Raw genomic sequence first — 56262 nt, forward strand, 5'->3', positions numbered from 1 at the left:
CGAACCCCCGAAGGGCGCGAGGTAGAGGTGGCCTACCCGCCGCGCCAGGGCCGCCGAACCCCCGAAGGGCGCGAGGTAGAAGTGGCCTACCCGCCGCGCCAGGGCCGCCGAACCCCCGAAGGGCGCGAGGTAGAAGTGGCCTACCCGCCGCGCGAGGGCCGGCGAACCCCGAAGAGACCGCCGCGGTGCGAGCGGGGACGCCGACCTACCCGTGCAGGAAGCACAGGGCGTTGGCGGACAGGAGTTTGGCGCGCTGATCGTCGGTGAGGAAGTCGGCCGCGTGGACCACCGCGCCGGCCGGGCGTTCGCCCAACGGGTACGGGTAGTCGCTGCCGACCAGCACCCGGTCCTCACCCATCGTGTCGACAAGCAGCCGCAGGGCGGGCGGCGCGAAGACCACCGAGTCGACGCTGAACCGGTCGACGTAGCTGCTGGGCGGGGCGGCGGACGCGCCACGGACGAGGTCGCCCCGGCGGTGCCAGGCGTTGTCGGCACGGCCGAGCCAGAACGGGAAGCTGCCACCACCGTGCGCGAAGCAGATCCGCAACGTCTCGGGCACCCGGTCGAAGACACCGCCCAGGATCATGGCCAGCACCGACAGGTGCGTCTCGGCGGGCATCCCGGTGAGCCACCGGGCCATCCAGCGGTCCAGGCGCGGACCGCCCGGCATGTCCCACGGGTGGACGAAGACGGGCGCGCCCACCTCGGCGCAGTGTTGCAGGAAGGTGACCACCCCGGCGTCGTCCAGGTCCCGGTCGCCGACGTGGTTGCCGATCTCCACGCCCACGTGCCCGGCGGCCAGGCTGCGATCCAGCTCGACGCACGCGGCGTCCGGGTCCTGGAGGGGCACCTGGCAGAACGGCACCAGTCGGTCGCCACCAGCCGCGGTGATCTCCAGGGTCAGGTCGTTGAAGATCCGGGCGACCTTCACCGCCTGGTCGGCCGGGCGGTCGTAGCTGAAGAAGACAGGCGTCGGCGAGACCACCTGCACGTCCACGCCGTCGTCGTCCATGTCGGCCAGCCGGCGCGCCGCGTCCCAGCACTCGGCGCCGACCGGACGGAACTCCGTCTCCCCCACCATGATCATGGCGGCGCGTTCGGAGTCGACCCGCAACCAGGGCCAACCGGACCCGCCGCACGCCGCGCCGAGGTCCGGCCAACCCTTCGGTACGACATGCGTGTGCACGTCGACCACACCTGCCGGCATCAGCCCTTGCCCGGGTGCAGGGTGCCGCAGTTGCCGCAGGTACGTGCCTGCTCGTCGGCGTAGAACGCCTGGAACACGGGCGGCAGGTCGGCCGCGATGTCGCGGACCTGCAACTCCACCTCGTGCACCTTGCTGCCGCACTCCGGGCAGTACCACTGGAACGTCTCCAGCGTGCCCTCCTCGCGGACCCGCTCGACGACCATGCCGATCGAGCCGGCCTCCGGCCGCTGCGGCGAGTGCGGGATGTTGCGCGGCAGCATCCACATCTGACCCTCGCGCACGTGCACCGTACGCGGCCCCTCCGGGGTGACCAGGTTGATGTGCATGTTGCCCTTGACCTGGTAGAAGAACTCCTCGTACGGGTCCACGTGGAAGTCGGTTCGCTGGTTGGGCCCGCCCACCACCATCACGATGAAGTCGTCCCCGCCGGGGAACATCTCCCTGTTGCCCACCGGGGGCTTCAGCAGGTGCTGGTTGTCCGCGATCCAGCCCGGAAAGCTGAACGGCTCGGCGATCTCACTCACGACTGACCTCCCGAGGGATGAAGGGCCACGGCCTGAATCTCGATGAGCAGGTGCGGGTGGGGCAACTGGTGCACGGCCACCGTGGTGCGGGTCGGCCCGGACGCGTCGAAGAACTCCGCCCACACCTCGTTGTAGCCAGCGAAGTCGTTCATGTTGACCAGGTACGACGTCACCTGGACGAGGTCGGTGAGGTCCGCGCCGACCGAGCGCAGCAGGTCCCGCACGTTCTCGATGACGGCCTGGGTCTGCACCCGGATGTCGAGGTTGGTGGTGCCGAACTCGTCCACCGACACACCGGCGAAGCTGTTGTCCGGCCGTCGCGACGACGTACCGGAGACGAAGACGAAACCGCCCGCGACCTTGACGTGCGGGAAGGCCCCTCGCGGGACGGCCTTGCCGGCGACCACCCGGGCGGTCACGACGAGGCCCGCAGCGACGCGGTGCCGAGCTTCTCCACGACGGCGCGGACGTGGGCGCCGGGACGCAGCGGCACGGCAGCGGTCGCGGCACCGGCCAGGAACACCCACCCGGACTCCAGCCGCACACCGTGCCGGCCGGCCAGCCGGATGCCCTCGTCGAGCGCCCGGCGCGGATCACCGAGGATCGCCGCCGTCGAGCCGACCTGCGCCACCCGCCCGTCGACCTCCAGCAGTACGCCCAGGTTGTCCAGCCCCGCCGGCACCGGCGACCACGGCCCGATCACGAACGCGGCGGCCGAGGTGTTGTCGGCGATCACGTCCGGGAGGGAGAAGCGGAAGTCCGCGTACCGGGAGTCGATCAGCTCGATGGCCGGGGCGACCGCGCGGACGGCAGTGGCGAAGTCGCCGACCGGCTCGCCCGGCTCGGGCAGCCGGTCCAGCAGGAACGCCACCTCCGGCTCGACCCGGGGATGGATGTAAGCGGCCGGGTCCACGGTGCCGCCGTCGGGCACCCGCATCACGTTGGTGAGCCGCCCCCAGATCACCTCGTCCACACCGACCTGGGCCATCTTCGCCCTGCTGGTCAGCCCCATCTTCAGCCCGACCAACCGCTCACCGGCGTCCAGCCGACGTTGGAGCAGCGCGGCCTGCACGCCGTACGCGGCATCCACGTCGAGGCCGGTCTCGGCGGCGAGTTGCGGGATCGCGGTGGCCGTGGCCGCTGCCACGCCCAGCTTCTCGGCGATCCCGGCGGTGTCCGGTCCGATCATGCTGCGCCACCTTCCTTGCCGGCCAGGTCGAGTGCGACGTCCACGATCATGTCCTCCTGGCCGCCGACCATCCGACGCCGACCCAGCTCGACCAGGATCGAGCGGACGTCCACGCCGTACCTGGTGGAGGCCCGCTCGGCGTGCCGCAGGAAGCTGGAGTAGACCCCCGCGTACCCCAGGGAGAGCGTCTCCCGGTCCACCTGGACCGGCCGGTCCTGGAGCGGGCGCACGATGTCGTCGGCGGCGTCCATCAGCGCGAACACGTCGCAGCCGTGCTTCCAGCCGTGCAGTTCGGCGACCGCCACGAACACCTCCAGCGGCGCGTTGCCGGCGCCCGCGCCCATGCCCGCCAGGGAGGCGTCGACGCGGACGGTCCGGCCGTGGGGTGCGTCCGGGCCGACCGGCGCAGACCCCGTGACCCGACCGTGTTCGACGGCGAGCACGCTGTTGGCCACCCCGAGCGACAGGTTGTGGTGCGCGTGGATGCCGATCTGCGTCTCCGGTGCCAGGACCTGCCGGTACGCGTCGACCCGTTGCGCCACGTCGGACATCAGCAGCCGACCGCCGGAGTCGGTGACGTAGACGCAGTGCGCCCCGTACGACTCCATGAGCTTGGCCTGCCCGGCCAGCCCGGCCGCATCGTTCATGTGCGACATCATCAGGAACCCGGCGACGTCCATGCCGTTCTCCCGCGCCCAGGCGATGTGCTGGGCGGAGATGTCCGCCTCGGTGCAGTGGGTGGCGATCCGGACACTTGTCACCCCGAGCGCCTTCGCGACCTTCAGGTCGGCGATCGTGCCGATGCCCGGCAGCAGCAGTGTGGTCAGCTTCGCCGTGGTCAGCACCTCGGCGGCCGCGGAGATCCACTCGGCGTCGCTGGCCGCGCCGTGGCCGTAGTTGACGCTGGAACCGGCGAGCCCGTCACCGTGTGCCACCTCGATGGCGGCCACCCCGGCGGTGTCCAGCGCGGCGGCGATGGTGCGTACCTGATCGACGGTGTACTGGTGGGCGATGGCGTGCATGCCGTCGCGCAGCGTCACGTCCTGGATGTACAGGTCGGTCATGGCGCGGCCACCTCCGACGAACGCAGGGCGACCAACCGCTCCGCGGTGCGCAGCGCGGCGGAGGTCATGATGTCCAGGTTCCCGGCGTACGCGGGCAGGTAGTGCCCGGCCCCGGAGACCTCCAGGAAGACCGACACCTGCAACGCGGTGAGCTGCCGCCCGAGCGTCGGCACGTACGCCCGCACCCGGTCGAACTGCACGTCCTGCTTGAGCCGGTAGCCGGGGACGTACTCCTGCACGGCCGCCACCATGTCCGCCACCGAGGCGGCGATGGCGTCGGTGTCGGCGTCGGCGTCCGGGCAGAGGCAGTAGACGGTGTCCCGCATGAGCAGCGGCGGGTCCGCCGGGTTCAGCACGATGATCGCCTTGCCCCGCTCGGCCCCGCCGACCACCTCGATGGCCCGGGCCGTGGTCTCGGTGAACTCGTCGATGTTGGCCCGGGTGCCCGGCCCGGCCGACCGCGATGCGATCGAGGCGACGATCTCTCCGTACGCCACCGGAGTGACCCGGCGTACCGCGGCGACGATCGGCACTGTCGCCTGCCCCCCGCAGGTCACCATGTTGACGTTGCGCTCGTGCAGGTGCTCGTCGAGGTTGACCGGCGGCACCACGTACGGGCCGAGCGCGGCCGGGGTCAGGTCCACCACCGTGCGGCCGTGGGCGCGCAGCACCTCGTCGTGGTGCCGGTGCGCGCCCGCCGAGGTGGCGTCGAAGACCAGCTCGACGTCGGCGAACTCGGGCATCGCCACGAGCCCGTCCACACCGTCGGCGGTGGTGGCCACACCGAGCCGGCGGGCGCGCGCCAGCCCGTCGGAGGCCGGGTCGATGCCGGCCATCGCCACCATGCGCAGGCTCTCACTCAGCCGGAGAACTTTGATCATCAGGTCGGTGCCGATGTTTCCGGAACCGAGCACCGCCACGCCGACGCTCACGCTGACTCCCCTCGGGTGAAGGCCGTGCGCACCGAGCCGAGACCGGAGATCCGCGCCTCGTACGCGGCACCCGGCGTGACCGGCACCATCGGGCCGAGCGCCCCGGAGAGCACCACGTCCCCGGCGCGCAGCGGGTCACCGGCGTGGGCGAGCGTGTTGGCCAGCCAGAGCAGGGCGTGCAGCGGGTTGCCCAGGCAGGCCGCGCCCGCGCCGACCGAGACCGGTTCGCCGGCGTGTTCCAGCACTATCCCGCACAGCCGCAGGTCGACGTCGGCGAGGCGGCGGGGCGTGGTGCCGAGCACGAAGAGCCCGCTGGAGGCGTTGTCCGCGACGGTGTCCACGATGGAGATGTCCCAGCCGGCGATCCGCGAGTCGACGATCTCGATGGCCGGCAGCACGTGGTCGACCGCGCGGATCAGGTCGACGGTGGTGAGCCGCGGGTCCGGGAGATCCTTGTCGAGCACGAAGGCGATCTCCGCCTCGACCCGGGGCTGCAGCAGCCGGTCGATCGGCACCTCGACGCCGTCGCCGACCGCCATCGCGTCGGTCAGCAGGCCGAAGTCGGGCTGGAACACCCCGAAGGTCTCCTGCACCGCCCGGGAGGTCAGCCCGATCTTGGCGCCGACCCGGCGTTCGCCACGGCCCTGCCAGGCCCGCGCCTGGAGCTGCTGCACCCGGTACGCGGACTCGACGTCACCCTCGGGCAGCAGCCGCCCGCGCAGCGGTGGGCAGGGCTTGCCCGTGCTGCGCGCGTCGGCCAGCTCCCGGTTGGCGGCCTCGATGTCGGCTTCCATGCCCGCTCCCTCGCCTTGGCTCACGACAGGTCCACGCAGACGTTCGTCAGTTCGGAGTAGAAGTTCAACGAGTGCACGCCACCCTCCCGGCCGATGCCGGACGCCTTCACCCCGCCGAACGGGGTCCGCAGATCCCGCAGAAACCAGGTGTTGACCCAGACGATGCCGGCGTCCAGCCGGGCGCCGGCCCGGTGCGCGACGCCCACGTCCCGGGTCCACACGGTCGCCGCCAGGCCGTACTCGGTGCCGTTGGCGAGGGCGTACGCCTCGTCCTCGGTGTCGAACGGCGCGACGTGCACCACCGGCCCGAAGATCTCCTCCCGGTTGGTACGCGCCTGCGGGCCGAGCCCGGTGAGCACCGTCGGCTGCACGTACGACCCGCCGTCGCGGGCGTCACCGAAGGTGGGCGTGCCGCCACCGGTGAGCACCTCGGCGCCCTCGGAACGGGCCAGCTCGTAGGCGCCGAGCACCTTCGCCCGGTGCTGGTGGGAGATCAGCGGCATGGTGGCGGTGGCCTCGTCGGTCGGCCAGCCGTACGCCAGCTCGCCGGCCCGCTTCGCCAGCCGGGCGGTGAACTCCTCGAAGACCGGGCGCTGCACGTAGATGCGTTCGGTGCAGAGGCACACCTGCCCGCCGTTGGTGAAGCTGGACCGCACCGAGCCGGCCACCGCGGCGTCCAGGTCGGCGTCGGCGAAGACCAGGCCGGCGTTCTTGCCGCCCAACTCGAAGCTGACCGCCTTCACGCCGTCGGCGGCGGCCCGCATGATCGCGCCGCCGGTGGCCGACTCGCCGGTGAAGGTGATCGCGTCGACGCCCGGATGGCGGGTGAGGAACTCGCCGGCCGAGTCCGGCCCGAAGCCGTGCACCAGGTTGAACACCCCGGCCGGTACGCCCGCGGCGGCCATCACCTCGGCGAGCACCGTCGCCGAGGCGGGCGTCTCCTCGCTGGGCTTGACCACCACGGCGTTGCCGCAGGCCAGCGCCGGGGCGACCTTCCAGGTGAGCAGCAGCAGCGGCAGGTTCCACGGCACGATGACCGCGACCACGCCGACCGGCTTGCGCAGCGCGTAGTTGAGCGCCCGGCCACCGGTCGGGGTGACCGTGGTGAACGACTCGGTGGGCGCGGTCGCCACGATCTCCGCGAACGCCCGGAAGTTCGCCGCGCCGCGCGGAATGTCCAGCGTGCGGGCCTGGGCGATGGACTTGCCGGTGTCGGCGACCTCGGCGGTGACCAGATCGTCGAAGCGGCGCTCCAACTCGTCGGCGACCCGGCGCAGCACCTCGGCGCGTTCCCGTTCGCCCATCCGACCCCACGGCCCGCGCAGCGCCGCGCGGGCGGCGGCCACCGCGTCGTCCACCGTGGACCGCGACGCCTCGTCCACCGCGAAGACCGGCTCCCCGGTCACCGGGCTGGCCTTGGCGAACGTCGACCCGCCGTCGACGAACTCGCCGCCGACGAAGTTGCGCAACCGCTGCGGCCCGGCCGGCGGGTGGCCGGCCATCAGCCGTGCATCCCAGTTGGCGGTCATCCGCGCCTCCCTCGACCGAGTGCCGCGCCGAGCAGCAGCAACGCGGCCCCGCCGACGACCGCGCCGAGCACCCGATGCTGCCGGCGCACCCGGCGGCGCACCTCCGCGTACGGGGTGGTGGAGAAGGACACCAGCTCGTACTGGGAAACGTACCGGCCGGGTAGGGCCCGTTCCAGAGCGTGCTCGATCCTGCGGCGGAGCTGGAAGACCGGGGAGGCCACCCTGTCCCGCATCTCCACGAAGTTGGTGAGCGCCATCGTGGCGATGGCCTCGGCGTTCTCCTGGCGGCGTCGCTGGAACAGCGGCAGCGCCGCCAACCAGTCGTCGGCGCACTCGTCCAGGCAGCGGTCCAACTCGACCACGTCCTCGAACGCGCAGTTGGCGCCCTGACCGTAGAACGGCACGATGGCGTGCGCCGCGTCGCCGAGCAGCCCGACCTTGCCGAAGACCTGCCACGGGGCGCAGCGGACCGTGCCGAGCACGCCCACCGGGTTGTGCTGGTAGTCGTCGACCAGGTTGGGCGCCAACGGGATGACGTCCGGGTAGTGCCGGGCGAAGTGCTCCTCGATCGCCGCCGGACTGTCCAGCGCCGCGAAGCTCCCGTCGCCCTCGTTGGGCCAGAACAGCGTGCAGGTGAAGGAGCGGTCCGGGTTGGGCAGCGCGATCATCATCGAGGTGCCGCGCGGCCAGATGTGCAGCGCGTCCGGATCGAGCGCGAAGTCCCCGCCCAGCGGCGGGATCGTCAGCTCCTTGTAGCCGTAGTCGAGGAAGTCCACGCTCTCGTCCAGCAGCCCGTGGCTGAGCAGTTGCCCGCGTACCGCGGAGCCGGCGCCGTCGGCGCCCAGCACGACCGACGCCTTCGCCGCGACCGTGCCCTGCGGGGTGTCGAAGCTCAGGGTTCCGTCGATCGGGTCGAGCCCGACCAGCCGGTGGTCGAAGACGACCCGCACCCCGGGCAGCGCGGCGGCCTCGTCCAGCAGGGCGTTGTTCAGCGCACCCCGGCTGATCGAGTTGATCGCCCGGTCGCCGGCCGCGCTGTACGACTGGAACTGCTGCTCGCCCTCGACCGGGTGGATCATCCGGCCGCGCATCGGCAGCGCGTCGGTCAGGACCTGCTCGGCCAGCCCGATCCGGCGCAGCGCGTCCAGCCCGCGCTCGGAGAGCGCCAGGTTGATCGAGCGACCGCGCTCGGCGGTGCCCGCCCGCGGGTCGGAGCGGCGCTCGTAGAGGGCCACCGGGTAGCCACGCCGGGCCAGGAAGCAGGCGGCCAGGCAGCCGGCCAGCCCGGCACCGATGACCGCGATCTCGTCACGTCGTGCGGTCATGGGTTGACCTCCCCCACGGTCGCCGCCAGCGCGGCGGCGGCCCGCCAACAGTCGTGGTACGTCGAGTAGAGCGGCACCGGGGCGAACCGGACGACGTCCGGCTCCCGGGCGTCGGCGATGACGCCGTGCTCGTACCGCAGGCGTTTGGTCAGCTCGGCGGCGCTGCCGGCGCCGATCCGGACCGAGAGTTGGCTGCCCCGCCGGGCCGGGTCGCGCGGGGTGATCACGCGCAGCGGCCGGTCGGTGACGACCTCGTCCAGCAGTGTCTCCAGCCAGCCGGTGAGGCGAAGGCTTCGGGCGCGCAGCTCGCTCATCCCGACCGTGTCGAACAGCTCCAGCGAGGTACGCACCGGACCCATCGCGAAGATCGGCGGGTTGGAGATCTGCCAGGCCTCCACAGTGGCCGGCGGCCGGGACACCGCTGTCATCTCGAACCGGGTGGCCGCCGCGGTGCTCCACCAACCCTCGAAGCGGGGCAGGCTCTCGTCGCCGAGGTGCCGCTCGTGCACGAAGACTCCGGCCAGGGCACCCGGGCCGGAGTTCAGGTACTTGTAGGAGCACCAGGCCGCGAAGTCGACGTCCCAGTCGTGCAGGGCCAGCGGCACGTTGCCGACCGCGTGGGCCAGGTCCCAGCCGACCACCGCGCCGGCCGCCCGGCCGGCGGCCGTGATCGCCGGGATGTCCAACAACTCGCCGGTCAGGTAGTTGACGCCGCCGAGCAGCACCAGCGCCACCCGGTCGCCCTCGGCGGCCAGGTAGGCGGTGACGTCCTCGGTACGCAGCGCGTCCTCACCGTCGCGCGGGCGCAGCCGGACCACCGTGTCGTCCGGGTCCAGGCCGTGGAAACGCGCCTGGCTGCGCACCGCGTAGCTGTCCGAGGGGAACGCGGCGTCCTCGATGACGATGCGGGTGCGGACGCCGGCCGGGCGGTAGAAACTCACCATCAGCAGGTGCAGGTTGACCGTGAGCGAGTTCATCACCACGGTCTCCGCGGGCCGGCCGCCGACCAGTCGGGCGGCCGGTGCGGTCAACAACTCGTGGTACGGCAGCCAGGCGCGCTCGGCCTCCAGGTGCCCCTCCACGCCGAGCCGACCCCAGGCGTCCAGGTCGGCGAGGAGTTCGTCGCGGGTGGCCCGGGGTTGCAGACCGAGCGAGTTGCCGGCCAGGTACGCCGACTCGGGGTGGTTGCCGCCGTCGGCCGGTGGCACGTGGAACAGGTGCCGGTGGCCCGGGTCGGCCTCGTCGAGGCGGTGTGCCCCTTCTTCTGAGATGTGCATGTCTCGCTCTCCGGTCACATCGCGGTACGGGCCGACCACAGCTCCGGGAAGACCACCCGGGACATGCTGCGCTGCAACCACGCCAGACCGGCGGAGCCGCCGCTGCCGACCTTGGCGCCCATCGTCCGCTGCACCGCCTTGACGTGGTTCCAGCGCCAGTCGCCGAACTCCTCGGCGACGCCGCTGAGCGCCTCGCCGAGCAGGCGCAGATGGTTGTCCGGGCCGGTGTCGGCGTAGATCCGTACCCAGGCCGCCTCGACCGACGACTGCGGATCGTGCTCCACCGCCACATCGCGGTCGAGCAGGTCGGCGGGGAGGTCGAAGCCACGCCGGGCGAGCAGCGCGACCACGTCGTCCCAGAGGCTCGGGGTGGCCAGCGCGGCGCTCAGCGCGGCGTGCACCTCGGTCTGCCGACGGAAGGGCCTGATCAGCGCCGGGTCGCGCAGTCCGAGCAGGAATTCCAGGTGGCGGTACATCGCCGACTGGAAGCCGGAACCCTCGCCGAGCAGGTTGCGGAACCTGTTGAAGTCGGCAGGCGTCATCCAGCGCAGCCCCTGCCAGGCGGCGTTGAGCCCCTCCAGGTGCAGGGTGGCGCGGCGCAGCGGGGCCAGCGCGTCCCAGACCCGGTCGGCGCGCAGCAGACGCTGGGTCTCCCGTAGCTCGTGGCAGGTCAGCCCGAAGTACAGCTCCATGATCTGGCTGACCATCAGGAAGGACATCTCGCCGGGGTCGTCGCTGAGGGGCTGCTGCAACTGGTGCAGGGCGCTGGCCCGCACGTACGCGTCGTAGGGCACCAGGTCGGCGAACTCCAGGGTCGGCTCGCCGCCGTTACGCGCGGCACGGGCGGCCCGCTGTCGCGGGGTCACCGGCCGCACCGAGGCCTGGCGGTTCGGCGCCCGCCGCTCCGTCTGATCCACCAGTCGTCTCCCTCCCCCGGACCTGTCGACGTCATGATCTCGCGGTCGGATCGGCCTGCGGAATGCCGGATCAACGGCTCTCGCCGCGTTGTCTTGACGAACCGAAGGCAAGTAGGCGAATTCGGTTCACGAAAGTAAGGTCTGAGCGTGGACGACATGGACTGGGCGCTGCTGCGCGAGTTGCAGGCCGACGCGCGGCTCTCCTTCAGCGAGCTGTCCCGGCGGGTGCACCTGTCCCCACCGGCCGTCGCGGAGCGGGTTCGCCGGCTGGAGGAGGCGGGGGTCGTCACCGGCTACCACGCCCATGTCGACCTGACCCGGGCCGGCCGCACCGTGGTCGCGCTGATCCGGATGTCCTGCTACGGCGCGCGCTGCATCCTGCACGACCCGGCGGTGGCCGGCTGGCCGGAGATCCTGGAGATCCACCGGATCACCGGTGACGCGTGCAGCATGCTCAAGGTGGCCGCCGGCTCGATCGGCGACTTCGAGGCGGTCATCGACCGGCTCGCCCCGTACGGCCAGCCGTCGAGCACGATGGTGCTTTCCTCCCCGCTCGACTGGCGACCGATCACCGCCCTCCCCTCCCCCCGCCGCGGCTGACCCGGGTTTGGCCCCGAGCCAGCGGGAAAGCAGCGCCGTGCCCAGGGGACGCCCTTCCCTCCGTCCGGAGTGCCGCCTTCGGCGCGAGGCGGAATGAGGGGCGGAGGTTCCGGCGGTCGTCGCCGGTTGGGGGGGAAATCATGCAGGGAATTCGCACGATCAACCGCGCGCTCTCGTCCGCACTGACACTGGTAGCGCTGGTCGGTGCGTTCGTCCTGATGTCGGTCGCACCGGCGCGCGCCGGCGAGAACGTCTTCGTCGAGGTGATGCCGAACAGCGCCCAGGCCGGCAGCCGGGTCAACATCAAGGCGGGCTGCGACAACGCAAACAACAACCGCCAGTCCAGCGTGCACTCCGACGCGTTCGGGCACGTGACGCTCAAACCGGACAAGGGCTTCCTGACCGCGCAGGCCACCATCATCCGCGACAAGCCGGCCGGTGACTACCCGGTCGACCTGCGCTGCGAGAACGGCCAGACGGCCTCGACCACGCTCACCGTGCTGAACATGGCCTCCCCCAGCAAGGGGCCGGCGACCGGGGGCGGCGGGACGGCCGGCGGCCGCGGCACCGGCTCGTTGCTGGTGCTCGGCGGCGTGGCGCTGGTCGCCACCGCGGTCGCGCTCGGCATGGCGGGCGGCCGACGTCGGGCCGGAGCCGGCTCCTGAGCCGGGTGACCCATGACCCGCAGATCCGCGCGTGCGCGGCCGGACCGCCACGCCCGATTCCAGGCCGGGCCGCTGCTGCGCGCCTCCGGCCGGCTGGTGGCCCGCGCCTCCGGCCGGCTGGGTCGGGTCGCCGGGCAGGCCGGATCGGCCAGTCTCGCCACCCCGGATCCGGCCGCCGACCCGCTGCCGGCACACCGCCCGGCCGGGCCGCGGTCGTTCCGGCCCCGTTTCGGTACGGGACCGGGGCTGCCGGTGCTGGCCATCGCCGCGGTGATGGTGCTGATCGTCGCGATGCTCGGCGTCGAACAGGTGACCGGGATGAGCCTGCTACCGGACCGGCTCAGCGCTGGATTCCGGCCGCCGCCGAAGAAGTTCCCGGTGCTGACGGCCAGCCGTCCGACCAGCCTCGCCATCGAGAAGATCGACCTGCGGGCGCCCGTGCACGACGTGGGCATCGCTTCGGACGGCACCATCGCGGTGCCGGACGCGGCCCGCGCCCAGGAGGCCGGCTGGTACGACCAGGGGCCGACCCCCGGCCAGTACGGTCCGGCGGTGATCGTCGGGCACGTCGACACCACGAGCGGGCCGGCGGTCTTCCACCAACTTCGTGAACTGCGCGACGGCGACCAGATCGAGGTCACCCGCACCGACCGCAGGGTGGCGGTCTTCGAGGTGAACTCGGTGGAGAAGTTCGACAAGGGCCAACTGCCGGTGGACGAGGTGTACGGCGACTTCAGCCACCCGAGCCTCCGGCTGATCACCTGCGGTGGCCAGTGGGTCGGCGGCGAGACCGGCTACTCGGACAACGTGGTGGTCTTCGCCTCGTTGGTGAAGGCGCGTTGAGGACGGGCGGATCGGAATAACCGGTCAGTTCTGGCCTGGGCTTGCCACGGGCAACCCGGCGGCCTTGGCGCAGTCGAGCAGCCGCCGGTCGTAGCTGACGAATGCGATGAGCGCGGTTCCGGACTCGTTTGTCAGGACCTGGGCCGTGGCAAGGTGGATGGCGTCGAGACTGCGTAGCGTCGGCTCCGCGAAGGCGGCGGCGGTGGCGGTGGCGCGGACAGTGCCATCGATCTCCAGCCGGAAGAGCCGTCCGACAGCCGCTGGCACTCCGATCAACGCTTGCGGCGCTGCCCGGCGCAACGCCCTGGGCACCTCAACCTCGACGAGAGCGGAGGAGACCAGCGGGACGTCGCCCTGCGCGTTGAGCCAGGTGACGAGGTCGCCGCTGCACGCCTCCTGCCGAACCAACTTCACGACGGCGGCGGAGTCGAGATAGATCACCAGCGCTCCTCGTCTCGCATCTCGGCGAGGGCGGCAGCCACGTCCACGTCCTCGGCACCGAGCTTTGGCGGAAGCGGGACAGCGCCACTCCCGGTTGGCGCGACGGCCCGCCCCGCGGATACCAGCTTGGCCAGCACAGATCTGTCGTCACTGACCGGGACCAGTCGGGCGATCGGATGCCCGCGATCGGTGATCTCCACCGTCTCGCCGCCACTCACCCGAGCCAGCACCTGACTCGTGTTCTGGTTCAGCTCCCGGACCCCGATCCGCTCCACGGACCCAGTGTAGAACCAAATGTTCTACACCTGCGCGAACCTGCCGGTCACGTATCGGAAAGTGGCGGCCAGTGGTTCGGCGGCGGCTACCTCAACCCGACCCCAGGTACCTGTCGGTACCACTACGGCGACAGGTAGCCGGACCGGTGTCCAGGTAGTCGGCCAGCCGGGCGGCGCCGGTGAGCATGGCCCGGCCGCGCTCGGTGAGCCGTTGCCGCCACCGACCCAGCGACGCGGCGAGCGGTTCGGCGCCGCCCGCGCCGCGCACCTGACGCAGCACGCCGGCGATGTGGTCGAGCCGGTAGCCGCCACGGCGCAACAGGTGGGCCAACTCGGCGTCGCGGACGTCGTCCGGGAGGTAGACCCGGTAGTGGGTCGCCGGATCGCGCACCGGCCGCAGCACCCCGGCCCGCTCCCACTTGCGCAGCGTGGCTGGCTGTAGACCGAGCCGGTGGGCCAGCACGCTGATCGGCACGGATTTATGGCCCTGCGGTTGCGGTCTCGTTCCGGTGAGAGCCGCCACCGCCGACTCGACCGCGTCCAGGGTCTCCCGGTCGCGTTGGAGCAGGGCATGCCCCTCGTCGACGGTGCGCAACGCCTCGTCGACCTCACCCCGGTTGACGGCCCGCATGATCTCGCCGCTGGCCGCGTAGCCGTGGCCCGCGATCAGCGCGAGGTAGGCACTCAACGCCAACGCGTGCGTCTCGGTGAACCGGCGGTAGCCGTTCGGCGTGCGCTGGGCCGGCGGCAGGACGCCGTCTCGTTCGTAGTTGCGCACGGCCTGCGCGGAGAGACCGTGGGCGCGCGCGAGGTCCACCGGACGTACCCCGGGGTTTGAGGGTTTTGTGGGTGTCACCCGTGCTCCATCGCTCCTGAGTCTCAACCGCTGGTTCAACGATACGGTTTATGGAATGCCACCTCTTCTCGACCTGCTCGCGGTGTCCCCGGACCTGCTCGCGCTCGGTGAGCCGACGCACGGCGAGTCCGCCTTCCTCCAACTCCGCAATGACGCCTTCCTGTCGCTGGCAAAGCACGGCTACCTGTCGATCGCGGTGGAGAGCGACCGGGCGGCCGGGCTGATCGCCGACGAGTTCGTGCAGGGCGCTGCCGTGCCGCTCGATCGGGCGCTCTCCGAAGGTTTCAGCCACGGATTCGGCACCGCCCCGGCCAACCGCGACCTCCTGCTGCGGATGCGCGAGTGGAACGCGGGACGACCGGCCGCCGAACGCCTGACGTTCCACGGCTTCGACGCCCCCTTGGAACTCGCGAACGCCCCGAGCCCGCGACGCCACCTCACCCTGGTCTGCGACTTCCTGGGCCTCGACCGATCCGCCGAGATCGACGACCTGGTCGGCGACGAGGCACGGTGGAGTGACACGGCCGCGATCTGGGAGCCGGGCCGGTCGGTGGGGCGCTCGACCGACGCCCGAGCACTGCGGGTGCTCGCCAACGACCTCCTGACCGAGTTGTACCTGCGGGCGCCCGGGACGGCCGCGGGCTGGCCGGCGGCGTTCGTGCACGCGACGTCCGCGGTCGCGCTGCTGCGCTACCACGCCGCGGCCGCCGCCCCACTTGCGCCGGAGGAACGCTTCGCCCGCCTGGCCGCGGTCCGGGACGCGCTGATGGCCGAGAACCTGCTCGCGATCCGATCCGCCGAGGCACACCGCGGGCCCACGCTCGTCTTCGCGCACAACACGCACCTCCAGCGCCAGCCGGGCACGATGACGCTTGCCGGCACCGAGGTGTCGTGGGCCGGCGCCGGCGCGATCGTCGCGTCGCTGCTGGGTGACCGCTACGCGGTGATCGTCGGCAGTCTGGGCGCGAGCCCGGCGCTCGGCATCGAGGCACCGGCCGCGTCGACCTACGAGGGCAGACTCCAGCAGGAGACCGACATTCCCCGGTACGTGCCGGCGTCCGACATCGGGCCGGCCGAGCAGCGTTCGCACGACTACCGGTACTTCCCGCTGGACCGGACCACCATCGAACACGCCGACGTGGTCCTGCACATACCGACCGGCGTCGACGCGGCCGTGCTCGCCGATCGGATCGTCGCGCTGCCCGGCGTCGAACAGGTCGTGGCGAGCGAGGACAGCGGATCACCCGAGGCGGCGTGGGGTGACCGGTTCTTCTTCGTCGGCCCGGACCGCCGGCAGCCGTTCGCCACGATCGTCGAGCACGACGTGCCCGGCTTCGACGAGGCCGCACAGCTCGACCGTCCCGGTGTCTTCCGCCTCAACCTGGACCTGGGCCGGAGCGAATTCGAGCGACGCTTCGGCTTCCCGCCCAAGGCGTTCGAGGACCACCGGGACGAGTACGACTTCGCCCGACTGGACACCCTCACACCGCACCCGGGCTACGCGCTGCACGGGTTCGCCAGCATCGTCATGCCCGGCCCGCACCTGCTGCCCGAGATCGACAGGCTGTTGGCGGTGGCACACGGTCGCGCGGTTGACCGCCACGAGCGGGCCGCGCGCCGGGCGGCGGACCCGCAACCCGGAGCCTGACCGCGCCGTTCGGGTCAGGCGGCGGCTTCCGGCTCCCGCAGGTCCAGCCAGTCGGCCCAGCGGGGGTCGGGGGCGCGGTGCCCGAGCACCCGCCAGGCGGTGCCCTTCGGTGCGGCGGGCAGCGCGTGCAACCGCCACCCCATCTCCGCCGGCGTCTTGTCGCCCTTGGTGTGGTTGCACCGGGCACACGCGGCGACCACGTTCTCCCAGGCGTGCCGGCCACCCCGGCTGCGGGGGAAAACGTGGTCGATGGTCTCGGCCGGACCCCGACAGTAGGCGCACCGCCACCCGTCCCGGGCGAAGATCGCCCGCCGGGACAACCCGACGTGCGTCCGGTACGGCACGCGGACGAAGCGGGTCAGCCGGACCACGGACGGCACCGGGAGCGCGTCGCGGGCGCTGTGCAGGATGCCATCGCCGTCGGCGACGCAGACCGCCTTGGCGGAGAGAACGAGGATCGCGGCACGGCGCACCGACACGACACACAGCGGCTCGTAGGTGGCGTTGAGGACCAACGCGCCGGAGCCCACCGTGGGTCGTATGTCAGGCATCGCGATCACCCTCCCGGTTCAGCGGCTGCTGCGTACCGCCGTCGACCGAGGTCGGGCATGACCACCCACACGGTCGACGCCGGGCCGATCACCGACGTCCGTTGCGCCAATAGTCCCTGATCGGACCCCGGATTGCACGCACTAATCCCTCATGGGGTATGAGGAACATCCGCAACCGGGCGGATCGCCATGCTGGCCTGGGCGAACTCCGCCGTTGCCTGACACTGGTGACAGCCCTTGACGGCCTCAGTTGTGCCGGATCCGTGCCCGATGATCTTCGAACCATCGATCATGACGGCCGGGGCTTCTTCGTATGTCGAGCCACCCGGCGGGCTATCACCGATCGCGCCGTGGCCGCAGGCCTGAGGCGCGAGCGCCATCGGCCCAGCCCAGGTTCGGCGGCGCGAGCGGTCCGCGAAGCGGGCCGCCTTGATCTCGTACGGAAGGTTCTCACACGAACTCTGATGGTAGAAATGTCCTGCTTCGACTGATGCCCGACACTCGTCCGCCGACTGATCTGCGACACCTCCGCGCGCTGATCGCGGCTAAATGAGGGCGGTCGTTATTGAGGTGTCATACCTGTCGGCAGTATGTACGGTGTCGATTAGGTGAGCCGTCAACGTCGGTAATCTACCGAGGGGGCAAGTGCCAATGATTGGCAGCGGCGGAGTCCGGCCGCGGGTCCTCGTCACCGGGGCGACCGGGGTCGTCGGTCGGGCTGCCATTGATTGCCTTCTCGACGCTGGTATCCGAACACGGGCGCTCATACCGCCGACGGAAGCGGCTGGAGTGCCCGACGTGGTCGATGTGGCGTTCGGCGATCTCACCACCCCCGAGTCGCTTGATGCGGCTCTGGTCGAAATCGACGCGATGCTGCTTACGCCTACCGGCGCACCAAATCGCGAAGTTCTCGAGCGAATCAGCACCGCCGGACTCCGGCGGATCATCGTGCTGTCCTCGGCCTCCGCACCGTGGGAACGGGCCCAGCCCCGCGCTGGTCGCCACTTCCTCGCCTGGGAGCAGGCGGTGGAGGCAACAGGCCTGGGCTGGACGCACATTCGGCCGGCGGGGCTCATGGCCGCCTCGTGGCAGTGGGCCGAGGAGATTCGTAGTGACAGCGTGGTGCGGGAGGGTTTCCCCACCGCCCGGTATCCGTACGTGCACGAGCGGGACGTGGCCGCGGTCGCGGTCGCTGCCCTCCTCGACCAACGCCACGACGGCGCCCGGTACCTGACCACCGGCCCGGCCGCGATCAGCGCGGCCGACCGGGTTCGTGACCTGGCGGAGGCGATCGGCCGACCGCTGCGGCTCGAACAACTCAGTGAGGATCAGGCCATCGCACGGTGGAGGGCCTTGGGTTACGACAAGGACTCCATAGAGATTCAACTCATCGTGTCGCGCGATCTGGTTGACAAGCCTCCTCGCCCCAAACGCACTGTGGAGAAGGTGCTCGGCCGACCCGCCTTGCCGTTTTCGCAATGGGCCACCGACCACGCCGAGGACTTTCAGTAGCGACCTCAGCCCAGCGGGATTCCATGCTCGTCCGGCGATTCACGGCGTACGACACCCACGGTCAGAAGCTGGTGTTGCATGCCTCCCGGCCAGGGCTCGCTGCTGCCGTCCAGGATCGCTGGGTTATCCCGGACCAGCGCCACCGGAAGGTGGGACACGCAGTAGGACACGAGGTGTCCCGTCTTCTGCTCTGCGATCGACATGTTGAGGTTCGTCTCGGCTTCGCCGATGACGGCACGCTCGGATTCAGGCCGGATGGCCAGATCCGTCTCACTGAGTTCATGCATCCAGCCCTTAGCCGCCGGTCGGGGGCATCGTCGTGCCCGGAGGCGGAGACACCCCCCGGGGTACAACGAAGCGATCGTCACTGCTCGCCAGCGTCCGGTCGGACGGTCCCCGGCCGGTGGGTCGGACGCGGGCCCTCGGGCTCCTTGCGGTACGAAGACAGGGTGAGTGCCGCAAGCGTGATGCCCCTCGCCCTGTCCACCGCCGGGTCGGTGAACTGCCAGGGCAGTTCCTCCTGCCAATTCCTGTACGAGCTGACCAGGTCGGCCTGGTTCGCCGAGGGCAGTTACTGGATCCTGCTCAAGCCGCTGCGGGTGCTGCTGATCCTGGCGCTGGCGATGGTGGCCCGCTGGGCGGTGCACCGCACGATCAACCGGTTGGTCCGTACGACGACCGACGGCGCGGTGCCGACGATGCTGCGACCGCTGCGCGAGCGGGTGCCCAGCGCGGCGGTCGACCCGACCGAGTTCGTACCAGAGCGGCGACGGCAGCGGGCCGAGGCGATCGGCTCGGTGTTGCGCAGCCTGACCACCGCGTTCGTCTTCGGCATCGCGCTGCTGATGATCCTGCGCGAGTTCAGCTTCGACCTGGCCCCGCTGCTGGCCAGCGCGGGGATCGCCGGCGTAGCGCTGGGCTTCGGCGCGCAGAGCCTGGTCAAGGACCTGATCGCCGGCCTGTTCATGCTGATCGAGGATCAGTACGGCGTGGGCGACAACGTCGACCTGGGCGAGGCGATGGGCGTGGTCGAGGCGGTCGGGCTCCGGGTGACCACCGTGCGCGACGGTCGCGGAGTGCTCTGGTACATCCGCAACGGCGAGATCATCCGGGTGGGCAACAAGAGCCAGGGCTGGGCGCTCGTGGTGGTGGACCTGCCGATCGGGTTCAACAGCACCGAGGAGGCCACCGCCGTCCTGCGGACCGCGGCCGCCTCGGTGGCGGTGGACCCGGAGCTGTCACCGGAGATCGTCGAGGCGCCGGAGGTGTTGGGTGTCGAGCAGGTGACGGTGGACGGTGCGGTCATCCGGACGGTGGTGAAGACGACAGCGGACGGGCAGTTCGCGGTGGGCCGGGAGTTGCGGCGGCGGCTGGCGGAGGCGCTGGAGAACTCGGGGATCACCGCGCAGATCGCGGCGGCCCGCATCTTTCCCGGGCTTCCCCCCCGCCCACTGCCCGACGGTGAAACTGGCCAGGGTGGTGCCACCTGACCCACCCGCCACTGTCCTCGAATTCAGGGGTCGCGAGCCGCCCGGCCCCTCAGGTATCGTCCGTTCGTTCAGTCGGGGAAGCGACGAACGACCCGTTCGACCTAGATAGTTGTCAGACGATCGGGCAGAATCCGGAGCACGCGTTCCCGCCAAAACGTGATCACAACCTCGCTGATCCGTGATCTGACGAGCGACTCCGGCCGGGCTGCCACGAGCGGCCGACCCGGAGGCCGATGGAGGCGACGGTGCCCGACGAGCGACCTTCTGCGGAAGGCCCAGCAACTTTTCGCGAGGTGTTCGCCCAGCACGAGTTCCGCGCCGTGTTCATGGCAAGCGCTCTCTCCTGGGTCGGCGATTACGTGGCGAAGGCCGCCGTCACCCTGCTCGTCTATGAGAAGACCGAGTCGGTAGGGCTCTCCGCGGCTGCCTTCGCGGTCAGTTTCCTGCCCTGGCTGCTCGGTGGTCCGGTGCTCGCCGCACTCGCGGAGCGATACCCGTACCGGCGGGTGATGGTGGCGTGTGACCTCATCCGGATGGCGTTGATGCTGCTCATCGCCATCCCGCAGTTGCCGTACCAGGCGGTGCTGGTGCTCATCTTCGCCGCCACGCTGGCCAACCCACCGAGCCAGGCGGCGAAGTCCGCGCTGATGCCGCAGATGCTCGCCGGGGACCGGCTGGTGGTGGGGCTGTCGCTGAACGCCAGCGTGGGCCAGGCGGCGCAGATCGTCGGGTACGTGCTCGGCTCCGCCGTCGCCTCCTACAACCCCCAGGTCGCGCTGCTGTTCAACGCGGCCACGTTCGGCGCCTCGGCGCTGCTGGTCCGCCTCGGCGTGCGAGACCGGCCGGCGGTGCCGAACCCGGCGCAGCGCAGCCACCTGCTGCAAGAGACCCGTCAGGGCTTCACCATCGTGTTCGGCACACCGGTGCTGCGGGCGATCGCGGTGCTGGTGTTCAGCGCGATGCTCTTCTCGATCCTCCCCGAGGGGCTGGCCGTCGGCTGGGCCAACGAGGAGGGCGGCGGCGACCTGAACGCGAGCACGGCCCAAGCGGTGATCATGGTGGCCAGCCCGGTCGGTTTCATCCTCGGCGGGTTGCTGGTGAGCCGCCTCTTCGGGCCGGCACGTCGGCTGAAGCTGATGCGGCCGCTCGCGGTGCTCGCCCCACTGGCGCTGGTGCCGACGTTGTTCGATCCGCCCGCGCTGACGGTGGCTCTGCTCGCCGCTCTCTGCGGGTTCGCGGTCGCCGGCATGCTGCCGATGGCCAACGGGCTCTTCGTCCAGGCACTGCCCAACGGCTTCCGGGCCCGCGCCTTCGGAGTGATGGCGACCGGCGTCCAGGTCATCCAGGGCTTCGCGGTGCTGGTCACCGGTCTGATCGCGGACCGCTTCGACAACATCCCCCTTGTGGTGGGGCTGTGGAGCGCGGCCGGCGTGGTGCTGATGGCGGTGGCCGCGCTGCGCTGGCCGAATCGGCAGGCGTTCAGCGACGCGATCACGGCAGCCACGGCGGCCAACGCCGAGCCGCCCGACCATCCGGACGATCCCGCCACCGGCGGCACGGCGGGCGGCTCTGCCGAGCCGCGTACCGGTGACGGCCACCGCCGGCACGCGGTCACCTGACCCGGCCCGCCCGTTCGGACCCGGAGCGGGCCGGGCGCGGGGCATCGGCCCGGCGTGATCCGACGCACGGTCCGCGGGTCCGTCTGGCACTCGGTGCACCTGGCAGGATGGAACGGTGAACCCCGCAGGTGAATCCGAGCGTCCCGGTGCTTCGACGACCCTCTTCGAAGCGGTCGGCGGCGAGCCCACCTTCCGCAAGCTGGTCGACGAGTTCTATGCCGGCATCGCCAACGATCCGCTGCTGCGGCCCATGTACCCGGAGGGGGACCTGGGGCCGGCCGCGGATCGGATGACCCTGTTCCTGATGCAGTACTGGGGTGGACCGAACACGTACTCCGCCCAGCGTGGCCACCCGCGACTGCGGATGCGGCACGCGCCGTTCCGGATCGGCGCGGCCGAGCGGGACGCCTGGCTACGGAACATGCGCCGCGCCGTGGACCGGCTCGACCTCGAACCGGAGATCGCCACCACGCTCTGGGACTACCTGGAGCGGGCCGCGTACTTCATGGTCAACGCCGAGGAGGACCCGGCCGTCGGCGGCTGACCGCCGGGCCGAGGCAGTGTGTCAGAGCAGCGCGCCCTCGTCGTGGAGCCAGTCCACGAAGCTGGTGGCGACCGCCGCGCCGCAGTCGAGCATCTCGACCAGCAGCGCGTCGTGGGTCCCAGCGCCGAGCGGCACCTGCAGCTCGGCGTAGATCGGCAGCTGCCCGCGCTCCGTCGGGTCGCCGATGTACGCCTTGCAGAACCGACGGGTGTGGTTCCACTCGTTGACCACCCGATAGGCCCGGTCGGCCCAGTCCGGCGGGACCGTGGCGTGCGGGCGTGCCCGCATGACCAGGATCTCGTCCTCTGGCCCTTCCAGGGTCACCAGCACGGCGTGCCGCTCCCACATGGCCAGCAGGTTGCCGTCGCCGTCGGCCAGGTAGCGCACGTCGAGCAGGTCGAGTGCGTCGCAGACGCGGCGCAGACTCACCGGCTCGACGGTGGCCAGCATCTCGGTCAGCACTGGCCGCTCGCTGGCCGGGCAGTCGTCTCCCGGCTGGCGAGGATTGGGCGGTCCGACCCGGACCGCGCTCTCCACTGTGATCCCGCTTCGGGTTTCCGGATCGCCGCCGTCGGCGGGACCGGGGCGCCATGACCACCACGGCATCGCTCGCGCACCTCACTCCCCAGCGGATCCAGTCGCCTACGGTGCGTTGGATCCGAGCATGGACGGTACCCGGACAGCCGAGTTGAAGCACCCCCCCAACGACCGCCCCGGCCCAGAAGAATGAGCAGGGGTCATCCGTTCGGAGGAGTACCGAGGGGTTTCACCGCAAGATCCGTGGCTGTCTGCAACCATGCCGCTCCGTATGGTCCCGCCAGGCCAACCCAGCGTCCCGCCACCCGGACCTGGACGGCCGCCTCGTCGTGGCCGGTGACCGGGCCGCCGGCGGCACCGAGGAAGCCCATCCGGACCACCCCCTGCACCAGCCGCTGCGACACCTCGACCGGCGCGGCGGGCGGTCCGTCCGGCGTGACCAGCACCGCCACGTGGTCGAGCAGCGCGTCCCGCAGCGCCCGCTGACCCACCGCGCGGCCGGCCACGCCCTGCTCGCTCGCCGTTCGCAGGGTGCCCGCCGCGGCGTCCGCGATCCGCCGCAGCTCGGCAACGGGCAGCGCCTCAACCGTCCGGCTGCGCGCCGGGGGCAGCGGCCACCGCCACTGCGCGTCCCGGCGGACCGGCCGGGACGTACCACCGCGTTCCAGCTCGGCGAGCAGCTCCGCGGCAGCCACCGTGACGTCCTCGACGCTGCCGTCGGCCGGCTCGGCAGCCACCGTCCGGACCACCAGAACCTGCCACGGCAGACGGGCCCAGAGGGCGATCCGACCGGGCACACCGGCCGGCCGCAACCGGACCGGCGCGGCCCGATCCAGCCGGACCAGCCGGGCCAGGAAGGCACCCGCGTCGGCCACCCCGGCCACACCGTGCGTCGGGGTGGCCGCCGCCCGGCCCGTGCCCGACCCGGTCACACCAGGCCGCCCTGCGGTGCGTAGGTGAGCAGGAAGTCCCGCTCCTCGGTGGTGATCCGGCGGGGCACCTGGCGGGTCAGGTCGAACGGCACCAGCACCGAGCGCGCCCGGCTGGCCAGCACCTCACCGTCGTACAGCTCGTAGGCGACGGTGAAGCGGGAGGCCCGGATCTCCTCCACCCACAGCTCGATGCGGACGGTGGGCGCCGCCTCCGCGGTGGCCCGACCCAACGCGTAGTCGACCGGGCGAAGGTAGTCGACCTCGTGCCGACGGATCACCACCCCGTCGGCGAACGAGCCCACCCCCCAGGCCCGGCCGCCAGCGAACATCAACGCCACCCGCGCCTCCTCGTACAGGGTGAGGAAGCGCGAGTTGTTGATGTGGCCGTACGCGTCCAGGTCGGACCAGCGCAGCGTGCAGTGGTAGACGAACCGGTCAGACACCTTCTCGGCCGATCAGTCGCGGGTCAGCTTGCGGTAGGTCACCCGGTGGGGCCGGGCAGCCTCCGCGCCGAGGCGGTCGATCTTGTTCTTCTCGTACGCCTCGAAGTTGCCCTCGAACCAGAACCACCGCGACGGGTCCTGGTCGTCGCCCTCCCAGGCCAGGATGTGCGTGGCGACCCGGTCCAGGAACATCCGGTCGTGCGAGATGACCACGGCGCAGCCGGGGAACTCCAACAGCGCGTTCTCCAGGCTGGACAGCGTCTCCACGTCCAGGTCGTTCGTCGGCTCGTCGAGCAGGATGACGTTGCCGCCGATCTTCAGGGTCAGCGCCAGGTTGAGCCGGTTGCGCTCACCGCCGGAGAGCACCTTCGTCGGCTTCTGCTGGTCCGGCCCCTTGAAGCCGAACGCGGCGATGTACGCCCGCGACGGCATCTCGACCTTGCCCACCATCAGGTAGTCCAGCCCGTCGGAGACGACCTCCCAGACGGTCTTGTCGCCGTTGAGGCCCTCGCGGTTCTGGTCGACGTACGACAGCGAGACCGTCTCGCCGACCCGGACCTGACCGCCGGTCGGCTCCTCCAGCCCGACGATGGTCTTGAACAGCGTGGTCTTGCCGACGCCGTTGGGGCCGATGATGCCGACGATGCCGTTGCGCGGCAGCGAGAACGACAGGTTGTCGATCAGCAGCCGGTCGCCGAAGCCCTTGCTGAGGTTGACCGCCTCGATCACCGTGCTGCCCAGACGCGGGCCCGGCGGGATCTGGATCTCCTCGAAGTCGAGCTTGCGGGTCTTCTCCGCCTCGTTGGCCATCTCGTCGTACCGGTCCAGGCGGGCCTTGGACTTGGTCTGCCGGGCCTTGGCGTTGGAGCGGACCCACTCCAGCTCCTCGGTGAGGCGCTTCTTCATCTTGGCGTCGCGGCGACCCTCGACGGCCAGTCGAGCGGCCTTCTTCTCCAGGTAGGTGGAGTAGTTGCCCTCGTAGCCGATGGCCCGGCCGCGGTCCAGTTCCAGGATCCAGCCGGCCACGTTGTCGAGGAAGTACCGGTCGTGGGTGATCGCCATGACGGTGCCGGCGTACTTGGCCAGGTGCTGCTCCAGCCAGGAGACGCTCTCCGCGTCCAGGTGGTTGGTGGGCTCGTCGAGCAGCAGCAGGTCGGGCGCCTCCAGCAGCAGCTTGCAGAGCGCGACCCGGCGGCGCTCACCGCCGGAGAGCTGGGTCACGTCGGCGTCCGGCGGCGGGCAGCGCAGGGCGTCCATGGCCAGTTCGAGCTTGGAGTCGACGTCCCAGGCGTCGAGGTGGTCCAGCTCCTCCTGGAGCTTGCCCATCTCCTCCATCAGCTCGTCGGAGTAGTCGGTCGCCATCTGCTCGGCGATCTTGTTGAATCGCTCCAGCTTGGCCTTGGTCTCGGCAACCGCCTCCTCGACGTTGCCGAGCACGGTCTTGGCGTCGTTGAGTGGAGGCTCCTGGGCGAGCATGCCGACGGTGCAGCCGGGCATGAGCCGGGCCTCGCCGTTGCTCGGCTTGTCCAGTCCTGCCATGATCTTGAGGAGGCTGGACTTACCGGCGCCGTTCGGACCGAGGACACCGATCTTGGCTCCCGGCAGGAAGCTCAACGTCACGTTGTCGAGCACGACCTTGTCGCCGTGCGCCTTGCGGGCCTTTTCCAGGACGTAGATGTACTGGGCCACGGTGCGGGCTACCTCCGTCGGTTGCTGTCGCTGATCGGCGGCGCGGCGCGGGCCGAGAGATCCGCCCGCCGCCGCCGGCCGGGAGCCGGCCACGCGCACGCCATCGTCAATCCTGACAGGTACGCCGCGCTTCGCCCACATCACCCCGCCCCAGGAGTACGCGGGCGCGCCGCGTTGCCCAGCTTGGTATAACCCGTTAGCGTTCCTGGTATGACCAAGAAGATCGCCATCAGCGTGCCGGATGACGTGGCAGAGCGACTGGCCGAGGAATCGAACGTCTCCGCCTTCATCACCGACTCCGTTCGTCAGCGGATGGCCGGCGAGCGCACACGGCGGACGCTTCGACAGGTGGGTTTCCAGCTCACGGACGAAGGCCTCGCCGAGGCGGGCAGGAAGCTCGACGAGGCACACGCGAAGATCACGCCGGCACTGCGGGCCAAGGCAGCGGCTCTGCTGGGTGAGGCGTCTCGCGGACGGATGACCATTCGTGAGTGACGCCGGCCTCGTCCTCGACACCGCATGCCTCCTCGCCTACTCGGAAGGCATTGAAGCGGTCGGGGAGCAGATCGCGAAAGTCGCGGACAAGGGGAGGGCCGTGATCGTCCCGGCGCTCTGCCTGGCAGCCGCGTATCGCCAGGTGACCAGCGACGGCTGGCCACTGCTCGACATCGTCGGCGACCTGGAGCAGGTCATGGTGACGCCCGTGGAGCACGACATGTGCGCCGTTCTCGGCGGCTGGTCGCGAAGCCTGGGCGGCATGGACCTGGCCCAGGCCGCGATGGAGGCGGCTCGGGCGATCACGCCGATCATGACGGATCGGCGGGAGCTGCTCGGTGAGGTGCTGCCGAAGGAATGGCCGATCATCGACCTCTGATCGACGGGCTGTCGACAAGATCACCCTGGGGATTTCGACGCGTACGAGGCGGGTAGGAGACTCCGGCACGGGGCACAAGACGCCGCAGCTACGCTCAGTACGCTCATCGCGGTGGACCCGTCAGTACCCGGAGGTGGCCGATCGTGACCGTCCGTAGCTCCTTTGTCGTAGTGGCGAACCGTCTGCCGGTCGACGAGGTGAGCACACCCGAGGGCCGACAGTGGCGACGCAGCCCTGGCGGGCTGGTCACCGCGCTGCACCCCGTGCTCGCCGAACACCAGGGCACCTGGGTCGGCTGGGCCGGTGGCACCGGCGCCGCCCCCGAACCGTTCGACCTGGAGGGGATCCGGCTGCACCCGGTCCCGCTCAGCGCCGAGGAGCTGGAGCGCTACTACGAGGGCCAGTCCAACGCGACGATCTGGCCGCTCTACCACGACGCGGTCGAGACACCTGCCTACAAGCGCCGCTGGCGGGAGGCGTACCGCCTGGTCAACGCCCGGTTCGCGGAGGCCGCCGCGGATGTGGCGGCCGAGGGCGCGACGGTCTGGGTGCAGGACTACCAGCTTCAGTTGGTCCCGGCGATGCTCCGTGAGCTGCGCCCGGACCTGCGGATCGGGTTCTTCCTGCACATCCCGTTCCCGCCGATCGAGCTGTTCATGCAGATGCCGTTCCGCACCGAGATCCTGCGCGGCCTGCTCGGTGCCGACCTGGTCGGCTTCCAGCAGCGGTTGGCCGCGCAGAACTTCGTCCGGCTGGCCCGGCACCTGCTCGGGCTGCGCTACGAGGGGCAGATGATCCAGGTCGACGGTCGGCAGGTGAAGGCGGGTGCCTTCCCCATCTCGATCGACACCCAGGAGATGGAGCGGATGGCCGCCGACCCGGCGATCCAGGCTCGGGCCAAGCAGATCCGCGCCGAGTTGGGCGATCCGAAGACGATAATCCTGGGCGTGGACCGGCTGGATTACACCAAGGGCATCGAGTTGCGACTCAAGGCCTTCCGCGAGCTACTTGCTGACGGAAAGTTGACAGTTCCCGACGCGGTTATGGTGCAGGTGGCCACGCCCAGCCGCGAGCGTGTCGAGCACTACCAGGCACTTCGGGTCAAGGTCGAACGCGAGGTTGGCCGGATTAATGGTGAATTCGGCCGGGTCGGCGTGCCGGCCGTGCATTACCTGCATCAGTCGTACAGTCGCAGTGAACTCGCCGCGATGTACGTTGCCGCCGACGTGATGATGGTGACACCGCTACGCGACGGCATGAACCTGGTGGCCAAGGAGTACGTGGCGTCGCGCGCCGACCAGGGTGGCGCGCTCGTGCTCAGTGAGTTCGCCGGCGCCGCAACGGAGCTGCGTCAGGCATTCCTGTGTAACCCGCACGACCCGGACGCAGTCAAGGACGCCCTGCTCCGGGCAGTGCACGTGGAGAAAACCGAGGCACGCCGCCGGATGCGGACAATGCAACGTCACCTGCGTACCCATGACGTGGGCCACTGGGCCAAGTCTTTCCTCTCCGAGCTCGGAGTTCCCGAGGCGGAGGCCGAGTGAACACGACCGTCAACGATGGAGCGGCCACGGCCACCGGGGTGATGGACCCCGAGCTGCGCTCCGCCATCGGCCGGATCGCCCGGGTCCCCCAACTCCTGGTCGCCTGCGACTACGACGGCACACTGGCGCCGATCGTGGAGGACCCCAGCACCGCCGTACCACTGCCCGAATCGGTGGCCGCGGTCCGCGCGCTCGCCGCGCTACCGCAGACGACCGTGGCGGTCGTCTCCGGCCGGGCGCTGCGCGACCTGGCCGCGCTGTCCCGGCTGCCCAGCGAGGTCCACCTCGTCGGCAGCCACGGCTCCGAGTTCGACATCGGCTTCGTCGAGCGGCTCTCCCCCGAGCTGGTCGCGGTGCGCCAGCAGGTACGCAACGCGCTGCGCGACATCGCCTCCGCGCACCCGGGCATCCGGCTGGAACGCAAGCCGGCAAGCGTCGCCGTGCACACCCGAGGGGTCGACCCGGAGGTCGCCGCCGCCGCCATCGAGGCGGTCCGCAACGGCCCGGCGACCTTCGACGGCGTCACCGTGACCCAGGGCAAGGAGGTCATCGAGCTCTCCGTCGTGGCCACCCACAAGGGCACCGCACTCGACCAGCTGCGGACCCAGCTCGCCTCCAGCGCGGTGCTGTTCATCGGCGACGACATCACCGACGAGAACGCGTTCGGCCACCTGCACGGTCCCGACCTCGGCATCAAGATCGGCTCCGGGGACACCAAGGCCAGCTACCGGGTCGCCGACCCGCTGGAGGCCGCCCGCGCGCTGGCGCTGCTGCTGGAGACCCGGCGGCACTGGCTGTTCGGCGAGCGGGCCGTGCCGATCGAGCGGCACTCCATGCTGGCCAACGGTCGTACCGTCGCTCTGCTCACCCCGGAAGCCAAGGTCAGCTGGCTCTGCCACCCCAAGCCGGACTCGGCGGCGATCTTCGCCGACCTGGTCGGTGGCAGCCCGGCCGGTCACTTCAGCGTCGCCCCGGAACGCGGTGGCATCCCGCTGGGTCAGCGCTACCGCTCCGGCACGATGACCGTGGAGACCCGCTGGTCCGGGCTCACCGTCACCGACTGGCTGGACAAGCCGGCCCGGGAGACCACTCCGGACGACAGTCCGGCGGTCATCACCGGCGACTCGACCCTGATCCGGGTGCTCACCGGCAGTGGCAAGGCCCGGGTGGAGTTCGCGCCGAGGCCGGAGTTCGGGCAGGTCGCCGTGCAGTTGCAGCCGCTCGGCGACGGCCTGCTGGTGCTCGGCTCCAACGAACCTGTCGCGCTCTACGCCCCCGGCGTGGAGTGGGAGGTCGGCAACGACGGCGGGTACGAGACCGCCAAGGCGATCGTCGACCTCTCCGCCGCCGGTGGGCAGGTCGTGCTGGAGTTGCGCTTCGGCACGCACAGCCTGGAGCACCACCGGGTGCCGATCCACGAGCGGCAGGCCGCGGCCGAGCAGCCGTGGAAGGACTGGGTGGCCTCACTTCGGCTGCCGTCCACCGCCCGTGACCTGGTCGCGCGCAGCGCCCTCACCCTGCGCGGGCTCTGCCACGAGGCCACCGGCTCGATCCTGGCCGCGGCGACCACCTCGCTCCCCGAGGAGCTGGGCGGCGTCCGCAACTGGGACTACCGCTACTGCTGGCTGCGCGACGCCGCGCTGACCGCCCGCGCACTTGTCGACCTGGGCTCCGTCGAGGAGGCCGAGGCGCTGCTGCGCTGGGTGGACGGCTGCATCGAGCGCACCGGCGGCCACCCGGAGCGACTGCACCCGCTCTACACCATCGACGGGTTCGAGCTGGGTGCCGAAGCGGTCATCGACACGCTGCCCGGATACGCCGGCTCCCGACCGGTCCGGGTCGGCAACCTCGCCAACCACCAGCTCCAGCTCGACGTCTTCGGCCCGATCGCCGACCTGATCGCGGCCGTCGCCGACGCTCGCGGCTCGGTCCGCGAGGACGAGTGGCGGGTCCTGGAGAACATGGTCGAGGCGGTCCGTCGCCGCTGGCACGAGCCCGACCACGGCATCTGGGAGGCGCGGCTGCCACCACGGCACCACGTCTTCTCCAAGGTGATGTGCTGGATGACCGTCGACCGCGCGCTGCACGTGATGCGCGAGCACGGCGGCAAGGACCGGCCGGAGTGGAAGGACCTGCGCGACCGGATCGGCGCCAACGTCCTCGAGCAGGGTTGGCACTCCGACGTCGAGGCGTACAGCGTCGCGTACGGGGACGAGGACATGGACGCCTCGTCACTCTGGATCGGGCTCTCCGGCCTGCTCCCGGGTGACGACCCGCGCTTCCTGTCCACCGTCCTGCGCATCGAGGCGGACCTGCGCAGCGGCCCGGTCGTCTACCGCTACCACTGGGACGACGGCCTGCCCGGCCGGGAGGGCGGCTTCCACATCTGCACGGCTTGGCTGATCGAGGCGTACCTGCGCACCGGCCGCCACACCGACGCCGAGGAGCTGTTCGCACAGATGGTGCTCACCGCCGGTCCGACCGGGCTGCTCCCCGAGCAGTACGACCCGCTCGCCGAGCGCGGACTGGGCAACCACCCGCAGGCGTACAGCCACCTCGGACTGATCCGCTGTGCCCTGCTGCTGGACAACATGCTCAAGCAGTAGTCGATCGCTCGGACGACGACGGGGCCGGAGCGAACCTGCTCCGGCCCCGTCGGTCACTGCGGGTACGGCAGGGCCGGTTGCCACCCGTACAGGCGGGCGCCGAGGTCGGTGGGCACCGTCCAGTGCGCGTACGGCAGCACCGCACTGCTGCCCGTGTGGGTCAGGCACAGCAGTGGGGCGTCGCCGGTGTGGTCGAGCGCGAGCTTCGGTTTACGGGCCGCGCCGACGCCACCGAGGCCGAACAGGACAACCGGATCCCGCACCGGCAGCCCCAGTGCCTGCCTGCCGTCACGCCACCCTCGGAACGCCGCGTCCAGCCGCCAGGGCGCCAGGTCGGCGAGACCGCGGTGAAGGTTCGCCACCCAGGTCGGCGTGAGTTCGGCGTCGGAGAGCCGGTACGGCACCCCGGTCAGCAACGAGTCGAGCTCCGGATCCGTCTCCACCCCGGCCGTGGTCAGCGCCTCGGGCAACGCGCCACGGCGGACGGCCGCGACCGCGGGGGCGGCCTGCTCGACCCGATCGACCTGCCAGCGAAGCCCTGCCGGGGTGGTCGCCTGTCGGCGGTCCCACAGCCAGCGGGCGCTGTCCCAGCGGTGCCGCTGGTTGGCCGGGATCAGCTCGTCCACGCCGACGACCAGCTCCTCGCCCTCGACCCGTGCGGTGAGCCACCGGCCCCGCAGGTGCGGCCGCTGCTCGCCGTAACCGGCCAGTGCGACCACCGCGGACCGCAGGTAGGCACCTGTGTTCCCGCGCGGGAAGTGCCAGCACAACGCGGACCTGTCGAGGGCGTCGAGGTCGGCGGCGGCCTCGTCCGACACCACACCGATCCGGACCTGCGGCGATGCCGCACTGGCCTGGCGGTTGTCGAACTGTCGGCGGTCCCGGCGCTGCCGCGTCTCGGCCGGCTCGACCGACGGGCTGACCGAGTACGCCGCCTTCCTCCCGGCCCACCGCAGCACCTCCGCCCCGGCTGCCTGCGGGTCGCCGAAGAGCCGGAAGGCCAGCAGCTCGTGCTCGTCGGTTCCGTCGTCCTCGGTCACCTGCAGCTCGTACACCAGGTCTCCGGGTGAGTCCAGGTCGTAGCCGGTGTGCGGGTCCCGGCCGAACTCGTTGCCGACGAGCGAGTCGCCCGGCTGTTGGCGGTAGCCACGGACCACAGTGACCAGGACGGCCCAGGAGCCGTCCGCGGCCGCGCACCGCAGCGTCCGCACCGGAGCAGCGCGCCATTGGGAGGGGAGGTCCTCGAAGGTGGTGGTCAGGCCCGGGTTTGCGCACCGCAGCGCGACGGGTGTGAGCAGGTCCGTGCGCCACGTCTCGTGCGGATCCTTCACGGTGAGCATGAGCGACATTGTGTCCACCGCCACCGACAACGCCGCCCCCGCGTCGGATCAACCGACAGTGACGGCGGCCAGAGCCGCGCCGACCGCCAGATCGACCACACCGCAGAACACCTTTGCTCTGCTTCAGTCCACGCACCAGAGATGGCTTCGAAGTGTTGCGCGGGTTGAAGCAGAGCAAAGGGCGCAGAGGGACCACATGGTCCTCTGCCGTGGCACCTCACCCAGGCCATACCGGCCCAACCCAACAGCGTGCCCCTCCTCAGGCGTCGAGGGCGCCCACCACATCTCCCAGCACGACGACGGCCGGCGGCCGCACATCGGCGGCGAGCGCGTCGGCTGCCACCTCGCCCAGCGTGGATCGCAGCACCCGCTGGGCACCCGTCGTGCCTTCCTGCACCACGGCGGCCGGCGTCTGCGACGGCCGACCGTGGGCGATCAGGGTCTCGCTGATGGCCGCGAGGTTCTTCAGCCCCATCAGGATCACCAGGGTGCCGCGCAGGCCGGCCAGGGCGTCCCAGCGCACCAGCGAGGCTGGTGAGTCGGGTGCCACGTGCCCGGAGACCACTGTGAACTCGTGCGCCACCCCCCGATGGGTCACCGGGATCCCGGCTGCGGAGGGGGCGGCGATCGAGCTGGTCACCCCGGGCACCACGGTCACCGGCACCCCGGCCTTCGCGCACGCCAGCAGCTCCTCGCCACCCCGGCCGAAGACGTACGGGTCGCCGCCCTTGAGCCGCACCACGAACGCACCCGCCAGCGCGCGGTCGACCAGGATCTGGTTGATCTCCTCCTGTGCCCGGGACGGTCCGTAGGGGATCTTCGAGGCGTCCACCAGCTCGACGTCCGGACGCAGCTCGTCGAGGAGCAGGCCGGGCACGAGCCGGTCGGCGACCACCACGTCGGCCTCGGTGAGCAGCCGCCAACCCTTCACGGTGATCAGCTCCGGGTCCCCCGGCCCCGCCCCGACCAGCGCCACCCGCCCGACCGGCCGCCCGCCGGCCGCCCCGGTCGCACCGCTCGCACCGCTCGCCCCGCTCGCCCCGCTCGCCCCGCTCGCACCGTCGGGCCGGCTCTGCGTCGGAGCGATTCCGTCCGGTGCCAGGCGGACGGCGAGGAGGTCGCGGATCGCGTCGCGGACGGTCATCGCCCGTCGGGGGTCACCACCGCCGAGCACCGCCACGGTGACCGGGCCGTGCCGGGTCACCGCCGGGGTCCAGGCGGTGGCGGCGGTCCGGTCGTCGGCCCGGACGCAGAAGATCCGGCGCTCGGCGGCGACGGCGCTCACCGAAGCGGCCGCCATCGGGTCGTCGATCGCCACCTGGACCAGCCACGCGCCGTCCAGGTCCTCGGGCAGGAACCGGCGCGGCACCCAGTGCAGCCGCCCCGCGTCGACACGGGCGCGCAGCGCCGGGGTCAGCTCCGGGGACACCAGCAGGACGTCCGCGCCGGCGTCCAGCAGCGCGGGCACCCGCCGGGTGGCGACCGCGCCGCCACCCACCACGACCACCCGCCGCCCGTCGAGCCGCAAACCAAGGGGGTACGGATTGGAGGTCACGCCACACCTCGGAGGCGGAGGATTCGCTCGCTGCGCGTTGTCACTTCTCGGCCACCCCGGCGGAGTCGAAGGTGGCCACCTCGTGCAGCACCCGGACCGCGCCGGTGACCACGGGCAACGCCAGCAGCGCGCCGGTGCCCTCGCCGAGGCGCAACCCCAGGTCGATCAGCGGGTCGAGGCCGAGGTGCCGCAGCGCCGCAGTCGCACCCGGCTCCGCCGAGCGGTGCCCGGCGACCATGGCGCAGACCGCGTCCGGGGCGAACGCGGCGGCGGCCAGTGCGGCCGAGACCGCGATCACGCCGTCCAGCAGCACCGGCGTACGGCGAGCGGCGGCACCCAGGATCAGCCCGGCCAGCGCCGCGTGCTCCAGGCCACCGACGGCCGCCAGCACACCCAGCGGGTCGGCCGGGTCGGGCGCGTGCCGGGTCAGCGCGGCGCGCACCACGGCAACCTTGTGCGCGTAGGTCGGGTCGTCGATGCCGGTGCCCCGACCGGTGGCGTCGAGCGGGTCGGCACCGGTGAACGCGGCGATCAGCGTGGCGGCCGGAGTGGTGTTGCCGATGCCCATGTCGCCGGTGAGCAGGATGTCGGCTCCGGCGTCGATCAGCTCGTCGGCGATCCGGATGCCGGTCCGCACCGCCGCCAGCGCCTCGTCCCGGGTGAGTGCGGCGGTCACCGTGAAATCGCGGGTGCCCCGGCGGACCGACGCGACAACCAGCCGAGGCACCGCCGGGTCGAGCACGGAAGCGTCGGCGGGCGGTCCGGCGGGCAGCGGAGTGGCCACCCCGACGTCGACCACGGTGACCGACGCGCCGGCCTGCCGGGCGAACGCGTTGACCACCGCCCCGCCGGCCAGGAAGTTGCCGATCATCTGGCCGGTGACCTCCTGCGGCCAGGGGCTCACCCCCTGGGCGTGTACCCCGTGGTCGCCCGCGAAGATCGCTACCGCGGCCCGTTCCGGCAGCGGTGGCGGGCAGGCCCCGGCCAGGCCGGCGAGGCGTACCGACAGCTCTTCCAAGGCGCCCAGCGAGCCCGCCGGCTTGGTCAGCCGGCCGTGCAGCTCGCGGGCGGCGGCCATGGCCGCGTCGTCCGCCGGGCGGATCGCCGCGATCGTGGTCTCCAGCATCATGCCTCCATGGTCTCGCGCAGCACGTCGACGAACGCGTCGCTGGTGATTCGGTCACGTACCGCCACCCGCAGCCAGTCTGGGCCGAGGCCGGGGAAGGTGTCGCCCCGGCGCACCGCCCAGCCGCGCTCGCGCAGCGCGGCCCGGATCGCCGTCGCGCCCGGCAGGTGCAGCAGGACGAAGGCGCTGGCCGGGCGGCCGACGACACGTACACCGGGCAGGTCGGCGAGGCGGGCGACCAGGTGGTCGCGGTCGGCGGCGAGGTCGGCGGCGATCGCGCGCTCAGCCTGGACCGCGACGTCGGTGGCGCAGGCCGCGGCGGCGGCCAGTGCGGGGGTGGAGACGGCCCAGAGCGGCTGGACGGCGGCCAGCCGGGCCAGCAGCTCCGGTGCCCCGAGCAGGTAGCCGATCCGGAGGCCGGCCAGGCCCCACGTCTTGGTGAGGCTGCGCACGACGAGCAGGCCGGGCAGGTCCCGCCGCTCGGCCAGCGACTCCGGTTCGCCGGGGTCCCCGGGGGCGGTGGTGGTGTCGGCGAACGCCTCGTCGACCACCAGCACCCGGCCGGGGCGGGCCAGCGCGGCCACCATCCGCGCGGGGTGCAGCACCGACGTCGGGTTCGTCGGGTTGCCGATCATCACCAGGTCGGCGTCGGCGGGCACCCGGGACGGGTCGAGCCGGAAGTCGTCGGCGGCGTCCAGCAGCACCCGCTCGACCGGGTGCCCGGCGGCCCGCAGCGCCGCCTCCGGCTCGGTGAACTGGGGGTGCACCACCACCGGCCGGCGCACCCCGCGCAACGCCTGGGCGATCAGCACGAAGCCCTCGGCGGCGCCGGCGGTGAGCAGTACCTCGTTCGGGTGACGGCGGTGTCGGGCCGCGACGGCCGCCCGGGCCGGCAGCGGGTCCGGGTAGTGGGCCAACTCGGTCAGGGTCGCGGCGATCGGCCCGGCCAACCAGGCGGGAGCCGGTGCCTGCCGGACGTTGACGGCGAGGTCGATCAGCCCGTCGCCGACCTCCGCGTCGCCGTGGTGCGCGAGGTCCGGCTCGACCCCGGCGGTGGCGGCCAACCCACTCGGCTGATCAGACATGCCCGCGATCCTGCCGGGAACGTGGCCGGTGGGACAGTAAGCCGCGTCACCACTCGCCGGTTTAAGAGTTCTTCTCAGGTACGAATCGGAAATGTCATAACTTGGCAATGTGAGTAACCGACCCCTTGCTGCCGCTGGTCGACTCGTTCCTCTTCTCCGCGCCGGACTGATCGCCGGAATCGTGATCGCCGCCGCCGCGTACCCACTCGTCGCCCTCACCGGGCTCGGCGCGAAGGCCACCGCGCACGCGGTGGAGCAGAAGACCAGAGTGCTGACCACCGCCCTGCCCGCCGAGACCTCCTACGTCTACGCCCCGGACGGCAAGACCGTGCTGACCATGTTCTACGAGGAGTACCGGCAGTACACCAAGCTGTCGGACATGTCGCCGAACATCCAGCAGGCGATCATCGCCGCCGAGGACTCGCGCTTCTACCAGCACCACGGTGTCGACCCGAAGGGCGTGGCCCGCGCCTTCGTGTCCAACGCCCGCTCCGGTGGCTCCCAGGGTGCGTCGACCCTGACCATGCAGTACGTCCGGATGGCCCTGCGGGACAGCGCGACCACGCCCAAGGAGGTCCAGGAAGCCACCCAGCAGACCAGCCTGCGCAAGGTCAAGGAGATGCGGATGGCGATGGACCTGGAGAAGGAGCTGAGCAAGGAACAGATCATGGAGCGCTACCTCAACTCGGCGTACTTCGGGCACCGGGCGTACGGCATCTACGCGGCCAGCGAGATCTTCTTCTCCAAGACCCCGAAGGACCTCACCCCGGTCGAGGCCGCCACCCTCGCCGGGCTGGTCAAGTCCCCGTCGGAGTACGACCCGGCCGACTCCGACCAGAAGGAGGCCACCGGGCGGCGGGACTACGTGCTGGACCGGATGAGCCAGCTCGGTTACCTCTCCCCCGACTCGGCCGCCGCCGCGAAGGCCGAGCCGATCCGGCTGAAGCTGACCACCCCGCCGCACGACTGCGCGGCGGTGGCGGAGAAGTACAACAGTTGGGGCTTCGCCTGCGACTACCTGAAGAACTGGTGGAGCGCGCAGCCCGCCTTCGGCGCGAACCCGCTGGAACGAATGGACAAGTTGCGCCGGGGCGGCTACCGGATCGTGCTCAGCCTCGACCCGAAGATCCAGGCGGCGGCGGAGAAGAACGTCGGCAGCAAGGAGGCCACCGGCAGCCCGTTCGCCAACGGGATCGTGGTCTCCGAGCCAGGCACCGGCCGGGTGAAGGCGATGGCGGTGAACCGGACGTACTCGCTGGATCTCAGCGAGAACCCGCAGAGTTCCAACCCCGAGGCCGGGCCGAAGGTGAAGGCCAACTACCCGAACACGGTGGCGCCGCTGCTCGGTGGCGGTGACCTGGCGGGCTACCAGGCCGGGTCGACGTTCAAGATGTTCCCGATGCTCGCCGCGCTGGACTCGGGGATGACGCTCTCCACCTCGTTCAACGCCCCGCACCGCTACCGGTCGCCCGTCTACGACGGGTGGGCGCCCTCCAACGCCAGCGGCGCCATGAGCGGCCAGCAGACCATGTGGTCCGGCTTCGGCAAATCGGTGAACACGTACTTCGTGTGGCTGGAGGAGAAGGTCGGCGCGGACCGGGCGGTCCGGTTGGCCGAGCAGCTCGGGCTGCGGTGGCGCACCGACGTCGACCGGGACCACGCGTCCCCGGAGAAGGCGAAGAAGTGGGGCGCGTTCACCCTGGGCGTCTCCGACGCCACCCCGCTGGAGATGGCGAACGCCTACGCCGCCATCGCCGCCGACGGCCGCTACTGCGAGGCGATCCCGGTTCAGTCGATCATGAACCGGGACGGCACACCGGCCACGTACGCCACCCCGGGTGGCATCCACCGCGAGGTGGCCAAGCCACGCTGCCGGCAGGTGGTGAGCGCGGACGCCGCCCGAGCGGCCACCGACGCCGCCCGCTGCCCGACCGGAGACACCCCGGCGCGCGGTAGCTGCGGCGGCTGGTCCACCGCCGACAGCGTGCGGGGCACGGTCGGACGCCCGGTGGCCGGCAAGACCGGTACGACCGACAGCACCCGGTCCGCCTGGTTCGTCGGCTACACCCCGGAGCTGGCCGCGGCGAGCTTCATCTCCGACCCGGACAACCCGTTCAACGCAGTGGGTGACGGGCAGTCCCAGATCCCGATCAAGGCGGTCTCGGAAACCCTCCGCGACGGGCTGAAGGGCACACCGACCCGCCAGTTCACCCCACCGTCGGACGCGATCGTCGGCTGAGCCGTCGGGTGGCGCACCGCCACCCGGGCAATCAGGCCGGCACCCCGCCGGACTCCGCGGGCACCACCTCGACCGTCGGGTCGGTCGCCGCGGCGGCGACCAACCGGGCGGCCGTGGCCGGATGACCGGCCCAGTGCAGGGTGAGCTGCGAGGCGTGCACGTTGCGCCAGACGAAGCCCTCCGGCGTGCCGCCCTCCCAGCTCCACGCCGGGCGCTGACCAGCACGAGGGGTGAGCACCGCGCGGTGCGCCTTGTGGCCGACAAGCACCGTGCCGTGGGCGGCGACCACGCTGTCGGTCTGGGCGGTCGCCTCCCGGTAGCCGGCCACCAGGCCGTCCCGACTGACACCCACCGCGTCGAGGACCCCGCACATCGGCAGCCCGTCCAGCTCGCGGGCCAGCCAGAGCAGCCCGGCGCCCTCGGCGATCACCGGACGGCCGGTCCGCGCCAACTCGGCCACCGCGATACAGAGCCGCCGGTTGGCCGACAACTGCTCGGCGTACGCCTCGGGCAACGCGCCTCCGACGACAAGCGCGCGGGTGCCGACCGGCAGCGCCTCGTCGCGCAGCGGGTCGACGACGACGACCTCGGCGCCGGCGGCCCGCAGCAGTTCGGTGGTCTCCGGGTGGCTGAAGCTGCCGCCCGGCCCACCGGCCACCGCCACCAGCGGCCGGTTCGCCGGGGGTGGGAACGCGCCGAGTGCCTCCTCGGGAGACCAGGCCGGTGCCGGCAGCGGCGGGGCCGAGCGGGCCAGCCCGAGAAGCCGTTCCAGATCCACCGTGGCGGCGACGGCCTCGCCCAGCCGGCTGACCGCACGGACGGCGTCGGCCGACCCGTCGACCACCGGCGCCACGCCGTGCCGCCGCGACGGCAGCACCGCCGGCAGGTCCTGGCGACGCAGCGCGCCGTAGACCGGCACCCCCACGTCGTCCAACGCCTCGCGCAACATCCCCTCGTGCCGCGACGACGCCACCCGGTTGAGGATCACCCCACCAAGCCACAACTGCTCGTCGTACGAGCGAAAACCGTGCACCAGGGCCGCCACCGACTGACCCATCGCGGCCACATCGACAACGAGCACCACCGGGCTGCGCAGCGCGGCTGCCGCGGCGGCGGTGGACTCCTGCTCGGGACGGCCACCGACCGAGTCGTACAGCCCCATGCTGCCCTGCACCACGGCGAGCCCGGCACCGGCCGCGCCGTGCGCCACCAGCGGGGCGAGCCGGTCGGTGCCGACCAGCCGGGGATCGATCACCCGACCCGGCCGACCGGCGGCCAGACCGAGGTACGCGGCGTCGACATGGTCCGGCCCGAGCTTGAACCCGGCGACGTCGACCCCACGCTCAGCCAGGGCGGCGAGCAGCCCGATCGCCAGCGCGTTCTTACCGTGCCCGGAGGACGGCGCGCTGAGCACCAGGCGCGGCACGACGGTCATCATCGACTCCTCGCGAGCGGCGGCGGGTACGCGACGGGGACGACCGCGGCCGATCCGTCGGCGTGACGATACCCGCCCCGTTGGCGAGGCGAGCACCGCCAACCGGGGCCGGCGGCGCGGTCCCGGCCCGGTCCAGGTCAGTGGCGCCGGTCATACGGGTAGCCTCGTGCTGTGTACCGGTTCCTGCTGAGCCCACGCTGGCTGGGCGCTCTCGCGCTGACCCTGGTCGCCGCCGCCGTGATGGTGTTCCTCGGCAACTGGCAGCTGGACCGCTACCGGGGGCGTACCGAGGTCAACGAGCGGATCGACGCGGGCCAACGGATGACCCCGACGCCGCTCACCGACGCCCTGCGCGCCCCCACCGGCGGCGCGGGGACGGTCGGCCCCGCGCCGGCCGAGGACAAGGTCTGGAGCCGCGTCACCGTCACCGGCCGGTACGACCCGACGAACACCGTGCTGGTCCGCGGCCGGACGGTGGACAGCCGGGTCGGCTTCGAGGTGCTCACCCCGCTGGTGCTCACGGACGGCACGGCGCTGCTCGTGGATCGGGGCTGGATCCCGCCGGCGCCGGGCGGGGCGACCGCCCAGCCGCCGGTGCCCGCCGTGCCGACCGGCGACGTGACGGTGGTCGGTCGGGTGCACGAGACCGAGAGCGGCGCTGGCGCGGTGGCGCGGCGCGACGGGCGACTGGAGATCCGCCGGATCGGTGTGTCGCGACTCGCCGGCGAGCTGCCCTACCCCGTCTACGGCGCGTACCTGCTGCTCGACGAGCAGACCCCGGCGGCCGATCCGGTGTTCAAGGCGGTGCCCGTCGGGCACGCCAACAACTGGCAGAACTTCGGCTACGTCGTGCAGTGGTGGCTCTTCGCGGTGATGTCCCTGTTCGGCTACGGCTGGGTGGCTCGCCGAGAGGCCCGCCGCGCCGCCGGGATCGGTGTCACCGCGGCCCCGTTGGACCGCGCCGCCGAGCCGACGCCGAGCGCGACCGCCTGACCGAGGCCCGGCGTCGGCGTCGGCGTCCGCGTCGGCGTCCCAAACAGACACTCGGGGGCATGCGGGACGACAGGGCAGCCGGTAGCCTGCGCCACGTGACGATCCCGTGTTGGAGGTCTCGGTGAGTTCGGATCCCACGGCCGCGCAGCCTGAGCCGGTGACCCAGCCGCAACCGCCGATCGATCCGTGGACCGCCGCGTCGTCGACCGAGCAGCTGCCGACCACCCCGCCGACGAAACCCTTCCCGAGCGTGCCGCCGCAGGCCACACCGCCTCCGGCACCGCCGTTTTCGGCACCGCCAGCACCGCCGTACCCGGCGCAGCCGACATCGTTCTCGTCGCCACCCGCGACGCCGTTCTCCGGCCCGCCCGCGCAGCACTCGACGCCGCCCGGCGGGGCGTGGCCGGCGGCCGGGCCGTACCCTCCGTCGCCGGTGTCGGCGCACCCGGCACCGCTCGCGTTCGGCGGGCCGGAGGTGGTCGCGGTGCAGATCGCCGAGATCGCGGTCTGCCCGCCGGTCATCCGCACGCCCACCGGAGTGCTGCCGTTGGCCGGTGCCACCTGGCACGTGGCCGACTACTGGCAGCGCGAGGAGAAGGTGGCGACCTGGGCGTTGGTCTGCGCGATCGTCGGGTTCTTCTGCCTGTTCGTCTTGAGTCTGCTGTTCCTGCTGGTCAGGGAGACCCGGCACCACGGCACGGTGCAGGTGACGGTCACCAACGGCGCGCAGCAGTACGTGGCCCGGATCCCGGTCGCCGATCAGGCTCAGGTGGCGCACATCAACAACCAGGTGAACTACGCGAGGTCGTTGTCCGGAGGGTGACCCGGGCCGGTCAGCCGACGGGACGGCCGGTGTGGATGGCGCGGACCGCGTCGACGGTGTCCGCCTCGGCGGCGGATTTGTCGTCGCGGTATCGCACCACCCGGGCGAACCGCAGCGCCATCCCCCCGGGATAGCGCGAGCTGGTCTGCACCCCGTCGAAGGCGATCTCCACCACCTGCTCGGGGCGGACCCGCACCACCCAGTCGCCGCGCTCCACCGCGAGGTCGAGGAAGCGCTCGGTCTGCCAGCGCAGCAACTCGTCGGTGAGCCCCTTGAACGTCTTGCCGAGCATCACGAAGCCACCCGTCTGCGGGTCGCGCGCACCCAGATGCAGGTTGGACAGCCAACCCTTGCGCCGCCCGCTGCCCCACTCGACGGCGAGCACCACCAGGTCGAGGGTGTGCCGGGGCTTGACCTTGACCCAGGCGGCACCGCGCCGGCCGGCGTCGTAGGGGGCATCCGGCGCCTTGACCACCACGCCCTCCTGCCCGGCGTCGAGCGCGGCGGCGAACGCGGCGGCGGCCTGCTCCGGACCGTCGACCTCCATCCGCCCGACCAGCAGCGACGAATCCACCGCACCGGCGAGGGCGGCCCACCGCTCGCGGCCGGGCAGGTCGATCAGATCCTGACCGTCGAGGTGCAACAGGTCGAAGAAGTACGGAGTGAGCACCGTCGCGCCCGTGCTGGCGGCCGCCGCGAGCACCGCCGGGGCGACAGGTGTGCGCCCGGTGGTGCTCGGGGTGGTGCGGCGGGCGGCCCGGCTCGACGTCTGCTGGAACGGCAGTGGTCGCCCGGTCTCGTCGAGGCCGATCGCCTCGCCGTCGAGCACCAACTCCCGCCCCGGCAGGGACCGGACCGCGGCGACCACCTCGGGCACCCGGGCGGTGATCTCGTCGAGGCTGCGGGTGAAGACGGCGATGTCCGCGCCGGAGCGGTGCACCTGGATGCGGATGCCGTCGAGCTTCACGTCGACCACCGCCGGCGTGCCCGTCGCGGCGAGCGCCTCGTCGACCGAGGGGGCGCTCTGCGCGAGCATCGGCGCCAACGGTCGGCCGACCCGCAGGCCGAAGCCGGCCAGCTCGGCCGCTCCTCCGGCCAGCGCGGCCACCGCCACGGCGCGCAGGTCACCGGCGAGCAGCAGCGCCCGGCGGACCGCCACCACCGGCACGTCGGCGGCCCGCGCCACCGCGTCGGCGAGAAGACCGGCCTGGGCGCCCTGCCGCAGCTCGCCACTGAACAGACCGGTGAGCAGACGCTGCTCGTCGGCCGTCGCCGCTGCGTAGAGGGCACCGAGCAGCGCCCGACGCCGAGTCTGCGAACCGGTGCCGTGCACCGCGGCGATCTGCTCGATGGCCGCGTCGACGGCGGCCACGGTCAGCGTCGGCTCGGCGGCCGGTGGCGGCAGGTCACGAAGGCTCGCATAGCCCACCCCGGTCTGCCGTTGGCGCAGCTCACCCGCGAGGTAGCCGGCACCGGGCTCGACCTCGGCCGGATCGAGCCGGCGCAACGCGTCAGCGAGCAGCTCCACCTTGGCCCGTCGGCCGCTGGTGGCGCCGACGGCCGCGGACGTCGCTGCCAGATCGAGGAACCGCACGCCACCCATCCTGCCAGTCACCTCCGACACCGCCCGGGCATTGCCGTGCCCGGGCGGTGTCGGCGGGGTGCCGCCCACGTGCGCGGACGACGGATCGGGGCCTGCGCCAGGCCGGTCAGGCCTCAGGAAACAGGCGGCTAGGCGGAGACGGGCTCCTCGATGCGCAACCCCCGCGCACGGACCTCGCCAGCGACCCGGGAGAGCACCGAGTCGAGGGCGACCAGAGCGGCGGAAAGCTCACCGAGCTGTTCGTTGAGCGTGGCCTCGGACCACGCGGAGACGTCGACATCTCCCAGTGCGCTGACGGCGGCCCCCAACCGGGCCATCACCTCGTTCGTACTCATGTACGAAAGGCTATAACAGCCGACCATCCGACACGCCGTAAAATCCCAGATCAGACCGGAAGTTGCCGTTCCGACACCTACCTCCCCGCTGCGGCCACCTTGCCCAGCAGCAGCGCCTCGGCGAGGCAGACCCGGGCGAACTCCCCCAGGTGCAGACTCTCGTTCGGGCCGTGCGCGCGGGCGTGCGGATCCTCCACACCGGTCACCAGGATCGCCGCGTTCGGGAACATCTCCTGGAACGTGGCGATGAACGGGATCGACCCGCCGATGCCGATGTCCACCGGGTCGGTGCCGTCCCAGGCGGCCCGGAACGCCGCGCGGGCGGCGTCGAACATCGGCCCGGACGCGTCGATCACGCACGGGTTGCCGTCGTGCTCCAGGCTGACGGTCACCTGGGCGCCCCACGGGGCGTGCTTCTCCAGGTGGGCGCGCACCGCCGCGTACGCCCGCTTCGGGTCGTCCCCCGGCGCGAGGCGGACGTTGAGCTTCGCCTTGGCGGCCGGCACCAGGGCGTTCGGCGCCTCGCCGGTGGCCGGCGCGTCGAGGCCGAGCACCGCCACGGCGGACTTGGTCCAGAGCCGGTCGGTGAGCTGTCCCGTGCCGATGAACTGCACGCCCTCGGCCAGGCCAGCCTCGGCGCGGAACCGGTCCTCCGGGTAGTCGACGGTGGCCCCGTCCCGGCCGACCAGCCCGTCCACCGCCACGTCACCGGCGTCGTCGTGCAGGGTCGCCAGCAGCCGGACCAGCGCGGTGAGCGCGTCCGGGACGGCGCCGCCGAACATGCCGCTGTGCACCGCGTGGTCCAGCGTGCGCACCTCGACGAAACAGTTGATGACGCCGCGCAGCGAGGTGGTCAACGCCGGTACGCCCACGTCCCAGTTGCTGGAGTCGGCGATCACGATGACATCCGAGGTGATCTCTTCGCGGTGCTCGGCGAGCAGCCGCTCCAGCGAGTCGGAGCCGTACTCCTCCTCGCCCTCGATGAAGAGCACCACGCCGACCGGCAGCGCGTCCCCGTACGCCCGCAGTGCCGCCACGTGCGCCATGACGCCGGCCTTGTCGTCGGCCGCGCCCCGGGCGTAGAGCCGGCCGTCCCGCTCCACCGGCTCGAACGGGTCGGACTCCCACAGCGACCGGTCGCCGACCGGCTGCACGTCGTGGTGGGCGTAGAGCAGAACGGTCGGCGCGCCGGGCGGGGCAGCTCGACGGCCGATCACCGCCGGCTGGCCACCGGAACGCACGATGTCGACATCCAGGCCGCAGCCGCGCAGCAACTCGGCGACCGCCTCGGCGGAGCGTTCCACGTGCGAGTGGTCGAAGCCCTCGAAGGCGATGCCGGGGATGCGGACGAGGCGTTCCAGGTCGGCGCGTACGCCGGGCATCTCCCGCTCGACGGCGGCCCGCACCTCGGACTCGGACATGATCGGTGAGGTCATGACCGAGATCGTATGCCGGCCTTACCGGGGCGTGCTGGCGGAGCCCGTACCGTCACCGCCGTCCGCCGGGCCGGCGCCCGGGGCGGCCCGACCGGCGCGCTGCGCGCGGCCCGCCGCCTCGGTGGCGGCATCCACCCACGAGCGGGCCCGACCGGCGGTGCCGCCGACCCACTCGCCGACGTCGCTCGCGCCGTCGCCGAACCGCCGCAGCAGCCCGACCAGCGGGTCGGTGGAGCGGCTGAACTCCTCCCGGTACGAGTCGGCAGCCGCCTTGATCTCCTCGGAGACGCTCGTCGAGCTGTCCTCGTCGCGGCGCGGATAGTCCCCGCCCAGCACCCGCCCGTACGCCCCGGAATCGATCCACTGGCGCAGTTGCGCCGCCCGTGCCACCGGTGCGGGATGGGTGCTCCACGCCGTCATCCGGATCTTGTGCAGGCTGTCGCGCAGGTCCCCGCCCCCGGCGTACTCGGCGGCCTGCTCCAGGAACGCGGTCGTGTCGATCTGGGACAGGTCACCGCCGCCGGCGAGCTTCATCAGCAGCCGCAGCGCGGCGGCCGGGTCCTGCCCGGCGAGTAGGCCAGCCCGGTCGGCGGACAGTTCCGCCTTGCGCCACCACTCCAGCATCGCGGCGATGATCGCCCGCAGCGCGATCGCGCCCACCGGCAACCAGCTCAGGTTGGCCGCCCACCGGGTGAGGATCATGAGCATGGTCTTGTAGACCGCGTGTCCGCTGCCCACGTGCCCCACCTCGTGGCCGAGCAGGCAGCGCAGCTCGTCCTCGTCGAGCTGCTGCACACACGCGGAGTTCAGCACGATGAACGGCCGCTCCAAGCCGACCGCTTCGGCGCCCAACCAGGGCGACTGGGTCACGTACAGCTCGGGCAGCTCGGCCACGTCGAGCGCCGCCGCGGCCTCGGTGTAGCGCTGCCACACCGCCGGGTACTGCCGGTGGTCGACCCGGATGCCGGAGGCCAGCACGGACAGCCGGAACCCGCGCTCGTTCCACATGCCGAAGAACGACCGCACCACGTCGTCGAAACCGCGCAGCTCCCGCAACGCGACAAGGGCACCCCGGTCGGCCGGATGCTCCCAGGCCCGCGAGCTGATCCCGGTGAGCGTGACCCGGCGCCGCGCGGGCAGGTCCGTTGTCGACATGATGAGTCCCCCGTTCGCCGCGCGCCCTGAGCGCTCTCGCGTGGTGCTTCTGGCGTCGTCGTTCTCGCGTCGTGCTGCTCGCGTCGTCCTTGTCGCATCGTGCCGGAGCCGGTGCCGCTAGTCCACTGCCCGCTCAACGGATGCGCGCGTAGTAGCGGTCCGCGTCGTACGGCAACATCGGCGCGCCATCGACGAGCAGGTCGGCGCGGGTGGCCGTGCCGTCGGCGGCGAAGTGCGCCCGCTCCCCGGCGTGCCAGCGACGCAGCTCCGGCAGGATCGCCGACCCGTCCCGAGCGACCGCGCGGGCCAGCCGCACCGACGCGGGCGCGGTGACGAACACCGCCAGGGTCACCTCCGGCCGGACCACCGCGCGAGCTGCGGTGACACCCTCCACCACCAGCACCGGCGCTACCGGCACCGGCACCGGCCGGGCCAGGAAGCGCTGCCGCACCCAGCTGTAGCGCCGGTAGGCACCCGGTTTCCCCTCGCGCAGCGGGGCGAGTACCTCCTCGTCGAGCCGGGGCCAGAAGGTGACCTGGTCGTCCCAACCGTCGAGCAGGTCGTCGGTGTGCACGACGGGCGGGCGGACGCCACCGAGCCGCACCGCCAGGGCATCCGCGAGGTGCGCGGCAAACCGGCTCTTACCCGCGCCGCTCGGCCCGTCGACCGCGACGAGCCGGGTCCGCCCCAACCGCGCCGGGCCCGCGAGCACCCGACGAGCCAGTTCGGCGTACGCCTCGACAACCACCACGCCCGGCCGGTCCCCGGCCTTGCCGGCATCCCCCAGTTCGTCGGCGTCCCCGGCCCTGCCCGCAGCCTCCAACTCGTCGGCGTGGCCGGCCTTATCGGCGGCCTCCAAGTCGTCGGCATCCCCCAGCTCGTCGGCGTCCCCGGCCCTGCCGGCGGCCCCCAAGTCGTCGGCAGGCCCGGCCTTGCCGGTCGGGGGTCCTGCCGCGTTCAGGGCTTCGCGGCCCGGCACCGGCCGGCCGGTGTCGGGACTCAGCACAGCCTCGCCTGGTGCATGACCGAAGTATGCCGCCGCAACCACGGATGATCGACTCCAGATCACTCATGTCGCGGTATCCCCGACAGCAGGACACCGCGATTTCCCTGACGTCGAGTGGATCACGCGGCAACAGCGGTCGACGTGGGCCATTCCGACACGTCCGGCTGACCACCCTGACCGAGCGCCGTCACGTCCGGGGGAATTGGGGCGGCGACGGGTGACGGGCGACCCGTTCGCCGCCCGGGGCGCTACCAAATCGGCATGATCGGGTGGTGCTCCGAGACGTGATGAGCCCCGGCATTGACGCCCTACTCGAACAGGCCCGCGCCGGGCTGCACCGACTGACTCCGCAGCAGACCGTCGAGGCGGTCCGCGGCGGCGCGCTGCTGGTCGACACCCGCACCGACCTGCAACGCCGCGAACAGGGCGACCTGCCGGGTGCGGTCGTCGTCGACCGGACCGTGCTGGAATGGCGACTCGATCCGGCCAGCGCCTGGCGGATCCCCGAAGCCACCGGATACGACCGGGAGATCGTCCTGGTGTGCCGGCAGGGCTACAGCTCCAGCCTCGCCGCAGCCAGCCTGCAGACCCTCGGTCTACGCCGGGCGACCGACATGATCGGCGGTGTGGACGCCTGGCTCGCCGCCGGTCTCCCCACGACCGACCGGCCAGCCGACATCCGCCCCTGAATCCCACCGTCCCGCCGGCTCGCTGCCGACGCCCAGATCAAGATCGCGCTCGATCCCGGAACCAGGCCCCTCCCATCGCTCGCGAGGCCACTACAACCAGGATCGTGCACGATCATGCGGAGGCGGTGACCCGCGAGGGCACCCCACTCGCGGGGGCGCCGCGAACGCCCCGGGCGCGGCCCGGTCCCCGATACTCCGCATTGGACGGGGTCAGGACGGTGGCGGGCCGGGTGGAATGAAGGGCAGGCCCGCGGGTGGGCCGGCTTCGATGAGACGCCAGAGGGCAGCGGTGTCCAGGTGCTCCTCGACCAGGTCACCGAGCAGGTCGAGTGAACGCTCCCGGGCGGCGGCGAAGCTGGTCGCCGGCGCGATCCGGAATCCGCTGCGCCCGGCCAGACGAGCCGCCTCGGTGAGGAACCACCTGCGGAACCCGTCGGACTCGAACGCCCCGTGCCAGTGCGTGCCGTGCACCGCGCCGAGCACGGCTCCCTCGCCGACACCGTCGTCGCCGGTCAGCAACGGTGCCAGGCTGGGGTCGGTGTGCGAGACGTACCCGTGGTGGATCTCGTAACCGCGCACCGCGAGGTCGCCGTGGGCGGTGCCCACCGACTGTCGGACGGTCTTGCGGGGATCGAAGGTGATCTCGATGGGCAGCAGGCCAAGCCCCGGTACGCTGCCCCGCCGGCTCTCCACCGTGTCGTGGATGGCGCTGCCGAGCATCTGAAAACCGCCGCAGAGGCCGAGCAGTGGCTTACCGGCCGCCACGTGGGTGACCACCGCGTCGGCGAGGCCCGTCTCGCGCAGCCAGGCCAGGTCGGCGACCGTGGACTTGGAGCCGGGCAGGACGACCAGGTCGGCGGCGGCCAACTCGGCCGGCTCGATGGTGAGACGTACGCGAACGCCCGGCTCGGTGGCCAGGGCCTCCACGTCGGTGGCGTTGCTGATCCGGGGCAGGCGAACGACCGCCACGTCCAACCACTCGGTGCCGTGCGGGGCCGCGGGGCGGCCGAGCACCCGGCCGTAGGCGAGGGAGTCTTCCGCGTCCAGCCACAGGTCCAGTGCCCAGGGCAGCACCCCGTACGTGGGCCGACCCGTGACGTGACGCAGCATGTCCAGCCCTGGCTGGAGCAGCCCGCGGTCACCCCGGAACTTGTTGATCACGAAGCCGGCGATCAGTGCCTGGTCCGCCGGGTCCAGGAGGGCCACGGTGCCGAACATCGAGGCGAAGACGCCGCCACGGTCGATGTCGCCCACCACGATGGTGGGCAGGTTGGCGTGCCGGGCCAGCCCCATGTTGACGTAGTCACCGGCCCGCAGATTGATCTCCGCGGGGCTGCCGGCACCCTCGCAGATCACCACGTCGTACGCGTCGCGCAGCTCAGCGAGTGCCGCGTACGCGGTCTCGGCGAGCCGGGGACGCAGGTGCCGGAACGTGCCCGCGGTGATCGTGTCGACCGCCTCGCCGAGCAGGACCACCTGACTGGCCAGATCGCTGCCCGGCTTGAGCAGGACCGGGTTGAACCGCAGGTCGGGGGCGAGGCCACAGGCGGCGGCCTGCATGGCCTGTGCCCGTCCGATCTCGCCGCCGCGCCCGTCCGGCCCGACGACCACCGCCGAGTTGTTCGACATGTTCTGTGCCTTGTACGGCGCCACCTTCACGCCCTGCCGATGCAGCCACCGACAGATACCGGCGGTGAGCACGCTCTTGCCGGCGTCGGAGGTCGTGCCGGCGACCAGCAGCCCGCCGCTCACCGCCCCCTCCCCGCTCCGACGGCTCGCAGCCCGCGCCCGCCAGCGCCAACCAACCTGCGTCCGCCGCCTGCGCCAACCTGCCTGAGCCCACCGCCTGCGGCGACGGGACCGAGCCCACCGACCAGGGCGCCCAACCCGCGCCCTCCGGTCACCGCAGACAACCCGCGCCGACTCACTGCGCCGACCAGACGGCCGAAGGTCACCGGGTACACGGCGGCCAGCCCGACCGCGGCCAGCCCGACCGAGCCGGAGATCCGGGCGGCCCGCTTGAGGTGGCGCGCCTCCGGGCGGGGGCCGTCGCCGAGGAACGGCCGCACCTCGGAGCGCCCGAAGTAGACGTTGCGGCCACCGAGGCGGACGCCGAGCGCGCCGGCCATCGCCGCCTCGCACTGGCCGGCGTTGGGGCTCGGGTGGTCGTTGCGGTCACGCCGCCATACCCGCCAGGCCCGTTGCCGATCCCCGTGGGCGACCGGCGCGACCGCGATGGTGAGCAGCCCGGTCAGCCTCGACGGCACCAGGTTGAGGACATCGTCCAACCGCGCGGCCGGTGTGCCGAATCGGGCGTAGCGCGCCGACCGGTGCCCGACCATCGCGTCGAGGGTGTTCGCCGCCCGGTAGCCCAGCAGGCCGGGCAGGCCGGCGACCGCACCCCAGACCAGAGGGGCGACAACCGCGTCGGAGGTGTTCTCGGCGACCGACTCGACGGTGGCGCGGGCCAACTCCGACTCGCCCAACGTCGACGGGTCCCGCCCACAGAGGTGGCCGAGGCGTCGCCGGGCGGCGGGCAGGTCACCGCCGCGCAGCGTCCGACCCATGGTGGTGGCTTCGTGGCGAAGCGTGCGACCACCCAGCACGGTCCACGTGCCGGCGGCCACCAGCGCCGCCCGGGCCACCGGCCGGTGGCGGGTAGCCGCGGCGGCGACCGCCCCGAGCAGCACCGGCCCGCCCACGGCCAGCGCGGTGAACGCGGCGCCCGCCGTCCGATCCGGGCGGTAGAGGCGGCGCTCCAACGCACCCGCGGCCTGCCCGAAGCCCGCCACCGGGTGCCACCGGCGCGGATCACCGAGCAGCCTGTCCAGCGCGTACCCGGCCAGCAACCCCACCGCGTTCGCCACCGGCGCGGTCCGTCGCACGTGCACCACCTCCCAGGCCGGCCAGCCTAGACGAGCGTCCCGGAAGCCGGCCCGACCCACGGGACTCCCAGGCGGCCAGCGCCTGCTGGCGGACCGCAGCCGACGATCCTCCGCTGACCCCGCCGCCGCCGTCACGCGGGGTGACGACGCTGGTCGCGCCGCCACCCCGCCCCCGTCGTGCCAGGCCAGTCCTCGGACCGGTCGGTCAGGCCGGCTGCGGGATCCTTCCCCGACCACGCCGCCCCCGCCCGGCCGGCACCGGCTCCGGCTGCCCCTCGTCCGGCACCGGCCCCAACTCGTCGTCCGGGTCGTGGTCGCCGCCGTTGTCATTCGCCTCGGGCGGGAGCCCCAGGTCGCCGTCCAGACCGGCGTCGCCCTGCCCGATCGGCCCGCCGGTCGGGGTAACACCGCCGGAGGAGGAGAGCTGGCCGGACGAGGAGAAATCGTCGGTCGGGGAGACCTCGCCGATCGGAGGACCATCGGCGTCCATCGGGTCGTCGATGTAGGGACTGGTTCGCAGCGCGGCGTAGTCGGGCAGCTCGAAGTCGTCATCCAGCGGGCGGTCGTCGGGGAGCACGGGCTCGTGCCCGACCGGCACCGGCTCGGTGGGCTCGCCGTGCACCCGGCTCTCGGCTTCGGCGTCCTCCACGGTGCTCGTGGTCATGCTCGGTCGGTTGCGCAGGAACCGGGCTCGGCCCCGGGACAGGTCGTGGCCGACGGCAACTGCCTCCAACTCGTAGACGGCGCGGTGGTTGCCGGCGTCGTCGGTCCAGTCGCGGGTGTAGAGCCGCCCGCAGACCACCACCGGATCGCCGACCATCACGGAGGCCGCCACGCCTTCGGCGAGCTTGCGCCAGCAGTTGACGCGTACGCGCAGCGAATTGCCGTCGACCCACCGGCCGCTGTCCCGGTCGAGTCGGCGTGCGGTGGAGGCGACCTTGAAGTTGGCCACCAGCGTGTTGCTCTGGCTGGTGCGTCGCCATTCGGGAGCAGTCAGAACATTTCCGACAATTGTTACGTAGGTGTCGAACATCGTCCCTCCAGAGGGATCGGGGCCTGCGAACGCGAGTCGACTCGACACCGAGCCTGGGCGCTGCGGGCGAGCCCCACCAGCGCCCAACCCGAACCTGTGGACAACGAGCCCACCTGTGGACAACGCCCTGATCACGCCCTGATGTGGTACGGCCGACCCGGTCACCCGGGCGTCGACGGTTTCCGAGACCAACCACTTTGGGTAAGCACTTGATCAACGCACCACCGACAGCTCCACGTCGACGAGAGGTCAGCTTCATGATGATCACCAGAATCGGCTCCGCGATCGCTTCCGAGGCGCGGCGATGAGCGCCGCGGCGAACCCGGCCACCGTCGCTGAGTGCCTGCGGGTGGGCACCGGGTTCTCGCAGGGCGACCGCAACTGGATCGCCGAGCAGTTCGCCACGCTCGACGCCCGGCTGGCCAGCTTCCACGCCGACGCCACCGAGCTGGAGGTGTCGGTGAAGGACCGGGAAGCGCGTGGTCAGAAGGTCACCCTGGAGTGCTGGATCGCTGGCCGGCAGAAGATCGTCACCACCTCCGCCGAGGAGGACCTGCACGCCGCGCTCAACGACGTCCGCGACGACCTGCGCCGCCGGCTCAACGACGCCAAGACCCGCCAGGAGCCCCGGCACAACAAGCACCTGCGCGACATCCCGCAGCCCCAGGACGAGTTGGACCCCACCGACGAGCAGGACCCCGAGCGCGCCGACGCAGAGACTGCCTGACCTCACCCCGCCCGCGCTCCCGCGATCTTGCACTTTCGTGTCCCCGGTAAGTACAAGATCGCGGGAGCGCGGGCCGGGCGGGGCACCCGGGGGCGAGGGCTACCGTTCGGTAGGTTGGCGGCGTAGCGTCGCGTTCGTGGAACCGGACGTGTTGGGGCCGCCGTACGAGCGGCAGACGATCGACCTGGGCACCGACGACGAAGGACCTGTCGTCGCGACCCTGGTCCGGCGGCGGGCCGAGCGCCCCAGCGGGCGGGCCGTCCTCTACGTGCACGGGTTCGTCGACTACTTCTTCCAGACCCACCTGGCCGACTTCTTCGCCGAACGCGGCTGGGACTTCTACGCGCTCGACCTGCGCAAATACGGGCGCAGCCTGCTCCCGGGCCAGACCCCGAACTTCTGCCGCGACATCAGCGACTACTTCCCCGAGCTGGACGCCGCCGCCGAGATCATCCGTTCCGACGACGGGCACGACACCCTGCTGGCGATGGGCCACTCCACCGGTGGCCTGATCCTCTCGCTCTGGGCGGACGCCCGCCGCGACACCGGCACCATCGACGGCCTGGTGCTCAACAGCCCCTTCTTCGACCTGAACGCCCCCTGGGCGTTCCGCCGACCCATCGCGGCCGCCGTCTCCCGCCTGGGCCGCAGCGCGCCGCACCGCATCCTGCCGCTCGGGCTGGGCACCGTGTACGGCGAGAGCCTGCACTCCGACCACCGCGGCGAGTGGACCTACGACCTGGCGTGGAAGCCGCTGGCCGGCTTTCCGGTCCGCGCCGGCTGGCTGAACGCGATCCGCACCGGCCAGCGCCGGCTGCGCGCCGGTCTGGACATCCCGGTGCCGGTGCTGCTGGCCTGCTCGACCCGCTCCTTCCGGGGCACCCGGTGGCACGACAACGCGACCCTGGCCGACGCCGTTCTGGACGTCGAGCACATGGTCCGGTATGCGCCCCGCCTCGGCCGCCACGTCACACTGGCCCGCTTCGACGGCGGGCTGCACGACCTGACGCTCTCCGGTCCGGCCGTCCGCAAGAAGGTCTTCGACGAGGTCGGCCGCTGGGCCGAGGCGTTCCTCGCCGCCGGCCCCACGGCTCCCGAAGCGGCAGTCGCGGCGACAGCCGGCTGACCAGCCCGGAGGACAACACGGCTCGCAGCTCAGCCGTGGTCGGTCGAGCTGGGCGCAGCTCAGACGTCGCCGGGCGTCGCCGGGAGGACCGCACGGATCCGGTCGAAGGTCGCCACCGGATGCTCGCCGACGCCAGGCAACACCAGACCCAGGCAGTACGGCGACAACTCCCCCGTGGCGTCGGGCTGGACGACGAAGACCGGGGCGCCCACGTAACCCTCCGGTAGTTCGGTGGTGATCCGCACGGCGTCCCCGTCGCGGACCACCCGCTCGATCGCGACCTCCAGCGGGCGCGACCCGTCCTCGCGTACACCGTGGGCCAGCACGAAAGCGGAACCGGCGTCGGCGGTGAGGCGGGCGACCACCTCGGGCCCGGCGGCGATCCCCGCGGGCACCGGCTGGACGCGCCACCGCCAGCCGCCGTCCCCGGCGTACCGGTGCAGACCCGCGGTCGGCAGCACCGCGACGCCGTCGCCCGGGAAGCGGGACCAGCCGGGCACGATCGCGACCGCGGGAACGGCGGCCGGGGCGACCCCGGCCGGCTCGGTGACGCTCGCCCGCAGCCCCAGCTCGCCACCCGGCCCGCCGACCAGGTCGGCCGCCGTCAACAGCGACTCCCCCACCGGGTCGTCGCCATCCTGGAAGAAGAACGCGGTGCCGACATCCTCGCCCGACCGGTACGGCAGGATGGCCCGGCCGACGATCTGGCACAGCTCGTAGGCGACGTCGCTCTCGACGTCGGGATCCAGCAGCACCAGCCAACGGTACGGTCCGGGGCCAGGTCGGTCCGCGGGAACCCGGATGCCTGACACGCGATCGACGTGAGACCCTGCTCGGCAACGTGGACGCGGGCACCCTTTTCGCCGCCGGGCAGTAGGGCGGCGGTACCCTCTGGGCGCGACATCCACGCCACACGCGCCCGTAGCTCAGCGGATAGAGCAGGGGACTTCTAATCCCAAGGCCGCAGGTTCGAATCCTGCCGGGCGCACCCTAGTTTAGCTGCCGTAACGCCCCGCCAGATGATCTTCGGCGGGGCGTTACGCGCTGCATGGGGACAGTATGGGGACAGGCGACCGCTCTACCTGCGACCGGGCGACTCTTTCGGCAAGGCCGCGGCGAGCCGATCCACCGTCTGCCGAACGCCCTCGACGTGGCTGCTCGTGCGCCGCTCGATCCGGTCCACGGCGCTGGCGTCGCCGAGCAGCCGGATGGCCGTCGCGCCGAGCAGCAGCGCTACCGCCGTCATGAACACGAACCGCGCCGAGATCGGCGGATGCTCGGACCCGAAGGCGTAGAACGCCAGGCGGGCGAGCAGGACCAGGGCGAGCGTCGCGATGATGCGACCGGTGATCAACATCTTGCGGTGATGGTGCATGGGGGTCAGCTCCTCGTTACCGATGTGCTGTGTGGGGAGGGCGGAGGTCGGGGACACCTCCAGCCGGCCGTGAGGGGCCAGCAACCAGGACCCGCCCGGACGGTGGCGGGTGGTCCAGATCACGCGGGACGTGGATCCAGGTGGGTCAACCGACCCGGCGGGATCGCGGACCGGGCGCGCAGCGCAGCCAACCGGTCCACGGCCGGCCAGATCAGCACGCCAGGGGTATCACTAAGCAGTTGGTCGGTGCTGGAGGTACCGGGGCCGTGCGTGGCGGCCATGCCCGTCACGTCGGCGTCAGGGCCGAGGGGTGGGCCGGGGCAGGGTCGGGTCACCTGGCCGGCTGCTCTGGCATCGTCGCGGCGATCGTCGCCGGCGGTCAGGGCGATGACGGCCCGCCGGACTTCGTCCAGGCTGCGCCCGTGCCCGCGCCCACCCTCGCTACACCCGCCGACCTTCACCGACGCCTCTGCGGTCGGCTCGGGTGGACGGTTGCCGTCATCGAAGGCATGGCCGAGGACCGGGCCGATGATGGGGACCGGCAGCCCGGCGGGGTCCGACACGTGCGCGGCCAGCTCGGGCGTCACCGCGGACGTGGGCGCTGGCGCGGCGTCGGTGCTCGCTGCTGGCTGGGTGACCGGGCTGACGATCGGGAGGGTGACGACCACTGGCGCCGGCATGGTGGGTGCCGGAGTCGTCGCCGGTGCCGCGGCTGGGACGAGAGCGGGCACCTGGACGACGACCGGCGGGGTGGTCACGGTGATCGGTGGGACGACGGGCAGGTCGATCGGCACCTCAATGGACGGCACCTCGACGGCCGGCAGCTCGATCGGCAGCTCGACGGGCGGTAGCTCGATGACCGGCGCGTCGGGTGGCGGATTGTCGGAGGGTGCCGGGGCGGTCTCGTCGGCCGGGGTTGGGTCTTCGGCCGGTTCGTCGCCGGTGTCGTCCGGCTGGTCGACGGGTTCGTCGGGCGCGGCCGGCTCGTCGGCCGGCGGGGGTAGTACCTCGTCGACGACGTCGCGGACGGTGCCGAGCAGATCCTCGGACAGGTCGGCGACTGCGGCGGGCCGGTCGTCGGCGCGGGCGGTGTCGGGGTTAAGGGCGAACGCGCACCAGGCAGCTCCGGCGAGGCCGCAGACGAGGGCGGCACGGGCGACGACTGGTGCTACGCGCAAGGTGCCTCCCCCCGGTGGCGGTCGCAAATCCCGTGTGCGGGACTCTGCGGCAAGGGAGCCATCGTGACGCAGATGGGCTGGCAGCGCACTACCAGTGAGATCGATTCGCATCAACGCGCACCGCGCTATGTACGCATATGGATGCATTGGCAGGACGTGCGATGCGTCATCTGCAAAATGCACCCTGTCACCCAGGTAGGACAGATCCGTCACCCGGGCATGATTCGATCCGGGATCATTCCCAAGATCGACGATCAAGATCAGCGGATCATCAGTTCCACGCTGCTCGCCGAATGCACCGCGGTGACACGTCCGCCCATCGAGATGACTTGGACGTGCTCACCGACCCGCAGCCCTAACGAGGCACGCTCAGCTGCAGTCGCAGGCCGGCTGATCACGGTCGACCCACGGGCCACCGACACCTGCCGACGCTGCTCGGGCGCCCGCACCCGGGTACCGAGGCTCGGCTCCGTCACCACCAGCCCCTCAGCGCGCAACACGGCTAGGGTCCGGCGGACCGTCTCACGGCTCACCCCGTAGGTCTGCTCCAGGGTCCTGCTCGACGGCAGCAACTGGCCCGGACCGATCGCACCCGACGTGATCGACGCACGCAACGCGTCAGCGACCTGCTGGTAGACAGCACGCTCCGACTGGGGATCGATCACCCTGCGCACGTTACGGAGCAGTTGTC

At 71.9% G+C, this 56262-nt stretch carries 56 protein-coding genes and 1 tRNA gene; 19 read left to right on the top strand and 38 right to left on the bottom strand.

The window, feature by feature from the left end; all coding sequences use genetic code 11:
• Window positions 1–205: 205 nt before the first annotated feature.
• The 11 genes from AB0C25_RS15180 to AB0C25_RS15230 are packed head-to-tail and all read right to left on the bottom strand — an operon-like array spanning window position 206 to window position 10758.
• Window positions 206–1207 carry an amidohydrolase family protein gene (locus AB0C25_RS15180; protein WP_357373435.1) on the bottom strand — a complete coding sequence of 334 codons (1002 nt, stop codon included), beginning with the start codon at window positions 1205–1207 and terminating at the stop codon, window positions 206–208.
• Window positions 1207–1731, bottom strand: coding sequence for a 3-hydroxyanthranilate 3,4-dioxygenase (locus AB0C25_RS15185; RefSeq protein ID WP_357373437.1), 525 nt, complete (start codon window positions 1729–1731; stop codon window positions 1207–1209). The genes AB0C25_RS15180 and AB0C25_RS15185 overlap by 1 nt, the downstream gene beginning before the upstream one ends.
• A complete protein-coding gene (locus tag AB0C25_RS15190; RefSeq protein ID WP_357373439.1) occupies window positions 1728–2150 on the bottom strand; it encodes a RidA family protein in 423 nt (140 codons plus the stop codon). Before AB0C25_RS15190 ends, AB0C25_RS15185 begins: the two co-directional genes overlap by 4 nt.
• Window positions 2147–2920: a fumarylacetoacetate hydrolase family protein gene (locus AB0C25_RS15195; RefSeq protein WP_357373441.1), complete on the bottom strand. Its 774-nt coding sequence runs from the start codon at window positions 2918–2920 to the stop codon at window positions 2147–2149. The genes AB0C25_RS15190 and AB0C25_RS15195 overlap by 4 nt, the downstream gene beginning before the upstream one ends.
• Window positions 2917–3984 (bottom strand): 4-hydroxy-2-oxovalerate aldolase, encoded by a 1068-nt coding sequence (dmpG, locus tag AB0C25_RS15200; RefSeq protein ID WP_357373443.1) that lies wholly within the window; start codon window positions 3982–3984, stop codon window positions 2917–2919. Before dmpG ends, AB0C25_RS15195 begins: the two co-directional genes overlap by 4 nt.
• Window positions 3981–4916, bottom strand: a complete 936-nt coding sequence (locus tag AB0C25_RS15205) for an acetaldehyde dehydrogenase (acetylating) (RefSeq protein ID WP_357373446.1) — start codon at window positions 4914–4916, stop codon at window positions 3981–3983. Before AB0C25_RS15205 ends, dmpG begins: the two co-directional genes overlap by 4 nt.
• The gene (locus AB0C25_RS15210) at window positions 4913–5710 is read right to left on the bottom strand and encodes a fumarylacetoacetate hydrolase family protein (protein WP_357373448.1); all 798 of its coding nucleotides are present in this window, start codon (window positions 5708–5710) and stop codon (window positions 4913–4915) included. The genes AB0C25_RS15205 and AB0C25_RS15210 overlap by 4 nt, the downstream gene beginning before the upstream one ends.
• A gap of 20 nt (window positions 5711–5730) precedes the next feature.
• Window positions 5731–7212: a 2-hydroxymuconic semialdehyde dehydrogenase gene (locus AB0C25_RS15215; RefSeq protein WP_357373959.1), complete on the bottom strand. Its 1482-nt coding sequence runs from the start codon at window positions 7210–7212 to the stop codon at window positions 5731–5733.
• Between the two features lie 23 nt (window positions 7213–7235).
• Window positions 7236–8564: an NAD(P)/FAD-dependent oxidoreductase gene (locus AB0C25_RS15220; RefSeq protein ID WP_357373450.1), complete on the bottom strand. Its 1329-nt coding sequence runs from the start codon at window positions 8562–8564 to the stop codon at window positions 7236–7238.
• Complete coding sequence (kynU, locus tag AB0C25_RS15225; protein ID WP_357373452.1) at window positions 8561–9841, bottom strand: kynureninase; 1281 nt, start codon at window positions 9839–9841, stop codon at window positions 8561–8563. The genes AB0C25_RS15220 and kynU overlap by 4 nt, the downstream gene beginning before the upstream one ends.
• 14 nt (window positions 9842–9855) lie before the next feature.
• On the bottom strand, window positions 9856–10758 hold the full coding sequence (locus AB0C25_RS15230) for a tryptophan 2,3-dioxygenase family protein (protein WP_357373453.1): 903 nt from the start codon (window positions 10756–10758) through the stop codon (window positions 9856–9858).
• A gap of 147 nt (window positions 10759–10905) precedes the next feature.
• Here AB0C25_RS15230 and AB0C25_RS15235 point away from each other — a divergent pair, with 147 nt between their 5' ends.
• The 3 genes from AB0C25_RS15235 to AB0C25_RS15245 all read left to right on the top strand — a co-directional run bounded on the left by AB0C25_RS15235 (window position 10906) and on the right by AB0C25_RS15245 (window position 12866).
• Window positions 10906–11358: an Lrp/AsnC family transcriptional regulator gene (locus AB0C25_RS15235; RefSeq protein ID WP_357373455.1), complete on the top strand. Its 453-nt coding sequence runs from the start codon at window positions 10906–10908 to the stop codon at window positions 11356–11358.
• A gap of 140 nt (window positions 11359–11498) precedes the next feature.
• Window positions 11499–12023 carry a hypothetical protein gene (locus tag AB0C25_RS15240; RefSeq protein WP_357373457.1) on the top strand — a complete coding sequence of 175 codons (525 nt, stop codon included), beginning with the start codon at window positions 11499–11501 and terminating at the stop codon, window positions 12021–12023.
• Window positions 12024–12098: 75 nt separating this feature from the next.
• Entirely contained in the window at window positions 12099–12866 is a 768-nt protein-coding gene (locus AB0C25_RS15245; protein WP_357373961.1) for a class F sortase, read from the top strand.
• A gap of 24 nt (window positions 12867–12890) precedes the next feature.
• Here AB0C25_RS15245 and AB0C25_RS15250 read toward each other — a convergent pair whose 3' ends face one another.
• The 3 genes from AB0C25_RS15250 to AB0C25_RS15260 all read right to left on the bottom strand — a co-directional run bounded on the left by AB0C25_RS15250 (window position 12891) and on the right by AB0C25_RS15260 (window position 14399).
• Entirely contained in the window at window positions 12891–13307 is a 417-nt protein-coding gene (locus tag AB0C25_RS15250) for a type II toxin-antitoxin system VapC family toxin (protein WP_357373459.1), read from the bottom strand.
• Complete coding sequence (locus AB0C25_RS15255) at window positions 13304–13582, bottom strand: type II toxin-antitoxin system prevent-host-death family antitoxin (RefSeq protein WP_357373461.1); 279 nt, start codon at window positions 13580–13582, stop codon at window positions 13304–13306. Before AB0C25_RS15255 ends, AB0C25_RS15250 begins: the two co-directional genes overlap by 4 nt.
• Window positions 13583–13673: 91 nt before the next feature.
• Complete coding sequence (locus AB0C25_RS15260) at window positions 13674–14399, bottom strand: TioE family transcriptional regulator (protein WP_357373463.1); 726 nt, start codon at window positions 14397–14399, stop codon at window positions 13674–13676.
• A gap of 94 nt (window positions 14400–14493) precedes the next feature.
• Between AB0C25_RS15260 and AB0C25_RS15265 the strand changes: the two genes are divergently transcribed.
• The gene (locus AB0C25_RS15265) at window positions 14494–16086 is read left to right on the top strand and encodes a DUF6194 family protein (protein ID WP_357373465.1); all 1593 of its coding nucleotides are present in this window, start codon (window positions 14494–14496) and stop codon (window positions 16084–16086) included.
• A gap of 14 nt (window positions 16087–16100) precedes the next feature.
• Here the strand turns inward: AB0C25_RS15265 and AB0C25_RS15270 are convergent, their stop codons facing one another.
• Both AB0C25_RS15270 and AB0C25_RS15275 read right to left on the bottom strand, forming a co-directional pair.
• The gene (locus AB0C25_RS15270) at window positions 16101–16637 is read right to left on the bottom strand and encodes an HNH endonuclease (RefSeq protein ID WP_030333470.1); all 537 of its coding nucleotides are present in this window, start codon (window positions 16635–16637) and stop codon (window positions 16101–16103) included.
• A gap of 149 nt (window positions 16638–16786) precedes the next feature.
• Window positions 16787–17017, bottom strand: a complete 231-nt coding sequence (locus AB0C25_RS15275; RefSeq protein WP_357373467.1) for a hypothetical protein — start codon at window positions 17015–17017, stop codon at window positions 16787–16789.
• Window positions 17018–17288: 271 nt separating this feature from the next.
• Between AB0C25_RS15275 and AB0C25_RS15280 the strand changes: the two genes are divergently transcribed.
• Window positions 17289–18149, top strand: coding sequence for an NAD(P)H-binding protein (locus tag AB0C25_RS15280; RefSeq protein WP_357373469.1), 861 nt, complete (start codon window positions 17289–17291; stop codon window positions 18147–18149).
• A gap of 5 nt (window positions 18150–18154) precedes the next feature.
• On the opposite strand, the gene AB0C25_RS15285 is transcribed toward AB0C25_RS15280, so the two are convergent.
• The gene (locus AB0C25_RS15285) at window positions 18155–18436 is read right to left on the bottom strand and encodes a hypothetical protein (protein WP_357373471.1); all 282 of its coding nucleotides are present in this window, start codon (window positions 18434–18436) and stop codon (window positions 18155–18157) included.
• A 180-nt stretch (window positions 18437–18616) separates the two neighbouring features.
• Between AB0C25_RS15285 and AB0C25_RS15290 the strand changes: the two genes are divergently transcribed.
• From AB0C25_RS15290 to AB0C25_RS15300, 3 genes are all read left to right on the top strand, one after another.
• On the top strand, window positions 18617–19639 hold the full coding sequence (locus tag AB0C25_RS15290) for a mechanosensitive ion channel family protein (protein ID WP_357254769.1): 1023 nt from the start codon (window positions 18617–18619) through the stop codon (window positions 19637–19639).
• A 233-nt stretch (window positions 19640–19872) separates the two neighbouring features.
• On the top strand, window positions 19873–21258 hold the full coding sequence (locus AB0C25_RS15295; RefSeq protein WP_357373473.1) for an MFS transporter: 1386 nt from the start codon (window positions 19873–19875) through the stop codon (window positions 21256–21258).
• Window positions 21259–21373: 115 nt separating this feature from the next.
• Window positions 21374–21802, top strand: coding sequence for a globin (locus AB0C25_RS15300; RefSeq protein ID WP_357254620.1), 429 nt, complete (start codon window positions 21374–21376; stop codon window positions 21800–21802).
• A 21-nt stretch (window positions 21803–21823) separates the two neighbouring features.
• Here the strand turns inward: AB0C25_RS15300 and AB0C25_RS15305 are convergent, their stop codons facing one another.
• The 4 genes from AB0C25_RS15305 to ettA form a co-directional block, all read right to left on the bottom strand.
• The gene (locus AB0C25_RS15305) at window positions 21824–22408 is read right to left on the bottom strand and encodes a YbjN domain-containing protein (protein WP_357254622.1); all 585 of its coding nucleotides are present in this window, start codon (window positions 22406–22408) and stop codon (window positions 21824–21826) included.
• Between the two features lie 131 nt (window positions 22409–22539).
• On the bottom strand, window positions 22540–23271 hold the full coding sequence (locus AB0C25_RS15310) for a hypothetical protein (protein WP_357373475.1): 732 nt from the start codon (window positions 23269–23271) through the stop codon (window positions 22540–22542).
• Window positions 23268–23714, bottom strand: coding sequence for a thioesterase family protein (locus AB0C25_RS15315; protein WP_357373477.1), 447 nt, complete (start codon window positions 23712–23714; stop codon window positions 23268–23270). The genes AB0C25_RS15310 and AB0C25_RS15315 overlap by 4 nt, the downstream gene beginning before the upstream one ends.
• A gap of 12 nt (window positions 23715–23726) precedes the next feature.
• Complete coding sequence (gene ettA / locus AB0C25_RS15320) at window positions 23727–25403, bottom strand: energy-dependent translational throttle protein EttA (RefSeq protein WP_357373963.1); 1677 nt, start codon at window positions 25401–25403, stop codon at window positions 23727–23729.
• Window positions 25404–25613: 210 nt separating this feature from the next.
• Here ettA and AB0C25_RS15325 point away from each other — a divergent pair, with 210 nt between their 5' ends.
• From AB0C25_RS15325 to otsB, 4 genes are all read left to right on the top strand, one after another.
• On the top strand, window positions 25614–25898 hold the full coding sequence (locus AB0C25_RS15325) for a hypothetical protein (RefSeq protein WP_357373479.1): 285 nt from the start codon (window positions 25614–25616) through the stop codon (window positions 25896–25898).
• A complete protein-coding gene (locus tag AB0C25_RS15330; RefSeq protein WP_357373481.1) occupies window positions 25891–26277 on the top strand; it encodes a hypothetical protein in 387 nt (128 codons plus the stop codon). The genes AB0C25_RS15325 and AB0C25_RS15330 overlap by 8 nt, the downstream gene beginning before the upstream one ends.
• 143 nt (window positions 26278–26420) lie before the next feature.
• Window positions 26421–27821: a trehalose-6-phosphate synthase gene (locus tag AB0C25_RS15335; RefSeq protein ID WP_030488230.1), complete on the top strand. Its 1401-nt coding sequence runs from the start codon at window positions 26421–26423 to the stop codon at window positions 27819–27821.
• A 41-nt stretch (window positions 27822–27862) separates the two neighbouring features.
• Window positions 27863–30427 (top strand): trehalose-phosphatase, encoded by a 2565-nt coding sequence (gene otsB, locus AB0C25_RS15340; protein WP_357373965.1) that lies wholly within the window; start codon window positions 27863–27865, stop codon window positions 30425–30427.
• 53 nt (window positions 30428–30480) lie between these two features.
• Here the strand turns inward: otsB and AB0C25_RS15345 are convergent, their stop codons facing one another.
• The 4 genes from AB0C25_RS15345 to cobC form a co-directional block, all read right to left on the bottom strand.
• Window positions 30481–31767, bottom strand: coding sequence for a hypothetical protein (locus AB0C25_RS15345; RefSeq protein WP_357373483.1), 1287 nt, complete (start codon window positions 31765–31767; stop codon window positions 30481–30483).
• Between the two features lie 259 nt (window positions 31768–32026).
• The gene (cobA, locus tag AB0C25_RS15350) at window positions 32027–33322 is read right to left on the bottom strand and encodes a uroporphyrinogen-III C-methyltransferase (protein WP_357373485.1); all 1296 of its coding nucleotides are present in this window, start codon (window positions 33320–33322) and stop codon (window positions 32027–32029) included.
• 40 nt (window positions 33323–33362) lie between these two features.
• A complete protein-coding gene (gene cobT, locus AB0C25_RS15355; RefSeq protein ID WP_357373967.1) occupies window positions 33363–34448 on the bottom strand; it encodes a nicotinate-nucleotide--dimethylbenzimidazole phosphoribosyltransferase in 1086 nt (361 codons plus the stop codon).
• Window positions 34448–35533: an Rv2231c family pyridoxal phosphate-dependent protein CobC gene (gene cobC / locus AB0C25_RS15360; RefSeq protein WP_357373487.1), complete on the bottom strand. Its 1086-nt coding sequence runs from the start codon at window positions 35531–35533 to the stop codon at window positions 34448–34450. The genes cobT and cobC overlap by 1 nt, the downstream gene beginning before the upstream one ends.
• A gap of 109 nt (window positions 35534–35642) precedes the next feature.
• On the opposite strand from cobC, the gene AB0C25_RS15365 reads away from it, so the two are divergent.
• Complete coding sequence (locus AB0C25_RS15365) at window positions 35643–37772, top strand: transglycosylase domain-containing protein (RefSeq protein WP_357373489.1); 2130 nt, start codon at window positions 35643–35645, stop codon at window positions 37770–37772.
• A 31-nt stretch (window positions 37773–37803) separates the two neighbouring features.
• Here the strand turns inward: AB0C25_RS15365 and AB0C25_RS15370 are convergent, their stop codons facing one another.
• Window positions 37804–39207: a cobyrinate a,c-diamide synthase gene (locus AB0C25_RS15370; protein WP_357373491.1), complete on the bottom strand. Its 1404-nt coding sequence runs from the start codon at window positions 39205–39207 to the stop codon at window positions 37804–37806.
• A gap of 171 nt (window positions 39208–39378) precedes the next feature.
• On the opposite strand from AB0C25_RS15370, the gene AB0C25_RS15375 reads away from it, so the two are divergent.
• Together AB0C25_RS15375 and AB0C25_RS15380 are read left to right on the top strand one after the other, a co-directional pair.
• Entirely contained in the window at window positions 39379–40200 is an 822-nt protein-coding gene (locus AB0C25_RS15375; RefSeq protein WP_357373493.1) for an SURF1 family protein, read from the top strand.
• A 157-nt stretch (window positions 40201–40357) separates the two neighbouring features.
• Window positions 40358–41023, top strand: coding sequence for a hypothetical protein (locus tag AB0C25_RS15380; RefSeq protein ID WP_357373495.1), 666 nt, complete (start codon window positions 40358–40360; stop codon window positions 41021–41023).
• A gap of 10 nt (window positions 41024–41033) precedes the next feature.
• On the opposite strand, the gene AB0C25_RS15385 is transcribed toward AB0C25_RS15380, so the two are convergent.
• The 5 genes from AB0C25_RS15385 to AB0C25_RS15405 form a co-directional block, all read right to left on the bottom strand.
• Window positions 41034–42626, bottom strand: a complete 1593-nt coding sequence (locus AB0C25_RS15385) for an ATP-dependent DNA ligase (RefSeq protein ID WP_357373969.1) — start codon at window positions 42624–42626, stop codon at window positions 41034–41036.
• Window positions 42627–42754: 128 nt separating this feature from the next.
• Window positions 42755–42961 (bottom strand): hypothetical protein, encoded by a 207-nt coding sequence (locus tag AB0C25_RS15390; protein ID WP_357373497.1) that lies wholly within the window; start codon window positions 42959–42961, stop codon window positions 42755–42757.
• Between the two features lie 77 nt (window positions 42962–43038).
• Entirely contained in the window at window positions 43039–44382 is a 1344-nt protein-coding gene (locus AB0C25_RS15395) for a dipeptidase (protein ID WP_357373971.1), read from the bottom strand.
• A gap of 36 nt (window positions 44383–44418) precedes the next feature.
• On the bottom strand, window positions 44419–45552 hold the full coding sequence (locus AB0C25_RS15400; protein ID WP_357373499.1) for a M48 family metallopeptidase: 1134 nt from the start codon (window positions 45550–45552) through the stop codon (window positions 44419–44421).
• A gap of 133 nt (window positions 45553–45685) precedes the next feature.
• Entirely contained in the window at window positions 45686–46303 is a 618-nt protein-coding gene (locus AB0C25_RS15405; protein WP_357373973.1) for a hypothetical protein, read from the bottom strand.
• Window positions 46304–46845: 542 nt separating this feature from the next.
• On the opposite strand from AB0C25_RS15405, the gene AB0C25_RS15410 reads away from it, so the two are divergent.
• Entirely contained in the window at window positions 46846–47247 is a 402-nt protein-coding gene (locus AB0C25_RS15410; protein WP_357373975.1) for a rhodanese-like domain-containing protein, read from the top strand.
• Between the two features lie 210 nt (window positions 47248–47457).
• Here AB0C25_RS15410 and AB0C25_RS15415 read toward each other — a convergent pair whose 3' ends face one another.
• The 3 genes from AB0C25_RS15415 to AB0C25_RS15425 form a co-directional block, all read right to left on the bottom strand.
• Complete coding sequence (locus AB0C25_RS15415; protein WP_357373501.1) at window positions 47458–48999, bottom strand: cobyric acid synthase; 1542 nt, start codon at window positions 48997–48999, stop codon at window positions 47458–47460.
• Complete coding sequence (locus AB0C25_RS15420) at window positions 48996–50132, bottom strand: cobalamin biosynthesis protein (protein WP_357373503.1); 1137 nt, start codon at window positions 50130–50132, stop codon at window positions 48996–48998. Before AB0C25_RS15420 ends, AB0C25_RS15415 begins: the two co-directional genes overlap by 4 nt.
• A 205-nt stretch (window positions 50133–50337) precedes the next feature.
• Window positions 50338–51165, bottom strand: coding sequence for a single-stranded DNA-binding protein (locus AB0C25_RS15425; RefSeq protein WP_357373505.1), 828 nt, complete (start codon window positions 51163–51165; stop codon window positions 50338–50340).
• 304 nt (window positions 51166–51469) lie between these two features.
• Between AB0C25_RS15425 and AB0C25_RS15430 the strand changes: the two genes are divergently transcribed.
• Entirely contained in the window at window positions 51470–51892 is a 423-nt protein-coding gene (locus AB0C25_RS15430; RefSeq protein ID WP_357373507.1) for an HPF/RaiA family ribosome-associated protein, read from the top strand.
• Between the two features lie 136 nt (window positions 51893–52028).
• Window positions 52029–53018 (top strand): alpha/beta hydrolase, encoded by a 990-nt coding sequence (locus tag AB0C25_RS15435; RefSeq protein WP_357373509.1) that lies wholly within the window; start codon window positions 52029–52031, stop codon window positions 53016–53018.
• A gap of 59 nt (window positions 53019–53077) precedes the next feature.
• On the opposite strand, the gene AB0C25_RS15440 is transcribed toward AB0C25_RS15435, so the two are convergent.
• The gene (locus tag AB0C25_RS15440; protein ID WP_357373511.1) at window positions 53078–53773 is read right to left on the bottom strand and encodes a hypothetical protein; all 696 of its coding nucleotides are present in this window, start codon (window positions 53771–53773) and stop codon (window positions 53078–53080) included.
• A gap of 160 nt (window positions 53774–53933) precedes the next feature.
• Between AB0C25_RS15440 and AB0C25_RS15445 the strand changes: the two genes are divergently transcribed.
• Window positions 53934–54006: transfer RNA gene (locus AB0C25_RS15445), tRNA-Arg, on the top strand.
• A 90-nt stretch (window positions 54007–54096) separates the two neighbouring features.
• On the opposite strand, the gene AB0C25_RS15450 is transcribed toward AB0C25_RS15445, so the two are convergent.
• From AB0C25_RS15450 to AB0C25_RS15460, 3 genes are all read right to left on the bottom strand, one after another.
• Window positions 54097–54516, bottom strand: a complete 420-nt coding sequence (locus tag AB0C25_RS15450; protein ID WP_357373513.1) for a hypothetical protein — start codon at window positions 54514–54516, stop codon at window positions 54097–54099.
• Window positions 54513–55571: a hypothetical protein gene (locus AB0C25_RS15455; protein ID WP_357373515.1), complete on the bottom strand. Its 1059-nt coding sequence runs from the start codon at window positions 55569–55571 to the stop codon at window positions 54513–54515. Before AB0C25_RS15455 ends, AB0C25_RS15450 begins: the two co-directional genes overlap by 4 nt.
• Before the next feature lie 260 nt (window positions 55572–55831).
• Entirely contained in the window at window positions 55832–56236 is a 405-nt protein-coding gene (locus AB0C25_RS15460) for a GntR family transcriptional regulator (protein ID WP_357373517.1), read from the bottom strand.
• Window positions 56237–56262: the final 26 nt, after the last annotated feature.

It is taken from the genome of Micromonospora sp. NPDC048839, from assembly GCF_040649915.1.
Classification (GTDB): domain Bacteria; phylum Actinomycetota; class Actinomycetes; order Mycobacteriales; family Micromonosporaceae; genus Micromonospora.

Coding starts and splice junctions, on each gene's coding strand:
- AB0C25_RS15400 (WP_357373499.1), bottom strand. CDS start 45,552: ATGTCGACAACGGACCTGCCCGCGCGGCGCCGGGTCACGCTCACCGGG.
- AB0C25_RS15215 (WP_357373959.1), bottom strand. CDS start 7,212: ATGGCCGGCCACCCGCCGGCCGGGCCGCAGCGGTTGCGCAACTTCGTC.
- AB0C25_RS15195 (WP_357373441.1), bottom strand. CDS start 2,920: ATGATCGGACCGGACACCGCCGGGATCGCCGAGAAGCTGGGCGTGGCA.
- AB0C25_RS15410 (WP_357373975.1), top strand. CDS start 46,846: ATGAGCCCCGGCATTGACGCCCTACTCGAACAGGCCCGCGCCGGGCTG.
- AB0C25_RS15325 (WP_357373479.1), top strand. CDS start 25,614: ATGACCAAGAAGATCGCCATCAGCGTGCCGGATGACGTGGCAGAGCGA.
- AB0C25_RS15180 (WP_357373435.1), bottom strand. CDS start 1,207: ATGCCGGCAGGTGTGGTCGACGTGCACACGCATGTCGTACCGAAGGGT.
- AB0C25_RS15345 (WP_357373483.1), bottom strand. CDS start 31,767: ATGCTCACCGTGAAGGATCCGCACGAGACGTGGCGCACGGACCTGCTC.
- AB0C25_RS15295 (WP_357373473.1), top strand. CDS start 19,873: ATGGAGGCGACGGTGCCCGACGAGCGACCTTCTGCGGAAGGCCCAGCA.
- AB0C25_RS15305 (WP_357254622.1), bottom strand. CDS start 22,408: ATGCCGTGGTGGTCATGGCGCCCCGGTCCCGCCGACGGCGGCGATCCG.
- AB0C25_RS15370 (WP_357373491.1), bottom strand. CDS start 39,207: ATGACCGTCGTGCCGCGCCTGGTGCTCAGCGCGCCGTCCTCCGGGCAC.
- AB0C25_RS15265 (WP_357373465.1), top strand. CDS start 14,494: ATGCCACCTCTTCTCGACCTGCTCGCGGTGTCCCCGGACCTGCTCGCG.
- cobT (WP_357373967.1), bottom strand. CDS start 34,448: ATGCTGGAGACCACGATCGCGGCGATCCGCCCGGCGGACGACGCGGCC.
- AB0C25_RS15280 (WP_357373469.1), top strand. CDS start 17,289: ATGATTGGCAGCGGCGGAGTCCGGCCGCGGGTCCTCGTCACCGGGGCG.
- kynU (WP_357373452.1), bottom strand. CDS start 9,841: ATGCACATCTCAGAAGAAGGGGCACACCGCCTCGACGAGGCCGACCCG.
- cobC (WP_357373487.1), bottom strand. CDS start 35,533: ATGTCTGATCAGCCGAGTGGGTTGGCCGCCACCGCCGGGGTCGAGCCG.
- AB0C25_RS15210 (WP_357373448.1), bottom strand. CDS start 5,710: ATGGAAGCCGACATCGAGGCCGCCAACCGGGAGCTGGCCGACGCGCGC.
- AB0C25_RS15275 (WP_357373467.1), bottom strand. CDS start 17,017: ATGGCGCTCGCGCCTCAGGCCTGCGGCCACGGCGCGATCGGTGATAGC.
- AB0C25_RS15430 (WP_357373507.1), top strand. CDS start 51,470: ATGAGCGCCGCGGCGAACCCGGCCACCGTCGCTGAGTGCCTGCGGGTG.
- AB0C25_RS15395 (WP_357373971.1), bottom strand. CDS start 44,382: ATGTCCGAGTCCGAGGTGCGGGCCGCCGTCGAGCGGGAGATGCCCGGC.
- otsB (WP_357373965.1), top strand. CDS start 27,863: ATGGACCCCGAGCTGCGCTCCGCCATCGGCCGGATCGCCCGGGTCCCC.
- AB0C25_RS15425 (WP_357373505.1), bottom strand. CDS start 51,165: ATGTTCGACACCTACGTAACAATTGTCGGAAATGTTCTGACTGCTCCC.
- AB0C25_RS15385 (WP_357373969.1), bottom strand. CDS start 42,626: ATGGGTGGCGTGCGGTTCCTCGATCTGGCAGCGACGTCCGCGGCCGTC.
- AB0C25_RS15290 (WP_357254769.1), top strand. CDS start 18,617: ATGCCCCTCGCCCTGTCCACCGCCGGGTCGGTGAACTGCCAGGGCAGT.
- AB0C25_RS15240 (WP_357373457.1), top strand. CDS start 11,499: ATGCAGGGAATTCGCACGATCAACCGCGCGCTCTCGTCCGCACTGACA.
- AB0C25_RS15220 (WP_357373450.1), bottom strand. CDS start 8,564: ATGACCGCACGACGTGACGAGATCGCGGTCATCGGTGCCGGGCTGGCC.
- AB0C25_RS15390 (WP_357373497.1), bottom strand. CDS start 42,961: ATGAGTACGAACGAGGTGATGGCCCGGTTGGGGGCCGCCGTCAGCGCA.
- AB0C25_RS15285 (WP_357373471.1), bottom strand. CDS start 18,436: ATGCATGAACTCAGTGAGACGGATCTGGCCATCCGGCCTGAATCCGAG.
- dmpG (WP_357373443.1), bottom strand. CDS start 3,984: ATGACCGACCTGTACATCCAGGACGTGACGCTGCGCGACGGCATGCAC.
- AB0C25_RS15270 (WP_030333470.1), bottom strand. CDS start 16,637: ATGCCTGACATACGACCCACGGTGGGCTCCGGCGCGTTGGTCCTCAAC.